Here is a 41,689-nt window from a genome sequence, read left to right on the forward strand (position 1 = left end):
CTGTCACAAATATCATGTCGTCGATGTGCGCGCATAGCTTCTCCTGTCATGCAGGAAGAGGTATTATCACAGGATTCATAGTTTGACGACACTATCTACAGACTCTCGGCCGAACCTGTCCAGCGGTTTGGCCTCCGCAGGCCCTTGTCCCTAGTCGCCCTGGCCGAGAAACAGGGCGGCTTCCTCCCGCACAAGAGCCTCGGCAATGCGGCGGCTGTCCGGCACATATCTGCCCTCAGCCACCTGCGCCCGCAGGGCTTCCACCTTTTCCGCGCGCACATCGGGTGTATTCTGGGCAATGCGGCGGGCCTCGGTCAGGAGCAGGGCGTCTCTGGATACGCGGACCGTATCCCCGCCAGAATTTTCTGCCGGAGCTTTTGCGCTCCGCGCCTCCTTGGGGGCAGTGCTGTTTTTTTCCAGCCTTGCGGTGCTGTACGGGTCAAAAAGCGTGGTGTGGGCTTTCCGGATTTCCATGATTGTCTCCGTTACGCAAACACGGCACTGGTCTGTCTTGTGCGCCGGGGAAAACGGCACAGAGTGTTTTTGTGTCAATCACTGTTTTTGCCGGGTTTGTCCAGCATGTTCTCGTCCACTTTCCTGCGTGTGATACGCCAGAGCGCGTTGCGGGTCGCACGCTGCTGCTCTTCTGTCAGCGCCCTGAGGCCTTCCGGCCCCTGCCCCAGAATACGCAACCGGCCTCCCGGCGGATAGATGAAGCGGACATCCTGTCCCAATTCCCGCCCCAGTTCCTGGCGAATATCTTCCACCACCGGATTGTCGCTGCCGGTATAGATCAGCGTATCGTACAGCTCGCGCGCCACTTTTTCCATAAAGGCATGACGCCGGGCTGCCGGATCCGGATCTTCCGGGCTTTCGCCCCCGGCCAGCCGCCGCCGAACCCGGAAACGTGCCAGGCGGCGCGCTGCCAGCAGTTGTTGTTCGTAACCCTGGAGCATCATGCGCACCCGGGCAGTCGTGGCGTCGGCCATAGCGTGATCCGTCCTGACTGGTTTTTCGGACAGCAGGCAAAAAACTTTAGACTTTTTTGGGCAATGAGACGAAAAACTATATTTTCGAATAATAATCTGAAGTTATTGGATATTCATAAAGCTCAACGGTTGCGGGCCAGCGCACACCCCACCGCCAAAATGTTGCACAGGCCAAAAATCACCAGATCCACATGCATGACGTGCAGCAGGGTATCCAGATTTTCCGGGCTCACCGGCCTGTCTCCCAAAAACCAGGCCAGTGTCAGCGTGATGATGGTCATGTTGCAGACCTGCCCGCCGGTGCGCACCGCTCCGATCACTCCTGCGGCCTGCCCCGTATGTTGCGGCCCCGCGCTTTCCAGAATGATGGAGGTATTGGAAAGGGAAAACAGGCTGATGCCCGCGCCCAACAGGCATTGGGCCGCCATCAGCACAGCCGGAGGGGATTCCGGCCGCAGAAAAGCGCATACCAGAAGCCCACAGCCACACAGGCCCACACCCCAGGCACTGACGCGCCCGGCGTCAAATCTGCCGCAGAGCCGCGCGGCCACAGGCGCTGTCAGAGCCTGCACCACAGACTGCAAGGCCAGAAAAAGGCCTGCCTGCCGCACGTCCATGCCCTTGCCCAGTTGCAGGTACAGGCTGAAAAAAAAGACGACCCCAAAAAAAGAGCTGTAATTGACAAAGGCAACCAGTGAAGACAAGGCAAAAACCCTGTTGCGCGCCAGCAGCCTGATGTCCAGCAAGGGCGCTGCGCTGCGCAGTTCCCACAGGCAGAAAAGAGCCAGCAGCACGGCAAAGGCGGCAAAAAGGCCGCCGGACAGCAGCAGGCTGATTTTCAGACATGCCGCGCCGAAAACCAGGGCGGCCATGGCTGCGGCGTAGAGCAGGCAGCCTTCCCGGTCAAAGCGCCTGTCCGGGGCTACGCGCCACTCCAGACGGACAAAATACTTCATAAGCAGGAATACGCCCGCCGAAGCCAGGGCGCTGCACCAGAACAGCCAGCGCCAGTCCAGAAAACCGGTCACAATTCCGGCCACAGGAGGGCCGCAGGCAATGCCCGCGTAGACTGCGGTGCCGCTGTAGCCAAGATATGCGGGGCGCTTGCCCGGAGGCGCTGCCGAGGCCAGCATGGCCAGTCCGCAGGCGCTGGTCATGGCCCCGCCCACGCCCTGCACAAAGCGCAGGGCCAGAAAAAAGGGCACCGTGCGGGCAAAGCCCAGCAGCGCGCCCGCCAACCCGAACAGCGTGATGCCCCACAAAAAGACACGCCGGTAACCTTGTATTTCTCCCAAACTGCCGCCAGCCAGTTGGAAAACCGCCAGCCCCAGCGCGTAGAACGCGCCCATGAGCCCCAACTCCAGCGCGCTGGCTTCCAGCCCCTGTCCCAATGAAGGCAGAATGGCGTTGACCCCGGCCATCATCAGGGGCATGCAGAAGAGAGAGGCGCAAACAGCCGCAATGAGCCAGGCGTGCCCGGCCCGTGCGGAAGGCGAACCCGCACCCTCTGGCGGCGAATGCCTTGCGGATGGCGGCGATTCCATTGACAGCCTGCCTGCGTAACCGGTTGCCGTTTTTTCCCTTTTGTTCCCCCAACAGCATACCCGAAGGACTGGCCGCCGGGCAGGAAGCGGATTCATGGCGCGAAACGGGCGCGGCAACACACGGCGGGCAGCAGAAGGCTTCAGGCCAGCCCCGCCTCCTGCGCCAGGCGCAGGCAAAGATCCGCGCGGTTCAAGGTGTAGAGGTGGATGCCGGGCGCGCCGCAGTCCAGCAGGCGCCGGATCTGCCCCACGGCAAAGGCCAGACCCACCTCCCGCACGGCTTCGGCCCCGCCGTCGGCATGGGCTTTTTCCAGGCTCAAATAGAGCTTGCCGGGGATATTGGCTCCGCACAGCGACAAAATCCGCCGCAACGACTCAAAGCTCTGGACAGGCAGTATGCCGGGAATCACGGGCGTTGTGACGCCCTGCCCGCGCAAATGCGCCACCAGATCTTCATACTCGCGCGCGTCAAAAAAGAGCTGGGTTACGGCAAAGTCCGCTCCGGCCCGCATTTTTTCCGCCGTGTGTCTGCGGTCCTGCGCAAAGGAGGAAGATTCCGGATGCGGAGCGGGATAGGCGGCCACGCCGATGCCCATATCGGGCTGGCGCTCGCGCACAAAGGCCACCAGATCGGAAGCATGGCAAAACGCGCCCTGATTCCAGTCCCACGGCTGACCGGCTGGCGGGTCGCCGCGCAGGGCAAGCACATTGCACACTCCGGACGAGCGCAGTTCGCCCAGAAAGGCGTCAAGGGACGCGGCGTCCGCGCCCGCGCAGGTCAGGTGCGCCATGACCGCAAACCCGCGCCGCGCCAGTTCGGCTGTCACTGACAGGGTTTTGCGGCCTCCGGCTCCGCCAGCCCCGTAGGTGACGGAAACAAACAGCGGATCAAGGGCGCGCAGCCGCTCCACCGTGGCATAAAAATCCGGCATCTGCGCCGCATCGGAAGGTGGAAAAAATTCCAGCGAGCAAAAAGGAGTACGCGCGGAAGCGATCATCTGACCAATATGCACAAAGACCTCCTTGCGGGGCTTGCGAGCCCGGAGCATGTACGCCACGCCCCATGTGTACCAAGATATCCTGAAGCGTCAAGGAGCAGCCCGCCCCTTGCCAAAATCCGCCCCAGACCCTATGCACAAAAATGTGTCCACAAAAAAGCGTGGGCAGGAGGCAGTGCGCCCGCCATGCACAGGCACACGGAACCCACATGCGTCATGGGCAGAACCAGGGGGAGCTGGCACAGTTGGCTGTCGGCATGCTGCCTGTGGCTGACGCTCGTTCTGCTGCCCACCCTGCCCGCAGCGCAGGATGCCGCCCCCGCCGATCTCTGGCTGCCGCTGGAACCGGGCCTTTTTCTGGGCGAATTCCCGCTTGACGAAACAGAGGCGCGGCTCACCGCCCTGCGCATTGACCCCCGGTTTTTCGACTTTGTTCTCTGCTCCCGCTCCCAGGACAACGGCCCCGTCCGCACCCTCAGCCAGTGGGGAGAAGAATACGATCTCGCGGCAGCCATCAATGCCAGCATGTACCTGCCCGACGACTCCACCAGCACAGGCTACATGCGCCAGGGAACGCACACCAACAACGGCCGCATCGTGCAGCGGTTCGGCGCTTTTTTTGTGGCTGGCCCCACAGACCCGCAGTTGCCCGGAGCCGCCATTCTTGACCGTGACAATCCCCGTTGGCGGGAACTGCTGGACAAGTATTCCCTGGTCATCCAGAATTACCGCATGACCGGCGAAGACCGGCGCGTCCTCTGGTCTCCCGGCGGGCCGCACTACGCCATTTCGGCCGTGGCCCAGGACGGAGAGGGGCACATTCTTTTTCTGCACTGCCACCAACCGGTGGAGGCCCATGCTTTTGCCCGGCAGATTCTGCACCTGCCCCTGAACGCGCGCACCGTCATGTATGTGGAGGGCGGCGCACAGGCGGGCCTGCTGGTGCGCTCAGCCACGCTCAGACGAGAACTGGCAGGGATCAGCGCCACCGGTTTTCTGGTCACGGGCAATTTGCGCGCCGCGGTGCCCAATGTGCTGGGCGTGCGGCGCAAGGCAGCGCCCGCGCCCGCCGCCTCCGGCATGCACGGGGAGAGCACGGGCAGTGCAGAGGCCGACAGCGCACCCGTGCGGGAGACACCGCAACGTCCCGACAGCGCACAGCCATAGAGAAAAAGAGGGGTCGCCCCATTTTTATTGATAATTATTCTCAAAAAAAGCTTTACAAAAAACTTTCCTTCTTACACAATGTTTTCGGCACAATGCTTTTGTGCGAAGGATGGCAGGGCAAAAATCCTCCCACCCGCACCAATACCAAAAAAAACGAGGACAGCATGCCCAAGCAACTGGAAATTTACAAATGCCCCCACTGCGGGAATATCGCGGAAATTCTCCACGGCGGCGGAGCCGACATCTTCTGCTGTGGACAGGCCATGAAGCACATGGCCGAAGGCTCCACGGACGGCGCGCTGGAAAAACATGTGCCCGTCATCGAGAAGGTGGACGGCGGCTACAAGGTCACGGTGGGCAGCGCTCCCCACCCCATGGAAGAGAAGCACTGGATTCTGTGGATCGAACTGCTGGCCGACGGCCGGAGCTACACCAAGTTCCTGAATCCCGGCGATGCCCCCGAAGCCTTTTTCGCCATTGAGGCCGACAAGGTTGTTGCCCGCGAATACTGCAACCTGCACGGGCACTGGAAAGCTGAAGCATAAACAACAAAATGGTCGTACGCGGGGCAAGCCCGCCCGGCCAAAGCAAGGAGAATACCCATGCAAAAACATGTCTGCGGAGTATGCGGTTTTGAGTATGACCCGGCCGACAACGACAATGTTGCCTTTGACGCCCTGCCCGACGACTGGTGTTGCCCGGTCTGCGGGGTGAGCAAGGATCAGTTCAGCCCCGCCTGAACCTGAATTTTTCCGGCTTTTCTCCCCGCCTTGCCGCCAGCGCAGGGCGGGGTTTTTGGACAGAAAAGCCCAAAGAACTCCTGGAGAAAAATCGCATGCAGCCTGTCGCAATCAAAGAAGATATTTACTGGGTTGGCAATGTGGACTATGACCACAGGGATTTTCACGGCTACAGCCGCTCGCCCGCCGGTTCCACCAGCAATGCCTACTTTCTTGTGGACGAAAAAAACGTCCTGCTGGACACCGTGCCCTCAGGCCGTGAAGGCAGTCTGCTCTGCCGCATGGCCAAAACGCTGGATCCGGAAAAAATAGACTATATCGTCTGCAACCATATGGAATTGGACCACGCGGGCGCTCTGGAAGCCATCGTGGAGCGCTGCAAACCGGAAAAAATTTTTGTTTCCCAGGCCGGACTCAAATCCCTGGCCGGATATTTCGGCAACCGGGACTGGCCTGTGCATGCCGTCAAAAGCGGCGACAGCATCAGCACCGGCAAGCACACCATCGTCTTTCAGGAAACGCGCATGCTGCACTGGCCCGACAGCATGGTTTCGTATATTCCGGAAAAAAAACTGCTCATCAGCAATGACATTTTTGGGCAAAACATCGCCAGTTCGGCCCGCTTTGTGGACGACTTCAACAACGACAGCGAGTACGAGCAGCGCATCAAGGAATATTTCTACAACATCGTGCTGCCCTACTCCCCCATGGTACTCAAAACCCTGCCCGTGGTGGAAAAACTGGACATTGACATGATCGCCCCTGACCACGGGCTGATCCAGCGCGGCGAAAAGGCCGTGCGTCACATTATCGGCATGTACCGCACACTGGCCGAGCAAAAACCCGCGCAGCGCGCACTTGTTGTGTATGACAGCATGTGGCAGTCCACCAGAACCATGGCCTATGCCGTGTGCAGCGGCCTGGAAGAAAACGGCGTGCCCGCGCGCGTCATGTCGGCCAAGCTGAACCATCACAGCGAAATCATGACCGAACTGGCGGACTGCGGCGCTTTTGTGGCGGGCTCCCCCACCCACAACAACACCATTTTGCCCTATGTCGCCTCCTGCCTGACCTATATGAAAGGATTGCGCCCCCAAAACCGCGTGGGTGGAGCCTTCGGGTCATACGGCTGGTCGGGAGAAGCCCCCGCCAGCCTGCAGGAAATGCTCGCCGCCATGAAGATGGAAATGCCCGCACAGCCGGTAAAGGCCAACTGGCGTCCCGGCAAGGACGACCTCAAGGCCTGCCATGCCTTGGGTGCGACCATTGCCGCAACCCTCAAGGAGCGCTGCCGGGGCTGACGCCCCGCCGCGCGGCCTTACCCTGGTGGGAACGCGGGGCGCTTCGGCGGGCCTGATTGTTGAAAAAAATCCCGGCAAAATTGCCGGGATTTTTTTCTCCCTATGAGTCTGGTCACCTGCGCGGCAAATGCGCAGGCTCGTACGCGAAGTTTGCGCGCTGCCCGCAGGTTATGCTCCGCCGCTGCGCGGACGGCGGAGCGGACGGCGGGCGTAGCGCAGGGCCGGAATGCCCACGCCCAGCTTTTGCGCCGCCCGGCGCAGGGCATCAGCCTCGGGGCGCAGACAGCGGCGACCCTCCAGCACATAGGCCTTGGCCTCCAGATCTTCCCCCGCCAGCCGCATCCGCGCGGCCTGCCGCCCCACCACAATGCGCCCCAGTGTCTGAACACGCAGCCCCAGAGTATGGGTGTGGCGCAAAACCGCCGCCACCGCCACATCCCGGAATTCCGGCAGGCAGAGCACGCGCAGCAGACCGGAAGGGCGGTTTTTCTTGCCCACACCCGGCAGCCACAGAACATCCAGAACCTCCGGCATGGCCGCAAGCTCGCCGAGAGCCGCGCCCAAATCCTCACCGTTGAGATGGTCCACGTGGCTTTCCAGTTGCAGAACATTCTCCTGCCCGCCCCGGCAGTGGTCCGCGCGCGGGGCCGCTGGATCCAGCAGCCATATGCGCAGGCCCGCCGGAGCAGGGCGCGAACCGTACCCCGTGCCCAAAGCCGCAACCACGCCCTGCGGGCCGGGAACAAAGGAGTCCGCCAGGGCATGCAGAAGAGCGGCGCCGGTGGGGGTGATGAGTTCTTCCCTGGCGTCTGTGGGAAAAAAAGGTTTTCCGCGCAAAAGCCAGGCCGTGGCGGGGGCCGGCAGGGGGATGCGCCCGTGGGCGCAGTCCACGCTGCCCGAAAACCAGGGCAGGGGCGAGGCCGTCACGCGCTCCACGCCCAGTTGCTCCAGCCCGTAGCAGACTCCCAGAATGTCCACCAGCGTATCCACGGCCCCCACTTCATGAAAATGCACATTCTCGGGGGGGATGGCATGGGCATGGGCCTCGGCGCGGGTCAGAGCGTCCAGCACCTTCAGGGCGCGACGGCGCACAGAGGGACGCACGTCCGCTGCACGAAAAATAGCCTCCATGTCCGCAGGGTGGCGCAAAGGCTGTTCTGCCGCATTCCAAGACACTGTGGCCCGAAAGCCCGGCCCGGCCGCGCGTGTTTCGGGCAGAACATCCAGGCGGCAGTTGACGCCCGCACGTTCCAACAGGGCGGTCAGCGGAGAAAAATCCACTCCCAGATGGGCCAGAGCAGCCAGGGTCATGTCGCCGCTGATACCGTTGCTGCAGTCAAGATAACATTCCACAAACTCTTCTCCATTCCGTACAGATCTGCCCACCGCTGCCCGCCCCGGGGGTGCGGGGCAGACTTGGCAGCCCCGCATCCTTGGTGTATAGAAACAGGCAAGAGCGGATATGTGCCGCAATCCACTTTCACCGGAGGGACGTATGCCCGTACAGGACTGGATGACAGCCGATGTTGTCAGCGTGGGGCCGGAAACCTCGCTGCTCAAGGTGGGGAAACTGATGAAAGATCACAATGTGCGCCGGATTCCCGTTGTGGACGAGCGCGGGCATGTGATCGGCATCATCTCGGACCGGGACGTGCGCGATGCATCGCCCTCCAAGGCCACCACCCTTGACATGTATGAAATGCACTACCTGCTGGCGGAGTTGAAGGCCAAAAGCATTATGACGGCCAAACCCGTCACCGTCAAACCTTTCGACACGGTGGAGCATGCGGCCCTGATCATGCTGGAGCGCAAGGTCGGCGGCCTGCCCGTGGTGGACGACACGGGAAAACTTGTGGGCATCATTTCTGACCACGACGTGTTCAAAGCCATGGTGGACATTACCGGAGCGCGCCTGGGCGGCCTTCAGTTTGCCATTGAACTGCCCGACCAGCCCGGAACCGCGCGCCCGCTGTTTGACGCCCTGCGCGCGCATGATGCGCGCCTGCTCTCTGTGCTGACCGTGTGCAAGCCCGACGGCAACCGCCATCTTTTTGTCCGTGTGCGCCGCCTGGAAAATCCGGAAGCCGAGGTCAGGATGATGCAGGATGTGTCCGGGCTCGGAAAGGTTCTGTATTCCATTACCGAAAATTGACAAAAATCTTTTTTGTCAATATGTTGAGAAAGAAAACACAAAAAATTGAACACGAAAAAAAGTGGACGGGGCTTGCCATCAGACAGCTTTTGTGGCATATATGAAATTGTTGCGGCGGCATGAGACATATGTGCAACGCCCTGCATTTTTCGGGATACCTGGCTGGAATCTGGGGCATTTCGTCCCGGTACATGTAAGCATCTATTTGTCCAAGGAGGACACACGCATGGCTGAAATCTCCTATAAAGGCAAAAGCTTTGAAGTCGATGAAGACGGTTTTCTGTTGCGCTTTGACGACTGGTGCCCTGAATGGATGGATTATGTGAAGGAATCCGAAGGTATTTCTGAAATCACCCCCGATCACCAGAAGATCCTGGATTTTCTGCAGGACTACTACAAGAAGAACGGCATTGCCCCCATGGTGCGCATTCTGTCCAAGAATACCGGCTACAAGCTGAAAGAAGTCTATGAGCTCTTCCCCTCCGGCCCCGGAAAGGGCGCCTGCAAAATGGCCGGCCTGCCCAAGCCCACCGGATGTGTGTAAAATTTTCGGCTTGAATTGAGACAAAAAAATGCGGAAGTATGCCTTCCGCATTTTTTTGTTCTTTCTCGCCAGATTATTCGGCAAGCGCCTCCAGCCCCAGGTCGCGCAAAAGATTGTCCACAGCCATGTACCCCATGGCCGCTGTGGCCCCTGCGGTGGACGATGAGCAGTGGGAGCCCATGACCAGATTGTCCAACTGGTACCAGGCGGGGTCTGTTGGCGGCTCCTGCTCAAACACGTCCAGCCCGGCTCCGTACAGCCTGCCCTCCCGCAGAGCGGCCAGCAGAGCGGCCTCATCCACCAGTTCGCCCCGTGCGGTATTGACCAGCACAGCGCTTTTTTTCATGGAGGCCAGGCGTTCTGCATGGATCAGCCCGCGCGTTTCTTCGGTGAGCGCCGTGTGCAGGGTGATGAAGTCCGCCTCCCGGCAGATACTGTCCACGCTTGCGCGTTCCACGCCTTCTTTTGCTGCCCAGGCTTCGTCCCAGACGATATCGTGCCCGAGAATGCGCATGCCAAAGCCCTGCGCCCTCTTGACCACGCACCGGCCGATGGCCCCCAGACCGATGATGCCCAGCACTTTTCCGTACAGGTCAATGCTTGTGATTTTACTCCAGTCCCTCTCCCGGCAGCGGCGGTCAATGAAGGCGGCCCTGCGGGCCACCATCAGCATGAGCGTCAGCGCATAGTCGGCCACGGCGTTACTGTTGGCGCCCACTGTGCGCGATACGGCGATGCCCCGCTCCCGGCAGACCTCCATATCCACATTGTCCAGCCCCACGCCGTATTTGGCCACGGCCCGCAAATGCGGGGCCGCTGCGAGAACAGAGGCGCCCAGCGGATCCACGCCTAGGATGATCCCCTGACAGGGAGCCAGTTTTTCGCGCATCTGCTCCGCAGAAAGAATGCCGCCCGTGTCGTTGCGCACAACGTCCAGCCCGGCACGGGCCAGACGGTCAAAAAGTTCCGGATTGTTCTTGCCGAACGAACGGGGAGTCACAAGAATTTTCACGGCATATGCCTCCTGCGGGTAGAATGTCCGTATCAGCCATACGCCAAGAACGGAATTTGTCAACGCACCCTCCGGGCGGACAGGACAGTGCCGGGCCGCAAGACTGCTTGACGACACAACACACCGATTCCCGCTGTGCGGCGCAATGAAACCACAACGTCACAAATTGCGCCGCAGCGCAGCCCCCCTGCGGGTAGAATCACAGGGGCACGGTTGTGCCTGCCCGGACAACAGCCGCCCCTGCTTGACATGCGGAACAAAAGGCGCATATTCGCACTGAAACACTCTTTGCCAAACACTCCCAAAGACTCCCGGACAGCATGTGATTGTACTGGAAAAAATCAAGGAAGCCGCCATTTCCGTCATCCCGGTGATGCTGCTGGTCTTTCTTTTGCATCTTGCGGCAGCCCCCTTGGGGGATACCGTATGGAAATTTTTGGTGGGCGGCGTCTTGCTGATTCTGGGGCTGGGCGTCTTTCTGCTCGGCGCGGAGATCGGCGTGCTCCCTGTGGGGCAGAAGGCCGGTTCCGCCCTTACCTCCAGACGCAGCCTGTCCATTCTGCTCGCCTCCGGCTTTGCCATCGGCTTTTTCATCACCGTGGCGGAGCCGGACGTGCATGTGCTGGCCGAACAGGTGGCGGCGGTGGCACCGGCCATCTCGCGCCCCTTGCTGGTGGGCATGATTGCCCTTGGCGTGGGAATTTTCGTGGCCATTGCCCTGGGGCGCATCGTGCTCCAGATTTCGCTCAAGGTCATGCTGGCGGTCTTCTACCTTCTGGTTTTTGTCTGTGCCGCGTTGACGGATCCGGCCTTTCTCGGCGTGGCCTTTGACGCGGGAGGCGCCACTACCGGCCCCATGACCGTCCCCTTCATCATGGCGCTGGGAGTGGGCGTTGCCGCCGTGCGCGGCAACCAGGGCAAGGACGACAGTTTCGGTCTGGTCGGCTTGGCCTCCATCGGGCCTGTGCTGGCCGTGCTTGTGCTGGGCATCTTTTTCCGGGGCAATACCGGCTCTGCGGAAGAAGCAAACGCGGTGCAAAACCTCGGCCTCTGGCAGCATTTTGTTTCCCTCCTGCCCGCAGTGGCTGGCGAAGTGGGCATGGCTCTGGGGCCGCTGGCAGGCATGTTCGTTTTTTTCCGCATTGCTCTCTTGCGCCTCACCGCCTACCAGACCCGGCGCATGCTCATGGGACTGGTCTACACATATCTGGGGCTGGTCTGCTTCTTTCTGGGAGTTCAGGGGGGCTTTATTCCTGCGGGGCGGGAAATGGGCGCCCTGCTGGCCCAGCACGATTTCCGCTATCTCATCATTGTGGCCGGTGTTGCCCTGGGGGCATTGGCCGTATGCGCGGAACCGGCTGTCTGGGTGCTCAACGCCCAGGTGGAAGAAATCTCCGGCGGGCACATCCGCAAGAGCATCATGCTGGCTTCACTCTCTCTGGGCGTGGCTGTTGCCGTGGGCATTGCCATGCTGCGTGTGGTGAGCGGCCTGAGCATCTGGTGGTTTCTCATTCCCGGCTATGTTCTTTCTCTGGGCCTGACCAGATTCTGCCCGCGCATGTTCACGGCCATTGCCTTTGACTCCGGCGGCGTGGCCTCCGGCCCCATGGCCTCCACCTTTATTCTGGCCCTTACTCTGGGAGCCTCGCACAGCCTGGGCGGCAATCCCATTACCGATGCCTTCGGCGTGATTGCCATGATTGCCATGACGCCGCTCATCACCATCCAGGTACTGGGCATCCTTTTTGAACGGCGCGAAAAGGCGGCTCTGCGGCAACGGCGGCAGCGTGCCGCCAAAGATCCGACCACGCCTGATACGGGGGACACGTCTGCATGAACACCACACAGACAAGCTATGCTCCCGGAAAGCTTCTGGTCAGCATTGTGGACAGACACAACGGTGACAGCCTTGTGCACATCACCAAACAGGCAGGGGCGCGGGGCGGCACCGTTGTCCTCGGACGCGGCACCGCCGACAATGCCCTGCTACGCATGCTCTGCCTGGGCGATACAGAAAAAGACCTTGTGCTGACGCTGGCCTCCGCGGACGATATGCCCGCCATTGTCGCTGCCCTGCGCTCCGATGCGCGCATGGCCGGAAAATCTCCGGGTATCGGTTTTGTTCTTGATGTGGCGGGCATTTTGCGCCACGCTACCGCGCCGCAGGCCGCGCACCTTACTCTCAACGCAACGGATTTCTGCATGAAAGAGGCCACCCACGAACTGATCTGCGTTATTGTCAATGCCGGTTATGCCGATGATGTGATGAACACGGCGCGCAAGGCCGGGGCCAGAGGCGGGACGGTTCTGCACGCCAGGGGCACAGGTACGGAAGAGGACGTGAAATTTTTCGGCATCACCCTTGTTCCCGAAAAGGAATTGCTGCTGATTCTGGCAGAACGGGAGCAGGCAGCCGCCATTCTTGATGCCGTCCGCCAGACCCCCTGCCTGGCAGAACCGGGCGTCGGCATCGCCTTCTGCATGGCTGTGGAAAACTTCTTCCCCTTGGGAACCTGCAAGATATAGGATTCGGAGCAGCGCTCCTGCGGCAAGACTTTCTTGACAGCTCTGTTGCATGCTGCTATAAGAGCGCCTCACTTGTGGGTCGTTAACTCAGTAGGTAGAGTATCTGCCTTTTAAGCAGAGAGTCGCAGGTTCGATCCCCGCACGACCCACCATTTTTTGGTTTCATAGAGCCCCACAAAGCCAAAAAGCTTGTGGGGCTCTTTTCTCCATGCCCACGCAAAAGAAAGGGGATTGCATGAGGGGAGCAGCGGGCCTTTTGGAGTCTACGGCTCATCTCCAGCAGTACGCACATTCGGGCATCACGGCTCAATATGTCCGCATAACCCTGTAGAGCGCCTGATCATATCATAACCCCCTCCACGATGATTCACCGCCGGTTGTGGCGATGCCGCTGCGCCATACTTCCCTACTCCCAGTTCCGCGCGTTACTCAACATATTGACCAATGCCCAGTTGTCGCCCGTATCCAGTTCCAGAGTATGTGAACGCACGAGGTCGCGGCCCACAAGAACAGAGCTGCCAGTGGGCACAATGCTGATGATCTTGTTGTGCGCTACGCGCAGGCTTTTTTCGCCCATGAAGTAAAGGTACTTGTTGGTTATGGTCAGAGGGCCGGAACCGATACTGATGCGCTGCTTAACAGGAACCTTGTGCCCCTTGTAGTTGCCCACGCGCCAGTAAACTCCCTTGGCTATGCGTATGGACGTGCCACGTGAACCGCCCTCGTAGCGGTAACCTGTTTTATGCTCATAGGCATGCACATTGCGGAATACCCAAATAACTATTTCTTTCTTGCCAATATTAAAGGGCATGTCTGTCACTTCTAGGCGAGGGTTGACCTTACCCTCCATGAGATCGCGGATAACGGCCGCCTGAGTGAGCCTTTCACCCAAGGCAAGGGGGAGGTCATTGACGGTAAGGTGGTAGTGGGCCATAAAGTCGACAATGCGGCTTTCTTCGTCTTCGCTCAAAATACCGTCATGCAGGGCTTGATCCACCACCTCATCCAAGGAGGCCATGACGGCGGCGCGCACGGTATCTACGTCGAGTTTGGCGGGCATGGCGACTTTGGATACGGCCCCGGCCACGGTAAGAATATCGTCTAGAAGTACGCCGGAAACCACGGCACGGCGTATGTCTTTGGTGGCCCGCTTGACTTCGGCCTTGCGGGCACGCTCGTCACGCATGCGCTGAAAGAAGCTTTTTTTCTCCTGTGGCCGAGCGGTGGGTGTGTACAGCACGGCAGAACCGCGATGAGGCCAGAGTCTTTTATAAAGATGGGCGCTGCCCCAAACAAGGATGAGATTGATAGTGAACAGTGCAACATAGACATTTTTGGGCGTAGGCTCTTTGGACACAAGTTGCCCTGTAATTTCAAGCAGAAGCATAACGCTCAAAATCAGAGCCATGCCGGACAACAACCAGAAAACTATAATTTTCAGCACGCGCATACCACCCCCAATGCTTTTGCAGCTATGGGGCAATCTGCCCCATGCCGGGAATTATGGCAAGAAGTGGTTATCAGCAAAAAACCGGATCGCCCGGCTTTTTCATTTTTTCGCAGCAAGAAATATTTAGCGCGCGCTGTGCGCATCCCGCGCAAGGCAGTTGGCTATCCACACCTTGACCAGCGCCTGGCGGCTCACGCCCAAGTGGCGGGCCTCGGCATCAAGGGCATCCACCATCCAGATGGGAAAATCCACGTTGACCCGCTGCATCTCTTTGTTGGGCCTGCGGGCCGCTGCCCAGTCCACATGGCCGGAAATATCCTCGCCAGCGTCAAAGCGACGATCAAATTCCTCGGCTGAAATTTGCTTTTCATGACTCATAGTATTCCACCTCTTCCTTGCGGGAGCGCCGTACTGAAATGATGCGCACGGCCCCACCCCTGTATGTGATAACCCCGGTCCACATCTTGCCGCGGATAGCGCCGATGACAAGATAGCGCTCCTCGCCTGCGCGCAGCACCGGCACCTCAAGAAGGTTTTCGTCTTCCCACAGGGCCTTGGCCTCTTCAAAAGCAAGGCCGTGCTTGATCTTGTTGATTGCACTCTTGGCCGGGTCATATTCAAACTTCATACTGGTATGGTATAAAAAATATACTCTTTGTCAATGCGCAGGCTTGGCCATATTGAATGTTTTTTATTTATACCATAAGGGAGCGGGCCTTTTGTCCGCTCTTGCCAAGGTTGCCCGCGGTGCTTACATATGGCCGCATGAAACTCCACTCCCACATCCGCATCGAAAAGGCCCGGCAGCACAACCTCAAAAATATCAGCCTGGATATCCCGCGGGACGAACTGGTCGTTGTCTGCGGGCCTTCAGGTTCCGGCAAGACCACGCTGGCCTTTGATATTGTCTATGCCGAAGGTCAGCGGCGCTACATGGAATCCCTCTCGGCCTATTCCCGCCAGTTCCTGCCCCAGATGGACAAACCCGATGTGGAAAAAATCGAGGGGCTTTCTCCGGCCATTTCCTTGGAACAGCAGGGTTTTTCGCGCAATCCCCGCTCCACGGTGGGCACAGTGACGGAAATCTACGATTTTCTGCGCGTCTTTTTTGCCCGTCTCGGCCGCATGCACTGTCCCCGGTGCGGACTGCCCTTGGAAGCCCGCACCCAGGACGAAATCATTGCCGACATTCTGGCTCTGCCGGAGGGCACGCGCTTCATGCTTCTGGCCCCTCTGGTGGAAAGACAGAAAGGCACCCATCTGGACCGCTTCAAGAAACTCAAGGCCGAGGGCTTTGCGCGGGTGCGGGTCAACGGAGAGGCGCACACTCTGGACGATGTGCCCCCCTTGGACAAAAACAAAAAACACACCATTGATCTGGTGGTGGACCGGCTGGTCAACAAGGAAGGCATACGCAGCCGCCTGGCGGAGTCCGTGGAACTGGCCCTGCGCTACGGCGAAGGCCGCCTTGTGCTGCATCAGCCGGACAAGGACACAGACACGCCACATTCCACCTCCTCGGCGTGCGCGCGCTGCCGCGTTTCCCTGCCAGCGCCCAGCCCGCAGCTTTTTTCCTTCAACGGGCCGCAGGGCGCCTGCCCGCGCTGCGTGGGCCTTGGCGGAGTGGACTATTTTGAGCCGCGCCTCATTGCCCCCAACACGGGACTTTCCCTGAATTCCGGGGCGCTCCTGCCCTGGGCGGAGAAAAAAACCTTCAGCCGGTATGAAAGCGCCCTCACGGCTCTGGGGCGGCGTTTCGGCTTCCGGCTTTCCACTCCCTTGTGCGACTTTTCCGAAGACGCGCTGAGCGCCCTGCTGTATGGCGAGGATGCGCAAGGCCGCCCCTCCCGCTCCTCCCGGGGCCTGCGGCGCAACTGGATGGGCGGCAGCGTGGCGCTGGCGGCGGGGGGAGATTACCAGAGCGCCCACTTTGCCGAGGCGCTTCAGGGCCAGGGCCGCATTACGGTCAGCGACAGGCGCTGGCCGGGTGTCGTGCCCCTGCTGGAAAGCGGCATGCAGTACGGGGATTCCTGGCGCGAGGCCCTCTCGCGCTACCGGCAGAGCATGACCTGCCCGGACTGCAACGGCGCGCGGCTCAATGCCGCCGCCCTGTCGGTGCTTGTGGACGGCGTGAATATCGCCGGTTTCTGCTCCTTTTCCGTGGAGCGGGCACTGGAATGGCTGAGCGGCCGCATTTTTACGGGCCGGCACGCGCTCATTGCCGAACCCCTTGTCAAGGAGCTGACCCACCGCCTTTCCTTCATGCGCGATGTGGGGCTCGAATATCTTTCGCTGGGCCGCTCCATGTCCACCCTTTCCGGCGGGGAGGCCCAGCGCATCCGGCTGGCCTCCCAACTGGGGTCAGGACTTGTGGGCGTGACCTATGTGCTGGACGAGCCGTCCATCGGCCTGCACCCGCGGGACAACGAACGCCTGCTGGGAACCCTGCGCGCCCTCCAGACCAGGGGCAATACCGTGCTGGTGGTGGAACACGACGAAGCGACCATCTGCGCGGCGGACACGGTCATCGAACTGGGTCCTGGCTCCGGCTCGCAGGGGGGCGAAGTGGTGTTTCAGGGGCCGGTGGACCGGCTGCTGCGGGCGGATACGCTCACCGCTCGCTACCTGCGGGGGGAAGATGTCATTCCCCTGCCCGAGGGGCGGCGCGAGGCGCGGGGGGAACTTGTGCTGCGCGGCGTGACCACCAACAACCTGCGCGGCATTGACTGCCGGATTCCCCTGGGTGTCCTGACCTGCGTGACAGGCGTTTCCGGATCGGGAAAAAGTTCTCTGGTGGTGGACACCCTGTACAAGCACATGGCCCTGAATCTGGGACTGCGCGTGGACCAGCCGGGCACGATTTCTTCCCTGTCCTGGGAGGGGGCCACGCCGCTGGAGCGTGTTGTGGTCATTGACCAGACGCCCATCGGCCGCACGCCGCGCTCCAACCCCGCCACCTATACCAAGGTTTTTGACGAAATACGGACCATTTTTTCCCTCACGCCCGATGCCCGCAAGCGCGGGTACGCGCCGGGGCGCTTCAGCTTCAACGTGCGCGGCGGGCGGTGCGAAGCCTGCGGCGGCGACGGTCAGGTGCATGTGGAAATGCACTTTCTGCCCGATGTGCATGTGACCTGCGATGTTTGCAAGGGACGGCGCTACAACCATGAAACCCTTGAGGTCCGCTACAAGGGGCTGAACATTGCCGAAGTTCTGGATCTGCCCGTGCGGCAGGCGCGGCAGTTTTTCACCGCCTATGAAGGGCTGGAGCGGAGACTGGCCCTGCTGGAGGAGGTGGGGCTGGACTATCTGCGTCTGGGGCAGCCGGCCACCACGCTTTCCGGCGGCGAAGCCCAGCGCATCAAGATTTCGCGGGAACTGGGCAAACGCTCCCTGCCGGGAACCATGTACATTCTGGACGAACCGACCACCGGCCTGCATATGCACGAGGTGGGCAAACTCATCAAGGTGCTGCACGAACTGGTGGGCCGGGGCGCCACAGTGGTGGTCATCGAGCACAATACGGACATGATCCTGGCTGCGGACCATGTGCTGGACATGGGGCCGGGCGGAGGAGAAAACGGCGGGCGGATCGTTTCCGCAGGCACCCCCGAGGCCATCGTGGCCGATCCCCTGTCAGTCACGGGGCGTTTTCTCATGCAGGAGAGGCGAGACCGGCTCAAGCGCGGCAAAACGGCCCCCAGATAGCCGCGCTTTCCGTACATCTCTATGCGCCATACGGGATCAGCTTCTTGGCTTCCCGCCCCCCTCGCATTCCTGATTTTCGCGTGAGCAGCCGCAGCACCCCCCGCCTTTGACGGCCTTGCGCGCGCGCCGGATCATATAGGCAATGGCTGCGCCCACACAAACAATGACAAGAATCAGTTGCATATCCATACGATCCTCCGGTATGGCAAAAATTTTTTCTGCGCCCGCAGCGCTTGCGGGCGCGGGCAGCTTCCGTCTCCGCCGACTGCGCTGTGCCCTACATCATGGAACACAACAGGAGCGGTCTTTCCCTTTGTTCGGTACAGGCATACGGCAAAAGGAAAAGAAAATCATTTTCTCTTGAAATTTCTGCAAAAACAGCGTGCGGTGTTCGCTCACCCGGCAAGCTGTTTTTGCGTTCTCAACCCAGTCGCTTGCTCTCTGTCTTGCGGCAGTCCGCGCACAGGCCATACAGGTTGTGCACATGGCCGCGCAGGGCAAAATCGTGCTTTTTGGCAATGGCGCGCTGGATTTTTTCGATCTGCGGGTCAAAGACTTCCACAATCTTTCCACAGTCGAGGCAGACCAGATGGTCGTGGTGGCTGTTGGGATTCACAATTTCATAACGGGTGATGCCGTCGCTGAAATGTGTTTCCATCGCCAGCCCCGCCTCGCAAAGCAGCTTGAGCGTGCGGTAGACGGTGGTTTGCCCTATGCCCGGATCCTTCTGGAAAATATGCTGGTAAAATTCTTCCAGAGAGTGGTGGCCGGGCAGATTGAAAAAAGCCTCGGCAATGACACGCCGCTGTGTGGTGGTATTCAGACCCTTGCGGCCCATGAATGCCAGAAAGTCCTTCACCCCTGCCTGCTGTGCTTCGGTCATGGTATGCCGTTCTCCTTGGCAGAAAAGTAGCACAGGCCGACCGGAGATGCCAAGTTTTTTTGCGGCACGGCCACACGCGCTTCCGCTGTGCAGCCAGGCGCCGCACAGCGGAAGCGTCCGTTCTTGCGTCAGTTTTCCTTCTTGCGCAGCATCTTGACCGAGCAGAATTTGCCGCACATGGCGCAAACTTCCTCGCTTTTGTGCTCCTCGCGGCGATTTTCGAGCATGGCGGGATCCAGAGCCGCTCTGGACATGCCTTCCCAGTCCAGAGCCTTGCGGGCATTATTCATGGCTTTTTCCCGCTCCAGTGCAGCCGGGCGGCCCAAGGCTATCTCGCCCACATGGGCGGCCACGCGCGAAGCCATGACACCGGCCCGCACATCGGCCTCGTCAGGCAGGGTAAGATGCTCTGCGGGCGTCAAATAACAGAGAAAGTCCACCCCGGCCTCCACGGCAAGCGCCCCGCCGATGGCCCCCGCAATATGGTCATAGCCGGGAGCACTGTCGCAGCAGAGCGGCCCCAGCACATACAGGGGAGCATTGTCGGTCAGGCGCTTGATGCCCTGAATCTGGGCGCGCACCTGATGCAGCGGCACATGGCCCGGCCCTTCAATCATGCACTGCACGCCGCGCTGGCGCGCGTACCGGGCCAGTTGCCCGAGGTTGATGACTTCTTCCCACTGCGCGGCATCGCCCGCGTCCACGCCCGCGCCCGGCCGCAGCCCGTCGCCCAGGGAGAGGGTGACGTTGTACGGCAGGCAGAGATCCAGAAGACGGTCAAAATCCTCCAGCAGGGGATTTTCGCGTCCGTTTTCCTGCATCCAGCGGGCCAGCAGCGCGCCTCCGCGCGAAACAATGCCCAGCACGCGGTTGTCGTGCAGGGCCATGTCCGCGCCCCGGCGCGACAGCCCGCAGTGCACGGTGATAAAGTCCACCCCCTGTTCCGCCTGTTTGGCGATTTCGGCAAACAGGTCTTCAGGGTTCATGGTGGCGATGTCGGCATCGGCGTCAAGAATGCGCTGGCCCGCGGCATAGATGGGCACAGTGCCCAGCGGCAGCGGGCAGTCCCTGAGCATGCCGACGCGCAGGGCGTCCAGATCTCCGGCGATGGAAAGATCCATGACCGTATCCGCGCCTGCCTTCAGCGCTGCGGCGATCTTGCGGCTTTCCGCCTCGGGGGAATTGCAGAGCGGCGAGGTGCCGATGTTGGCGTTGACTTTGACTTTGGCGGGCTGGCCCACCAGGATGGGCATGAGCCCTTGATGGGCGGGGTTGCCCAGCAGAACCATTGTTCCGGCTTCCAGGGCATCGGTGATGGCACGGGGAGAGAGATTTTCCTGATCCGCCAGGTGGTGAAGGTGTTGTTCCAGCAACGTGTTGAGAGCCGGATTGCGGTGCAACATGGACATGGTACGCCTCGCGATGTTGCGACGCAGGGCGCAAAAAAACCACGACAGCAAACCGCCATGTGGCTGCGGCTTCCCTCCGGCAGTGCGAACTGCGTCAGGTTCATGGGGTCTGGACTTGTGTCCACTCTCAGCCACGGCCTTTCCGTGGTTCCCCCAGCGGTCTTTTTCGTATGCTTTTTCCGGGCGCTTGTAAAGGCGACATTCCTTGCTTTCCTTGCGGCGCAGGCGTACAGGGAGGCATGCGCAAAAAACGCTTTCTGACTCCGCTCACATGGCCCGCGCTGTCCTTTCTGACCGCCATTGCCCTGGGAACCGTTCTTCTGCTGATGCCCTGGTTCTGGCAGGAAGGCCAAAACCCCGGCATTGTTGACGCCTGCTTTCTCGCCACCTCGGCCATTTGCGTAACCGGCCTGACCCCGGTGAACGTCGGAGAAACGCTGAGTCCCCTCGGCAGGGGGCTTCTGCTGACGCTCGTGCAGACAGGCGGACTCGGCGTCATGACTTACACAAGCCTGGTTTTTCTGCTCTGGCGCAGGCAGGTTCCCTTTACCAGCCGGGAAGCGGTGAGCGATGCCCTGCTGGGGGGGGATTTCAGCCTTGTTTCCTTTCTGCGGCAAGTAACGGGCGTGGTGCTGGGTATCGAGCTTGTGGGAGCATTTTTTCTCTGGCTGTATGATCCCGTTTTTTTTCATCCGTTCAGCGCCCTGTTCCACTCTGTCTCCGCATTCTGCAATGCGGGATTTTCCTTGAGTCCCAACAATCTTGCGGATTTTCGCGCCGATTGGCCGGTCAACGTCATCATCTGCGCCAACGTGTTTCTGGGCGGCATCGGCTTTGCCGTCCTGCGGGAGATGCTGGGCATCTGCACCGGCGGGCGTCTGGGCGCTCCCGAACGCCGCTTCAGCCGCTTCAGCCGCATTGTGCTCAAAACGAGCTTTTTCCTCATTCTGCTGGGCTGGTCGCTGACCTTCTGCATCGAATATTTCCGTGTGGGCAACGAGCAGACCGTGGGGGACGGCGCGGAACTTCTGGTCACCAGCTTTTTCCAGACCGTTGCGGCGCGCACCGCAGGCTTCAATACCGTGAGCGTGTCCGCCCTGAGCGAGGCAAGCCTTCTGGTGCTTGCCGCTCTCATGTTTGTGGGCGGCGCTCCGGGATCCTGCGCGGGCGGCATCAAGGTGATGGCCTTTCGGGTGCTCACGGGCTATATTGCGGCCCAGTTTCGCGGCGACCGGCAGATTGTTCTCGAAGGCCGCGGAGTGCCGCAAGAAACCGTGCAGCGCGCCCTGACCCTGTTTTTTCTGTATTCCATGCTCATCGGCGCGTGCGTTCTTTTGCTGAGCATCACAGAAAGCGGCATGCTGACCCACGAAGCGCCACAGGGGCCGTCCATGCTGCGGCTGGTTTTCGAGACGGTTTCGGCTCTGGGCACTGTGGGGCTTTCGGCAGACCTGACGCCGGATCTGACCTCTGCGGGCAAGGGGATTCTCATTTTCTGCATGTTCTCCGGACGGGTGGGGGTGCTGAGCCTGCTCATGGTCGTGCAGAGTCTGCAACCCCGCAAACCCTATACCGTTGCGGAAGCGCAACTGCCCGTAGGCTAAATGCCCCCGCATTGACGGGGGCATGGCGTGCCCGATGCGCCGCAAAAAAACTGCGGGCAAAAATTTTCTGACGCTGGCCACAGCCGTGAGGTGAGGACGCATGGCAGGAAAAAAACTGGAAATCGGCATTATCGGCCTGGGCAAATTTGGCCTGCGCATGGCCACCTCCCTGGTATCTCTGGGGCATACGGTGGTGGGCATCGACATGTCCGACGCGCGCGTGCAACTGGCCGAGGAAGAACTGGACGCGGTATACAAGGCTGACGCCACCAACATCGCTGTTCTGCGTTCCCTGCATGTGCAGAATCTGGACTGGGTGGTCATCAGCGTGGGAGAAAGCGTGGAGCAGTCCCTGAGCATCACTCTCAATGTTCAGGAATTGGGCGGCCCCAAAATCTGGGTCAAGGCATCCAACGAAGAACACAAAAAAATCCTTCAGCGCCTGCATGTGCACCGCGCCATTGTGCCGGAGATGGAGGCGGCGGTCATGGCCGCCCATCAACTGACCTATCCGGGCATGCTGGACATGATCCCCAAGTACGGGGGCATCGCCATTCAGGAACTGCGCGTGGACGCCTGGGACGGAAAAACCCTGATCGACCTCAACCTCATCAGGGAATTCAATGTCATGGTCATGGGCATCCGGCCCGCCGGAGAACGTTCCTTCGCCTTTGTGCCTCCAGCCGCAACCGTTCTGCACAAGGGCGACACTCTGGTGGTGGTGGGCAAGGCCGATTCCATGGGCAACCTCAAGCCCTGACGGGCAAGGCCCACCAGGGCAGGCTTTGCCAGGCGCGGGTGAGGGCTTTTTCCTTTTCCGTCCAGTGCGGCGAGCGGCGGGCCAGTTCGGCCCGGTAGGCCGGAGAGTGGTTCATGTGGAGCAGATGACACAGCTCGTGCAGGCAGAGATGCTCCAGCAGGGGAACAGGCAGAAGCAAGGCCCGCCAGTTGAGATTGATGCGCCCGGAAGGCTGTTGCCGTCCGGACGGCGCGTTTTGCGTGCGCGAGCAACTGCCCCAGCGGCTGCTCTGGTCGCGTATGCCTGTGTGCGTTACGGTCATCCCCTCGCGGGCTGCCAGCCCTTCCAGATAGGGCGGCAGAAGCACGGCAGCCTTGCGGCGACACCAGATGCGCAGGGCATGGGCGCAAAGAGCCGCATCATCCGGCGCGCCGAAAACGCGCAGCAGGCCCGGTGTTTCCAGCACAAGCAGGCGCTTGCCCTCCACAGCAAGCAGGGTGGCCGCTCTGGCACTGGCCGCCGCATGCCGCGCCGGGAGGGGATCGTTTGCGGATTCCACGTAAAATGTCTCTCCGGGCAGGGGCAGAACAATCTGCGACGGCAAGTGGGGCCGGGGCAGGCCACTCCCCCGTTTTTTCCAGACGCGCTCCAACCAGGGCTGAAAGTGCGGCAAATTCTGCTCCAGAAGGGCGCTGCCCGTGCCCGCCGGAACCGCCAGCGTCAGGATGCCCGCAGCGTCCAGAGAGAGGCGCATGCGACGTGCCCGGCGCGAAAGGCGCACCCGCGCGGTGAGCAGCGTGCCGTCAACCAGCCGAAACTCCGCTGTGGCAGGCAGCGAATCGTCACGGCACCCCCAAAAAGAAAAAATAACCATTGTTGCAGGTTATGCCAAAAGCCCCTGCGGGAAAAGCTCTTTTTGCGTCATATTTCGACATTTTCTTGACGTTATGGTGGGTTCTCTGTATTTCTGAAAAAAACATCTGAAGCGGAGCACGGGTATGTTGTGATGTACCCTGTCCCGCCGTTTGGCTTTCGTTCCGGAGGCACGCTGATTGCATCCGGCAGCAGAGCGTTTTTGCTCAACGGCCTTGTGCCGAAGGGCTTCGGGTTTGGGTATTTTCGTGCGCCACATGGGGCGCAGACGCCTTGGGGGACAGCCGTGACACGGCATTGTGCGTTTCAGGGTCGGCATACTGCAATTTTTTTCCGTGGAGAGTTGGGATACCATGAAAAAATATTTCCTTCTGCTGGGCATTGCGCTCCTGTTTCCGGGCGCAACTTGGGCTGCAAACAGCGACTACCCGCCGCCTCCGGCAGCCGGGCAGCCCGTCAGCGTTGAGGATTCGGTCTATGGCGTATTGCGCAGCCACCGCGCCCTGCGCAGCATGCAGGAAAACCGTCAGGTTCTTGAGCATGAAGTCCGGCGCGCCCAGGCGGGATTCGGCCCGCGTGTTGACGTGACCGCGCGCGCCGGGAGCAGCCTGCTGAGCGATTCCTCCACCCGCAGGCAAGGGCTCGACGACCAGATGTACGGTATGGTCGGCCTCAGCGCCCAACTGGTGCAGCCCATATGGGACGGTTTTGCCACCCGCTCGCGCGTGCGCACGGCAAAATCCACCCTTGAGTCGGTGAAACACCGTGTGTTCGACACGGCCACATCACTGTCGCTGGACGGCATCATCGCCCATATTGACCTTTTGCGCCGCAGAAACATCTACGCCCTGTCCGAAGACAATGTTTCCCGGCACAGGCAGTTGGTGGGGCAAGCTCAGGAAAGGGCTGATCTGGGGGCGGATACGGCCGCTGATGTGGCGCAGGCCCAGTCGCGTCTGCAACGCGCTCTTTCCAGCCGTTCGGAAGCCAGGGCAGCCCTGCTTGTGGCCGAGGAAACCTATTCCCGGCTCACCGGCCTGTCCGCACTGGGCAAAATGCTGCCCGTGCCCATGCCGCCCGAAATCTATCCCGAAGCGGCTGCGGTTTTTGCCCAGGTGGAAAAGAGCAACCCCAAACTGGCGGCCTACCTGCAAGACATCCGCGTTGCGCGCGGCGAGCGGGAACTGGCCGAATCCGCCCTTTACCCCACGCTGAATCTGGAAGCCGGCCCCAACTATACCAACCGCGGCGGAAACACGGATCGCTGGGTCTACAGCTTTGACGTGATGGGCGTGGTGCGCTGGAATGTCTTCAACAGCGGCGCAGATCTGGCAGAAACCCGCGCGGCCTCCGCGCGCATGCGCCAGGCCCGTCAGGTCATGCACAACCTTGTGGACGACCTCAAGCTGGAAGTGGAAAGCACCTGGACCAATTATCAGGCTGCCAAGGAACAGTACGAGCACTATTCCAAAGCCATCGAATACAACAAATACACCCGCTCCGCCTACATTGAGCAGTTCCAGATCGGCAAGCGCAGCATCCTGGACGTTCTGGATACGGAGAGCGAGTTGTACAACTCCTCCACGCAGGCGGAGACGGCGCGCGGCAATATTTTGGTGGGCGCGTACCGCCTGAGCGCCATCACGGGCAACCTCCTGCCCCAGATGTCCATTGTCACCACGCCTCTGGAACAAGCGCCTCCCAAGGATCCGGTGGACCCGCGCGAAGAATTCGCGCCAGGCTGGTTCAACTAGGTTTGGCGGCATATTCCGGACAAAACGGGATATGCCGTCAATTCTTCCGCACCGCCGGGAACCTGCCTGAAGGCAGGTTCCCGACGCTCTTTTTCCGGGTCTTCCGGCCTGGTTCAGCAAACGGGATATGCAGCCATCATGGACAGTTCCATTGACACCACCCCCCATGCCGCAACCACAGGAACAAGCGCAACGCAGGAAGCGCCTCCGGCAACGGCTGGGCCACAATCCGACGGCAGGGCCGCTCCGCAGACCACCGGAGAACCCGCCGCGGCAGCGCCCCGCGGGGCCACCACCGGCATGGGGCCGTTGCGCCCCTCGGACGTGGACTTCATGCCCGGCATGCTGCGCAGTTTGGCCACTCTGCTGCGCCTGAAGGGAAAGGTCGTCTCTCCGCAGTCGCTGCTGGCCTCCCTGTCGGGCAGCAGGGTCACTCCGCAAGCCTGCCTGCGGGCCGCGCGCAAAGCCGGACTTTCCGGGCGCATTTCCTTCCGCCCCACGCTGGAGGACATTCCCGGTCTTGTGCTGCCCTGTATCCTGCTGTTGAGTCATGACCGCTCCTGCGTGCTCACGGCGCAGGACGGCGAAATGGCTGAGGTGATTTTTCCGGAGACAACGGAAAATACCCAGCTTGTGCCGCTGGAGGCGCTCAGGGACGAATATTCCGGCTATGCCCTGTTCGCCGCCGTGGAGGCCGCGCCCGAAGAGCGCGTCAAACGCCTGTCCATCGCGCGGGGAACCCGCTGGTTCTGGGACGTGCTGCGCTACTATGCTCCCATCTACCGCCATGTGGCGCTGGCCAGCGTGGTCATCAACCTCATTGCGGTGGCAAGTCCCCTCTTTGTCATGAACGTCTATGACCGCGTTGTGCCCAACAACGCCGTCGAGACGTTGTGGGTTCTGGCCACGGGCATTCTGATCATCTATCTTTTCAATTTTCTGCTCTCGTCCCTGCGCACCCACTTTGTGGACGTGGCCGGACGCAATGCGGACATTGTCATGTCCAGCGCCCTGATGGAAAAAGTTCTGTCCATGCGCATGGACGCCAAGCCCGAATCCACGGGGGCGCTGGTCAACAATCTGCGCGAGTTCGAGCAACTGCGCGAGTTTTTCAGTTCCTCCAGTCTGCTGGCCTGCATTGACCTGCCGTTTCTGGTGATCTTTCTGTGCCTTCTTGTTTTTATTGGCGGCCCACTGGTTTTTCTGCCCCTCATTGCCATGCCCATTCTCCTGTTCATGGGTCTTCTGCTGCAACAGCGTTCGCGCTCCAGCGCCGAATCCAGCTACAAGCAGAACATGCAAAAGAACGCCCTGCTGGTGGAAATTGTGGCCGGGCTGGAAACCCTCAAATCCTGCATGGCCGAAAGCCGCATGCAGAAACTGTGGGAATCGGTGGTGGGCATTTCGGCCAAAGCCAACAGCGAGGCCCGCAAATACAACAATCTGGCCATCACCCTTTCCACCCTGGTTACCCAGATTGTGACCGTGGCCATGGTCGTGTGGGGAGTCTACCGGATTTCCGACGGGCTGATGACCATGGGCGCACTCATCGGCGCCAACATTCTTGTGGGCCGCATCATGGCTCCGCTGCTGCAACTGGCCTCCCTGCTGACCCGCCTGCAAAATTCGCATGTGGCGCTCAAGGCGCTGGACATGCTCATGACCCTGCCTTCCGAGGATCAGGTGGAAAAGACGTGCATGGACTTCGGCATGCTGCGCCCCTCGTTCAGCATGGAAAACGTGTCCTTTGCCTATCCGCACCATGAGCGTCTGGCGCTGGACCGTGTTTCCCTGCACATTGCGCCGGGAGAGCGCGTGGGCGTCATCGGCCCCATGGGATCGGGCAAAAGCACTCTGGCCAAACTGCTCATCGGCCTCTACCTGCCGCAGCAGGGCGCTGTAAAATTTGGCGATGTGGATCTGCGCCAGATCCCCAGCACGGACATTCGCGGGCGCGTGGGCGTTCTGCCCCAGGATGTGGTGCTGTTTTACGGCAGCATCCGGGACAATATCGCCTTGGGCGATCCCTCCATCAACGACCATCTGATCCTGCGCGCCGCGGCTCTGGCCGGGGTGAGCGATTTTCTGCGCAACAATCCCGCCGGTTTTGCGTCCCAGGTGGGCGAACAGGGCAAGGCCCTTTCCGGCGGGCAGCGGCAGGCGGTGGCTCTGGCGCGCGCGCTGGTGCGCGACCCCGAGGTGCTCATTCTCGACGAACCCACCAGCAATATGGATACGGATTCGGAGCTTCTGCTGCAAAAACGCCTGCAAACGGCCATGGCCGGACGCACGGTGGTGCTGGTGACGCACCGCCTGTCCATGCTGCGCATTGTGGACAGGCTCATTGTCATGGAAAACGGCCAGATCAGGCTGGACGGCCCCCGCGATGCCGTATTGCAGGCCCTGCGCGACCGTTCCCGGCAGACCGTGGCCCAAACCGGGGAAGCCCCCCCGCCCGAAGCCGGAGCCGCAGGGCGCCCTGCCTGACCCGGCGATTCCGGCCACTGCCCGCGCAAAGAGCCGCCCGCTGCGGCCAAAGACGTTTTCCGTGGAGCACGACATATGCAGTCCAACAGCAACATCCCCCCTGACGCGGAGCGGCAGCCCCAGACCAACGGCTCCCCGACCGCGCGTGAGGGCGCGGCCCTCCCGCAACGGGATGTCAGCGCCTTTTTTTCCGGGCAGGATATGGGCCTGCCCTTTGCCGCATCTTTTCCCGAAGCGCCGTCGCACGACACTCCCCTGCCTCCCATGCCGGGCAAGCTCAATGCCGGCGTCATTCCGGGTTGGGAGGCCGGAGAGGGCGCGGGGCTTCGGGCCGGAGAAAGCCTGGGGGCCTTCCCGCTGCCGGGCGACACTTCCCGTGAAGAAAAATCCGGAGCACAGCAGGAAGCAGGAGGGGCCAAGGGTTTTTTGCGGGCCCTGTTTTACGGCAGTGAGCAGGAGCAGAAGCCGGACAAAAGCCTGCGTGATACCTGGAAAGATTTCTGGAATCGCGCCACAGATGCTCCCGGCGAAGGCGGGCAATCGCAACAGCCGCGGCCGGGCCTCTTCACGGCACTGGATGCCCCCCTCAACGGGCTGACTCCCGACGATATCCAGTTTGCCAGCGAGGTGGATGCGGCTCTGGCCAGAAGGCCGCGCTTCGGCGCGCGGGCGCTCTCCATCTGTGTGGCTGTCATGTTCGCCTGCCTGATTCTCTGGGCAGCCTTCGCCCATGTGGACGAAGTCACCCATGCCGAAGGTTCTGTGGTCGGCTCCCAGCGGACGCAGGCCATCCAGAACCTGGAGGGGGGCATTCTGCGCGCGGTTCTGGTGCATGAAGGCCAGACGGTGGAAAAAAATTCCGTTCTCGCCCAACTGGACAACGAAATGGCCGAAAGCTCCTACCGCGATGCCGTCAACAAGGCGCTGGAAAACAGCCTGGCCATTGTACGCCTGGAAGCCGAAATCAGGGGAGTGCGCCCGGCCTTTCCGAAAGACATGGAAGCATGGACGCAGCAGGTCATCGGCCGCACCCTGGAAAGCCATCTCCTGGGTCATGTGCGCCAGATCATCCGTGACCAGGAAAATGCCTGGGACAGCCGCCAGAGGCAGGTCGCTGCGGAAATCGAAATTCTGGAGTCCCAGTATACCCAGCGCATGCACGATGTGGAGGAACAAACCGCCCTCAAGGTGCAACTGGACCGCAGCCTGGCCCTGGCCATCCAGCAGCAGGAAACTGCCCACGCGCTGGTGCAGCGCAACAATTTTTCCAAAATGGAATATCTTGGCCTCCAGCAGCGGGTGGTGGATCTTCAAGGGCAGATCGCCTCTCTGGCCGCGACCATTCCCAGGGCGCAGGCCGCCGCGGAGGAAGCAAAGCAGCGCGTTGCCTCGCGCAATGCCGAATATGAAGCTGCAATCACCGAAGAGATCAACAAGCGGCGGCAGGAACTGAACTCTCTGCGAGAAAGCCTGTCGGCGGGGCGGGATCGCGTCACACGCACGGAACTGCGCGCGCCCGTGCGCGGCACCGTGAGAAAGATCTACATTTCCACTGTGGGCGGCGTGGTCAAGCCGGGCGAATCCATCATGGACATTGTTCCCCTTGACGACACGCTGCTGGTGGAAGCCAGGGTCAAGCCCCAGGATGTGGCTTTTCTGCGGCCCGGCCAGGAGGTCATGGTCAAGGTTTCGGCCTATGATTTTTCCATCTATGGCGGCCTGCCCGGCACTCTGGAGTCCATCAGCGCGGACACCATTGAAGACAAGCGGGGCGACCAATACTATCTGGTCAAGGCGCGCACGCAAAAAAACGCCATCATCTACCGCAATCAGACCCTGCCCATCATACCGGGCATGATCGTGACCGCCGATATCCTCATTGGCAAAAAGACCGTTCTGGACTATCTGCTCAAGCCCATCCTCAAGGCGCAGCAGAATGCCCTGCGCGAGCGTTGATCAGGGGAGCACAAGGTTGGAAAAAGACATGGCAGCACACGAATCCCCTTCGCAGGGGGCACACTTTCGCAAGCGCCGGGCAGCCCTGATTCTGTTGGGACTTTTCGCTCTCGCTGCCTGCGTGATCCTGCTGGGGGGCTACTGGTTCCTGCAGGATGCCCGCAAGCGGATACTCCATGACCTGGAGAGAGATATGGGCGTGCAGGCCGGTTCCGAAGTCGCTCTGGTCACGGTCTGGACAGGCTCTCTGCTGGATCAGGTACGCAACTTCGCCGGTCAGGATATGCTGCGTCTTTTTGCGGAGGAAATCACGACTTCCGGCATCCCGGCGGACGCTCTTTTGCGCATGGCCCGTGGCGAAGATACGGAAGCGGCATCCGGCACCCCCAATGAGGTGGCATCACGTGTGTCCGTGATGTCGCGCCAGCTTTCCGCCTTTGCACAAAAAAACGGTCTGCTGGCGGGCAGCCTGGTCACCACGGATTTTCAGGTTTACCTGAGTTCCGAAGACGTACCGCAACTTGGTGAAGAGCAGCGGGTTTTTCTGGCACAGGCCCTGCAATCCGGCGAACCTGTCTTTTTGCCCGTACGGCGCTGGAAGGGCGAACTCGCCATGGAGATGGCCTTTCCGGTTTTTGCTCCTCTGTATGTGGATGCTTCCGGCAAAAAGACGGCCTCCTTTCTTCTTGTCACCTGCAGCATCCAGCAACTGGCCAAGGCCATCACCCGGCATGCCACAGCCGGGAACTTCGGTTCCGCCATTGTACAGCATTTCGGCGACAGGCTGCAGCGCATTGACCCCGAGCATCCCGACGGCGTGGTGGACCAGCCCCAGTGGCGGATGGAGAACGGCAGTATGCCCCTGCGACTGCGCCCTAACACCGCGCTCCAGAACGGGGAGATGCTCTATATTCTGGCCCAGCCCGTGCCCAATCTGCCCTGGTTGGTGGAGCAGGCCACACGCGCCGACTTTGTGGAAGAAAGCTATGCCGGAATACGCACCAATGTGGTTTGGGTCTGCTTTTTGCTCACAGTTCTGGCGGGCCTGCTGCTGACCTTTCTCTGGTGGTGGCTGGTGGGGCGCAACGAAAGGGCCATGACCGCGCAACTGCGGCAGCTCTATCTGGTGGTCAGCCAGCAAAAACAGATCATGGACGGAGTGAACTCTGCCCTTTCTGCGGGTATTGTTCTCAACGATCTGGACGGCGTCATCTGTTACGCCAACCAGAGCTTTGCCCGCATGGCGGGAAAATCCGGGGAGGAACTGCCGGGCCTGCCCCATACGGAACTTGCCCACGATCTGGCCCGCAGCCTGGCGGCGCATACGGTGGAAATCCACAAAACCAGCATGCCCGCAAGCTTTACCGAGCCCTTGCTCGTGGGGGAAGAGACACGCGTCTACCATGTTTCCTGCACGCCTTTCGGCGGAGACGATGGACGTCTGGCGGGCGTTGTTTCCGTTTACAGCGACATGACCGACCAGGCCCGGGCGCAGCAGAAGGCACAAAAAATGGTCAGCCAGACAGTGCGCGCCTTTGTGCGCTCCATAGAAGCCGTGGACGCCTATTTGCAAGGACAGTCGGCCTTTACCGCGCAACTGGCCGTGCGTCTGGCCTCCCGTCTGGGGCGGGACGACGCCGAAACCCTGTCTACCCTGGGCATTGCGGCCAACCTCCTGCACCTCGGCATGGTGCGCCTGCCCAGAGAGCTGATCACAAAGTCCGGCGCGCTGACCAGTGAAGAACGCGCCCGGATGCAGCGCCATGTGGAATACGCGCGGGACGTGCTGGAGGACATTGATTTCGGCCTGCCCGTGCTGGAAGCCATTGTCCAGTCCTGCGAGCGGCTGGACGGTTCCGGCTATCCTGCGGGCCTTGCGGGAGACGCCATTTGCCCCAATGCGCGCGTACTGGCCGTGGCCAATACGTTTTGCGCTCTCGTGCGGCCGCGTTCCTACCGTGGGGCGCACAGCGCGGAAGAGGCCCTGCGCATTCTGGAGCAGACGCCGCCCCGGTATGATGCGCATGTGGTCAGCGCCCTGCGGGCCTTGCTGGATACGGAGGAAGGACAGGCCTTTCTCCTTCAGTTGGGCGCACATCGGCCTCAAACCGAAAACCGGGAGTAGCACGCATGCGGATACTGTTTCTGAATTCCGTTTTTCCCGGACGCTTCCGTTCTCTGGCGCAGTTTTTTGGGATGAGCGGCGAGCATACGGTGATTTTTCTGGCCGAAACGGGACAGCGCGAATCCCTGCCGGGCATCCGCAGATTGCGGCTGGCCCCCCCAAGAGAGCACGCAAGCCCGGATCCGGCCGAAGTGGAAATCGTTACGCGGCTGCGGCGTGGGGCGCGGGTGGGCAATGCCCTGCTGGCCCTGCGCAAGGACGGCTTTGTGCCGGATCTGATCTGCGCTCCGGCGGGCATGGGCGGCAGTTTCTACATACGGGACATCTTTCCCGAAGCCTTTTATGTGGCCTGCGGCGACTGGTTTTATGCCCGCGACGAAAGCCATACGTTTTTTACACGGGGCAAACCCCGTCCCCCGGCGGATTTCGCGCTGGGCCGGGTCTGCAATTTGTGGGAATACAACGCGCTGGACGCCTGCGATCTGGCGCTGACTGCGTCTGACTGGCAGCGGGAGCAGTATCCCGAACTCATTGCCCACAGAATGAGCGTGGTGCGCGACGGCATCAATACGCGCTATTTCTTCCCTGATCCCGGAGCGCGCCTGCGGGATGTGGGCGGGCTGCCCACACCGGGCAAAAACGATCCGCCGCGCGAACTGGTCACGTTTTGCGGCCCCCTGCACGATGCCGCACGCGGTTTTGCCTGCTTCAGGCAATGCCTGCCGCACCTGCTGGCCGCGCGGCCGCGCTGCCATGTGGCTGTAGCCTGGCTGGGCAGGGGCAAGGGAGAAGGCGGAGGACGCGAAAGTGGCGGCGTGAAAGATTTTGCCGATCTGGCGCCCGAATTCCGGACGCGGGTGCACATGCAGGGAGCCCTCTCCCTGAACGGATACCGCACCCTGCTGCAGGCATCCACAGCGCACGTCTATCTGGCCGCGCCGCACACGTTTTCCACCGGCCTGCTGGAGGCCATGGCCTGCGGCGGCCTGGTTCTCGGTTCCGACACGCCGCCCGTGCGCGAGGTCATCCGGCACGGCATCAACGGCTTTTTGTGCGACTTCTGGGACAGTCGGCAAATGGCGGACACTCTGGCCGGAATGCTCAATATGGCTCCGCGCCTGGAGCCTGTGCGCCAGGAGGCCCGCCGGAACATGGTGGAACACTACGACATCAAAACGCAGACCAAACGTCTTGCGGATCTGATTTGCGAACGCATGGAAGGGCGAAACGCCGGACACCACGGATAATCTGCCCGCTTGCGACAGCAGTGTTCGCGGCATGCGCACAAAGCTGGCCGCTTGGGGGCTGCGCACAAACGCCACAGGCCAACACCGCACGGTTTTGCCAAAAAAGTGCGGCGTGAGCACACCGCCCACGCCGCCAGACAGCCCGCAACAGCGGGAAAAAATCAGAACTGCACCACAGGTGCCTGCCGCTCTTCCACATTGTCCAGTTCAAAGTATTCCGCCTTGGCGAAGCGGAACATGGAAGCCACCATGTTGGAGGGAAAGAGCTCGATAGCCGTATTCAGATCGCGCACAGTGCCGTTGTAGTAGCGGCGCGCCATCTGGATGGCCTCTTCCAGGCCGCTCAGTTCCGTTTGCAAATGCATGGAATTGGTGTGGGCCTTGAGATCGGGATAATTTTCCATCACGGCAAAGAGCCGCCCAAGAGCCTGGGTGAGCATGCCCTCGGCGCGCCCCGCCTCCGCCGGCCCCGCCCCCACAGACTGCTGGCACATGGAACGGCAGCGGGCCACTTCTTCCAGCAAACCGCGCTCGTGCGTCATGTATCCCTTGACGGTGTTCACAAGGTTGCCCACCAGATCATGCCGACGCTTGAGCTGCACATCAATGCCGCTCCAGCCTTCCTCCTTGAGATTGCGCAGCCGGACAAGGCGGTTGTAGATGCTGATGAACCAGACCAGCGCAAGCACAAGAACAGCGGCAACCACAAGAGCGGGAACAAGCATGGAGACTCTCCTCCTGTTTTGGCGAAAAAAATGTCAGGCCGTCCGCCGGGCAGTCCCGGCGGACGGCCCCCTCACTATGCCGGTTTGTCTTTCTTGAGCCAGGGCATCATGCCGCGCAATTCCTTGCCCACTTTTTCGATGCTGTGTTCGGATTCGTTGCGCCGTGTGGCATGGAACACGGGATACCCGGCCCGCGCTTCAAGAATGAAATTGCGGGCAAAAACGCCGCTCTGGATGTCTTTGAGCACGGCCTTCATTTCTTTTTTGACCGTATCGGTGATCAGCCGGGGGCCGGTCACATAATCGCCGTATTCGGCAGTATTGCTGATGGAATAGCGCATGCGGGAAAGCCCGCCCTCGTACATCAGATCCACAATGAGCTTCATTTCGTGCAGGCACTCGAAGTAGGCCATTTCCGGCTGATAACCGGCTTCCACCAGCGTTTCAAAACCAGCCTTGATCAGGGCGGAAACGCCGCCGCAGAGAACGGCCTGCTCGCCAAAAAGATCGGTTTCGGTTTCTTCGCGGAAGGTGGTTTCAATAACGCCGGAGCGGGTGCCGCCCACGCCCTTGGCATAGGCCAGAGCCAGAGCCAGAGCCTTGCCCGTGGCGTCCTGCTCCACAGCCACCAGGCAGGGCACGCCGCCGCCCTCGGTAAAGGTGCGCCGCACAAGATGGCCCGGCCCCTTGGGCGCTACCAGAAAAACGTCCACATCTTTGGGGGGCCGGATCTGCCCGAAGTGGATATTGAAGCCGTGGGCAAAGAGCAGAGCCTTGCCTCCGGTCAGATGCGGCCGGACTTCGTTTTCGTACACGGCGGCCTGCGCCTCGTCGGGCAGAAGCATCATGACCAGATCGGCCTGGGCCGCGGCCTCTGCCGCGGAAACCGGTGTGAAGCCGTGCTCTTTGGCCAGATCGTAGTTCACACCGCCGGGGCGCTGCCCCACCACCACCCTGACGCCGGAATCGCGCAAATTCTGGGCATGCGCGTGACCCTGGCTGCCGTATCCGATAATGGCCACGGTCTTGTTTTTGAGGCAGGTGATGTCCGCATCCTGATCATAATACACTTTCATCGTCATTTCCCCTGAAATTGCATCTGTCGGTGAACAAAAATCCCTGAGCCCGAACGGCCTCAGGCCTGATCCGTCTTTTTGGAACGCCGCATGGCCACCGCACCGGTCCGCGCCAGTTCCCTGATGCCAAAACGCTGCAACAGGCTGATGATGGCTTCCAGTTTGTCGTGGTTACCCGTGGCTTCAATGATCATTTCGTTGTGGCTCACGTCCACCACCTTGCAGCGAAAAATCTCCACTGTCCGCAGAATTTCCCCCCGCACCGGCCCCTCGGCCTGCACCTTGACGAACATCATTTCGCGGGAAACCGCGGGAATATCCTCATAATCCACAACCTTGAGAACAGAAACGATCTTGTGCAACTGCTTGATGATCTGCTCCAGAATCAGGCTGTCTCCCTCGGTTGTGATGGTGATGTGCGAAACGCCCTCTTCGTGGGAAGGGGCCACATTGAGCGAATGGATGTTGAATCCGCGTCCGCTGAACAGGCCCACCACACGGGAAAGCACACCGGGTTCGTTTTCTACCAGCACGGAAAGCGCGTGTTGTTGCATGGCCATCTCCCTTACACCAGCAGCATTTCGTCCAGCGCCGCACCTGCGGGCACGATGGGATAAACGTTTTCCTCGCGCGCCACCTGCACGTCAATGATCGCCGGATTGGGCGAATTGAGGGCTTTTTCCAGCACGGGCAAAAGCTCCTCCGGGGTGGAAATGCGGTAGCCTTCGGCTCCGTAGGCATCGGCCAGCTTCACGAAATCCGGCTGTGCCTCCATATTGGTGAAGCTGTAATTGCCCTCATAGAAAAGCTCCTGCCACTGGCGCACCATGCCGAGATGCCTGTTGTTCAGGATGACCACCTTGATGGGCAGTCTGTTGGCCACCACAGTGCCCAACTCCTGCACGTTCATCTGGAAGGAGCCATCGCCCGCCACAGTGATGACCTTTCTGTCGGGAAAGGCAAACTGCGCTCCCAGCGAAGCCGGAAAACCGAAACCCATGGTTCCCAGGCCGCCGCTGGTCAGCAGCGTGCGCGGCCGGGTGAAGGAGTAGAACTGGGCCACCCACATCTGGTGCTGCCCCACCTCTGTGGCAATGATGGCCTCGCCGCCCGTCAGGGTGTGCAGGGCCTCCACCACTTCCTGCGGCTTGATGCTCCCGTCTTTTTTCTGGTAGTTCAGGGGACGGGCGTTCTTCCAGCCCGCAACGGTCTCCAGCCAGGCCTTGTGCTCGGCCGCCCAGTCCTTGCCTTCCAGCTTGGCTTCCACAATGGCGAGCATGCCTTCCAGAGCCAGGCGGCAGTCGCCCACCACCGGCACGTGCACTTCCACGTTCTTTCTGATGGATGTGGGGTCAATATCAATGTGCACAATGCGCGCTTTGGGCGCAAAGGCCGTCAGCTTGCCCGTGACACGGTCGTCAAAGCGCGCGCCCACGCAGAGCAGCATGTCGGCATTGTTGATGACCATATTGGCGGCATAGGTTCCGTGCATACCCACCATGCCCGTCCACAACGGGTCGGTGGCCGCAAAACCTCCCAACCCCATGAGGGTGCCCGTGACCGGCACATGCACCTTGCGGGCCAGAGCGGTGAGAGCTTCGGCCGCATCGGAAAGAATGACCCCGCCCCCGGCCAGAATCACCGGGCGCTCGGCCCTGGCCAGTTCTTCCACCGAGCGCCGCAACTGGTTGAGGTTGGGCTTGTAGGTGGGATTGTAGCTGCGCATGGACACGGCTTCGGGCCACACAAATTCCGCCTTTGCCTGCACAACGTCCTTGGGCAGGTCCACCAGCACAGGGCCGGGGCGGCCCGAACGGGCGAGAAAAAAGGCCTGCCGGAGCGTCAGGGCCAGTTGCGTCACATCCTTGACCAGAAAATTGTGCTTGGTACAGGGCCGGGTAATGCCCACAATGTCCACTTCCTGGAAGGCATCGTTACCGATCATGCGGGTGGGAACCTGCCCGGTGATGATGACCATGGGGATGGAATCGCAGTGGGCCGTGGCAATGCCCGTGACCGTATTGGTGGCCCCCGGCCCGGATGTGACCAGGCATACGCCGGTCTTGCCGGAAGCGCGGGCATATCCGTCGGCCGCGTGCACGGCCCCCTGTTCATGCCGCACAAGCACATGACGCAGATCCGGATGGCGCGACAGTTCGTCATAAATGTCGATAACCGCTCCGCCCGGATAGCCGAACAGAACGTCCACGCCTTCTCTCTTCAGGGATTCGAGAAGAATCTGCGCGCCGGTATATTCCATGATGCCGACTCCTTGCCCTGCGGGCTGTCTCAAAAAATCTGCTCCGAAACGCTCCGGAGGGCCTCCGGGGCTGCCAAGAGGCAGTCCCGGCAACATTCTGAAACGATGCCAAACCCCGCTGTGCGGGGTTTGTGCCGTCAGGCTGTGGCCTGTGCGCAGCGTCCGGAAAAACACAACCGGCGTGCAGCCCCAAACGCTTGCGCGCCGGAGTTGCTGCCGGAAAAAACTATTTCAGCCGCTCAAGCATGTCGATCAGTTGGGTTTTCACTTCCAGCTTCTGTTTTTTCAACTGCTTGAGGGTCTGCTCTTCCATGGGGGTGCGGAAGGGCTTGCCTTCCAGTTTGTCCACCTGTTTGCTGTAGAGAACATGGTCTTCCCAGAGGGATTTGACTTCGGGATTCGAGGCCGCGTGTTTTTCGATCATATCCAGTTCGTGCTGGTCCATGCGAAATCTCCCGTGTTTCAGTGTGTTGAACGGTTGGGCAGTGCAAGGCCCGCGCTCTCTCAACGGAGCGTGAGCGCGTACTGGGCCAGAGAGGCGACAACAATGCGATTGAACAGCTCAATCCCCAGCAGGACTATCAGCGGAGAAAAATCCATTCCTCCCGAATAGGTGAAGGGAAGCCACTTGCGCACCCGGTAAAAAACAGGTTCGGTAAGTGCGCGCAACGTGCGCACGATGGGGTTGTAAGGATCGGGCCGCACCCAGGTCAGAAGGGCCGCGATGATGACAACCCAGAAATACAGGTTCAAAAGTGATCCGAGCACCAGCGCAACGGCGCTCAGGGTATTGGCAAGAACAATCATGCACCCTCCGGCGGACTGTAGTGCGGCGGCCGCATTTTTTCGGCCACCAGGGTCGGCAGCAATGCGCACAGCAGGCAGGACGGCTGCCCTTGCCTACACGGTTGCGGCCGGAAGAACGTCCGCAATGACCGCACGCAACTGGACAAAATTTTTCACAACAATCTGCCCCGGCAGCGCGCCTGCGTCAAAGGCGGCAAAAACAACGCCCGCGCCCTCGGCGGCAGCCTTGTCGTGCGCGCTGTCACCCACAAAAAGCACTTTTTCCGGGGCGCAGCCCCATACCTCGCAGATATGCCGCGTCCCCTCGGGGGAGGGCTTGGGGGCGGCGGTATCGGCAGCCACCACAGGAGTAAAATAGGAGGGCAGGGAAAAAATGTCCAGAACCGTTTGGATGCCCGCATGCCGCCGGTTGGTGTGCACGGCCATGCGCACGCCGCGCAGGCGCAGATCGTCAACAAAGTCCCGAAAGCCCTCCCGCAGGCGGAGCAGGGGCAGAATATCCCGCCGGTAGTTGACCACATCCCTCGTCACCCGCGCGATTTCCCCGTGCAGGCGGGGAGGCACAATGTGCGCCAGGCATTGATCCGCCGTGGACATGAAGCAGTACCGCTCCTGCTCCGGCGTCATGGGGTCAAGATTCAGAGCGGCCAGCACGCTGTTGTAAAAAAGATTGTTGGATTCGCGCGAGTCGATCATGACCCCGTCGCAGTCAAAGATCACCCCGGCAAGCCCCTGGGCAAAAAGAGCGTGACCCGTCATGCGCTCCTCCGGATGCGCCAGATACGCGGCGCGTCAAGAGCGGCATCCCCAACGGGATGGCTGCGGCCCAGAGCGGCCCAGGCCGGAGCGCGGGCCTCGAGAAAATCCGGGGCGTCTTTTGCAAGGTGCGGGGAAAGCGGCGCAAAATCCAGAATTTCCGCGAGATCTTCGGCCATCACGTCTTCGGCGATGATCACGGCTTCAGGGGGCAAAAAACGCACGGCGCTGGCTGCCACAAAACGCCACGGCGGCACAAGGCCCGTATCCGCCCGCAGCGCAGCGCCCTGCCCTTGGCCGCCAAGAGCTGCGGCCAATTTTTTTTCGCTCTGCTCAAGACCGGCGGCCAGCGCTGCCAGTTCTTCCAGGCGTTCTTCCTGCAACCAGACCCAGAGCAGAGCTTTCTGGGCCTGCTGGCGCGCAATCAGATCCTCGCGGGCGGACGCGGCGCTTCCGGCTGCCCCGGTGTTGCCGCCGGAACCGGTCAGGGCTTCACACAGGGCCGCCTCCGCAGCGTGCTGCGCAAGGCGCGCATTGTCGGCGGCAAAACCCCCGACGCACAGGCCCGAAAGCGCGGCCTGCCCCATGCCCCGCATATCGCCAAGGCAGGCCGCAGCCTGCTTCGGCGAAAAAGGCCAGTTTTCCGGGCAGAATCTCCCTTCGCGGGGAGCGTCGGGCAGGCCGGGCCAGAGGCGCACCGCTCCTTCCGGAGGCTGCCCTGCCCGCGCGCCGAAAAATTCCGCAGGAAGCGGCCCGCGCAGCCGGGGCAAAAGAATGCGGAGGGAAGTTTCGTTCATGGCGGTTTTCCTGAAGAATGTGAAGCATAGCCGGAGGAAGGCGGGAGCGCAAGGTACGGAATCAGGGATATTGTCAGCCCGCGCCGATTGGCATATATACACGCAGGCCGCGCCGCGCAAGACGCGACCTGACCAACGCCACGGTCTTGCGCGCGCACGGGGCGGCAAAGATGCCGCCTTGGCGGCACAGCTTTCTTAAGGAGAACAACAAGATGGAACAGGGAACCCTCCGCCTGAAGACAGGCCTCGCCGAAATGCTCAAAGGCGGCGTGATCATGGACGTTACCACCCCGGAGCAGGCGAAGATCGCCGAAGCCGCAGGAGCCTGCGCCGTCATGGCCCTGGAGCGCGTTCCGGCGGACATCCGCGCAGCGGGCGGTGTGGCCCGCATGGCCGATCCCAGCATTGTGACACGGATCATGGAGGCCGTCAGCATTCCTGTCATGGCCAAGGCCCGCATCGGCCATTTTGTGGAAGCGCGCATCCTTGAAGCCATGGGCGCGGACTATATTGACGAAAGCGAAGTTCTGACCCCCGCTGACGACAAATATCACATCGACAAGCGCGATTTTACCGTGCCCTTTGTCTGCGGTTGCCGCAACTTGGGCGAGGCCCTGCGCCGCATTGCCGAAGGCGCGGCCATGATCCGCACCAAGGGCGAACCGGGCACGGGCAACGTGGTGGAAGCCGTGCGCCACATCCGCCAGGTGCTGGGCGAAATACGCATGCTCTGCGCCCTGCCCGAAGATCAGGTGGCCAATTTTGCCAAGGAAATCGGCGCTCCGCTGGAAATCTGCCATCTGGTGCGCAGCCAGGGCCGCCTGCCTGTGGTCAATTTTGCCGCAGGCGGCATCGCCACCCCGGCTGACGCCGCCATGATGATGCACCTTGGCTGCGACGGAGTTTTTGTGGGTTCGGGCATCTTCAAATCCGGCGATCCGGAAAAGCGCGCCAGGGCCATTGTCCAGGCGGTGACCAATTACAAGGATTTCGCCATGCTGGCCGAAATTTCCAAGGACTTGGGGGAACCCATGGTGGGCATCGAAATTTCCACCATTCCCCAGGCCGAGCGCATGCAGGAGCGGGGCTGGTAATGCGCCCTCCGCGCGTGGGAGTGCTGGCCCTGCAGGGAGCCTTTCGCGAACATGTGGCCGCCGTGACCCGCCTGGGGGCGGCGGCCACAGAGGTACGCCGCCCTGCGGAACTGGACGCCGTGGACGCCATGATCCTGCCCGGCGGCGAGAGCACTGCCATCGGCAGGCTGCTGCAACAGAGCGGCCTGCTGGATCCGTTGCGGCAGCGCATTCTGGACGGCATGCCTGTTTTTGGCAGCTGCGCCGGGCTGATCCTGCTCTGCCGCGAGATAGAAAATTCCGACCAGCTTCGCCTGGGCGTGCTGGACGCCACCGTGCGCCGCAACGCTTTCGGCCGGCAGGTGGACAGCTTTGAAACCCCCCTCCGTCTGCCGGAACTCGGCTCCGGCACCATCCCTGCGGTGTTCATCCGGGCGCCGGTCATCATCCGCACCGGCCCGAAAGTGCAGGTGCTGGCCAGCATCAACGGCCAGGCCGTAGCCGTCCGCCAGGACAATATTCTGGCCATCTCCTTTCATCCCGAACTTACGGCAGACACCCGCCTGCACAGCTACTTTTTGTCCGAAACGTTCCAGAAGCGCGTTGATTAATGTCAGGGGAATTTTGAAAAATTCAGAGTTGAAAGAAGACAGGAGAACGGGGAACAAAAACGAAAAAAATCGCTCGTTGCAGCACAAATGGAGAGATTACAACTCACATTGATTATTAGATAATTTGTACAGAATCTATATAGGGCAGAAGATCCTGCGTATGGCAGCCTCACATAACGGGTGTATTTTTGAATTAGTTCTTTGTACAAACGTATACACTGAAGAGCATGCCTAGAACCATAAACGTGCCTGTAATTTCTTGTGGTAGGATTCAAAAGTAGAAGCCATCTCATAATCAAAAGGGTTTGAGTTTGGAAATTTTCTAGACTTTTCCGTCCATTTCCCGCACGAAGTGGGAATGGACATCACCAATGAG

39 protein-coding genes, 1 tRNA gene and 1 riboswitch are annotated in these 41,689 nt (G+C 60.8%); of the genes, 19 read left to right on the forward strand and 21 right to left on the reverse strand.

Going from position 1 to position 41,689, the window contains the following annotated elements; genetic code table 11:
* Positions 1-150 precede the first annotated feature (150 nt).
* The 4 genes from flgM to EII23_RS07305 all read right to left on the reverse strand — a co-directional run bounded on the left by flgM (position 151) and on the right by EII23_RS07305 (position 3,546).
* Positions 151-474, reverse strand: a complete 324-nt coding sequence (flgM, locus tag EII23_RS07290) for a flagellar biosynthesis anti-sigma factor FlgM (protein WP_124792734.1) — start codon at positions 472-474, stop codon at positions 151-153.
* A 74-nt stretch (positions 475-548) separates the two neighbouring features.
* On the reverse strand, positions 549-989 hold the full coding sequence (locus EII23_RS07295; protein ID WP_124792735.1) for a DVU0524 family FlgM-associated protein: 441 nt from the start codon (positions 987-989) through the stop codon (positions 549-551).
* A 122-nt stretch (positions 990-1,111) separates the two neighbouring features.
* Complete coding sequence (locus EII23_RS07300; RefSeq protein ID WP_124792736.1) at positions 1,112-2,533, reverse strand: MFS transporter; 1,422 nt, start codon at positions 2,531-2,533, stop codon at positions 1,112-1,114.
* A 140-nt stretch (positions 2,534-2,673) separates the two neighbouring features.
* A complete protein-coding gene (locus tag EII23_RS07305; protein WP_260424635.1) occupies positions 2,674-3,546 on the reverse strand; it encodes a methylenetetrahydrofolate reductase in 873 nt (290 codons plus the stop codon).
* Positions 3,547-3,717: 171 nt separating this feature from the next.
* Between EII23_RS07305 and EII23_RS07310 the strand changes: the two genes are divergently transcribed.
* The 4 genes from EII23_RS07310 (at position 3,718) to EII23_RS07325 (ending at position 6,739) form a co-directional block, all read left to right on the forward strand.
* On the forward strand, positions 3,718-4,698 hold the full coding sequence (locus tag EII23_RS07310; RefSeq protein ID WP_260424636.1) for a phosphodiester glycosidase family protein: 981 nt from the start codon (positions 3,718-3,720) through the stop codon (positions 4,696-4,698).
* A 164-nt stretch (positions 4,699-4,862) separates the two neighbouring features.
* Entirely contained in the window at positions 4,863-5,243 is a 381-nt protein-coding gene (locus EII23_RS07315; protein WP_124792769.1) for a desulfoferrodoxin, read from the forward strand.
* 57 nt (positions 5,244-5,300) lie between these two features.
* A complete protein-coding gene (locus EII23_RS07320) occupies positions 5,301-5,438 on the forward strand; it encodes a rubredoxin (protein ID WP_124792739.1) in 138 nt (45 codons plus the stop codon).
* Positions 5,439-5,533: 95 nt separating this feature from the next.
* Complete coding sequence (locus EII23_RS07325; protein WP_124792740.1) at positions 5,534-6,739, forward strand: FprA family A-type flavoprotein; 1,206 nt, start codon at positions 5,534-5,536, stop codon at positions 6,737-6,739.
* Positions 6,740-6,907: 168 nt separating this feature from the next.
* On the opposite strand, the gene EII23_RS07330 is transcribed toward EII23_RS07325, so the two are convergent.
* Positions 6,908-8,092, reverse strand: a complete 1,185-nt coding sequence (locus tag EII23_RS07330) for a LarC family nickel insertion protein (RefSeq protein WP_124792741.1) — start codon at positions 8,090-8,092, stop codon at positions 6,908-6,910.
* Between the two features lie 142 nt (positions 8,093-8,234).
* Here EII23_RS07330 and EII23_RS07335 point away from each other — a divergent pair, with 142 nt between their 5' ends.
* Both EII23_RS07335 and EII23_RS07340 read left to right on the forward strand, forming a co-directional pair.
* Entirely contained in the window at positions 8,235-8,891 is a 657-nt protein-coding gene (locus tag EII23_RS07335; protein ID WP_124792742.1) for a CBS and ACT domain-containing protein, read from the forward strand.
* Between the two features lie 226 nt (positions 8,892-9,117).
* Positions 9,118-9,435, forward strand: a complete 318-nt coding sequence (locus EII23_RS07340; protein WP_124792743.1) for a TusE/DsrC/DsvC family sulfur relay protein — start codon at positions 9,118-9,120, stop codon at positions 9,433-9,435.
* 73 nt (positions 9,436-9,508) lie between these two features.
* On the opposite strand, the gene EII23_RS07345 is transcribed toward EII23_RS07340, so the two are convergent.
* A complete protein-coding gene (locus EII23_RS07345) occupies positions 9,509-10,510 on the reverse strand; it encodes a phosphoglycerate dehydrogenase (RefSeq protein WP_260424637.1) in 1,002 nt (333 codons plus the stop codon).
* A 259-nt stretch (positions 10,511-10,769) separates the two neighbouring features.
* On the opposite strand from EII23_RS07345, the gene EII23_RS07350 reads away from it, so the two are divergent.
* The 3 genes from EII23_RS07350 (at position 10,770) to EII23_RS07360 (ending at position 13,125) form a co-directional block, all read left to right on the forward strand.
* Positions 10,770-12,284, forward strand: a complete 1,515-nt coding sequence (locus EII23_RS07350; protein WP_124792744.1) for a DUF1538 domain-containing protein — start codon at positions 10,770-10,772, stop codon at positions 12,282-12,284.
* Positions 12,281-12,973 (forward strand): P-II family nitrogen regulator, encoded by a 693-nt coding sequence (locus tag EII23_RS07355; protein WP_124792745.1) that lies wholly within the window; start codon positions 12,281-12,283, stop codon positions 12,971-12,973. Before EII23_RS07350 ends, EII23_RS07355 begins: the two co-directional genes overlap by 4 nt.
* A gap of 76 nt (positions 12,974-13,049) precedes the next feature.
* A tRNA-Lys gene (locus tag EII23_RS07360) sits at positions 13,050-13,125 on the forward strand.
* A 254-nt stretch (positions 13,126-13,379) separates the two neighbouring features.
* Here EII23_RS07360 and EII23_RS07365 read toward each other — a convergent pair.
* The 3 genes from EII23_RS07365 to EII23_RS07375 all read right to left on the reverse strand — a co-directional run bounded on the left by EII23_RS07365 (position 13,380) and on the right by EII23_RS07375 (position 15,051).
* On the reverse strand, positions 13,380-14,423 hold the full coding sequence (locus EII23_RS07365; protein WP_148091239.1) for a hypothetical protein: 1,044 nt from the start codon (positions 14,421-14,423) through the stop codon (positions 13,380-13,382).
* A 123-nt stretch (positions 14,424-14,546) separates the two neighbouring features.
* Positions 14,547-14,801, reverse strand: coding sequence for a type II toxin-antitoxin system BrnA family antitoxin (brnA, locus tag EII23_RS07370; RefSeq protein ID WP_221620375.1), 255 nt, complete (start codon positions 14,799-14,801; stop codon positions 14,547-14,549).
* Complete coding sequence (locus EII23_RS07375; RefSeq protein ID WP_124792747.1) at positions 14,791-15,051, reverse strand: BrnT family toxin; 261 nt, start codon at positions 15,049-15,051, stop codon at positions 14,791-14,793. The genes brnA and EII23_RS07375 overlap by 11 nt, the downstream gene beginning before the upstream one ends.
* A 137-nt stretch (positions 15,052-15,188) precedes the next feature.
* Between EII23_RS07375 and uvrA the strand changes: the two genes are divergently transcribed.
* A complete protein-coding gene (gene uvrA, locus EII23_RS07380; protein ID WP_124792748.1) occupies positions 15,189-18,131 on the forward strand; it encodes an excinuclease ABC subunit UvrA in 2,943 nt (980 codons plus the stop codon).
* A gap of 36 nt (positions 18,132-18,167) precedes the next feature.
* Here the strand turns inward: uvrA and EII23_RS07385 are convergent, their stop codons facing one another.
* The 3 genes from EII23_RS07385 to thiC all read right to left on the reverse strand — a co-directional run bounded on the left by EII23_RS07385 (position 18,168) and on the right by thiC (position 20,423).
* Positions 18,168-18,320 (reverse strand): FeoB-associated Cys-rich membrane protein, encoded by a 153-nt coding sequence (locus EII23_RS07385; protein WP_124792749.1) that lies wholly within the window; start codon positions 18,318-18,320, stop codon positions 18,168-18,170.
* A gap of 232 nt (positions 18,321-18,552) precedes the next feature.
* Entirely contained in the window at positions 18,553-19,014 is a 462-nt protein-coding gene (locus EII23_RS07390; protein WP_124792750.1) for a Fur family transcriptional regulator, read from the reverse strand.
* Positions 19,015-19,142: 128 nt separating this feature from the next.
* A complete protein-coding gene (thiC, locus tag EII23_RS07395) occupies positions 19,143-20,423 on the reverse strand; it encodes a phosphomethylpyrimidine synthase ThiC (RefSeq protein ID WP_124792751.1) in 1,281 nt (426 codons plus the stop codon).
* Positions 20,424-20,477: 54 nt separating this feature from the next.
* Positions 20,478-20,588, reverse strand: a riboswitch (TPP riboswitch).
* 74 nt (positions 20,589-20,662) lie between these two features.
* On the opposite strand from thiC, the gene EII23_RS07400 reads away from it, so the two are divergent.
* Together EII23_RS07400 and EII23_RS07405 are read left to right on the forward strand one after the other, a co-directional pair.
* Positions 20,663-22,027: a TrkH family potassium uptake protein gene (locus tag EII23_RS07400; RefSeq protein ID WP_124792752.1), complete on the forward strand. Its 1,365-nt coding sequence runs from the start codon at positions 20,663-20,665 to the stop codon at positions 22,025-22,027.
* A 100-nt stretch (positions 22,028-22,127) separates the two neighbouring features.
* Positions 22,128-22,787 (forward strand): TrkA family potassium uptake protein, encoded by a 660-nt coding sequence (locus tag EII23_RS07405; RefSeq protein ID WP_124792753.1) that lies wholly within the window; start codon positions 22,128-22,130, stop codon positions 22,785-22,787.
* Here the strand turns inward: EII23_RS07405 and EII23_RS07410 are convergent.
* Positions 22,777-23,640, reverse strand: coding sequence for a M48 family metallopeptidase (locus tag EII23_RS07410; protein ID WP_124792754.1), 864 nt, complete (start codon positions 23,638-23,640; stop codon positions 22,777-22,779). The genes EII23_RS07405 and EII23_RS07410 overlap by 11 nt on opposite strands.
* A gap of 352 nt (positions 23,641-23,992) precedes the next feature.
* On the opposite strand from EII23_RS07410, the gene EII23_RS07415 reads away from it, so the two are divergent.
* The 5 genes from EII23_RS07415 to EII23_RS07435 all read left to right on the forward strand — a co-directional run bounded on the left by EII23_RS07415 (position 23,993) and on the right by EII23_RS07435 (position 33,208).
* Complete coding sequence (locus tag EII23_RS07415; RefSeq protein ID WP_124792755.1) at positions 23,993-25,393, forward strand: TolC family outer membrane protein; 1,401 nt, start codon at positions 23,993-23,995, stop codon at positions 25,391-25,393.
* 138 nt (positions 25,394-25,531) lie between these two features.
* Positions 25,532-27,880, forward strand: a complete 2,349-nt coding sequence (locus tag EII23_RS07420; protein WP_185702333.1) for a type I secretion system permease/ATPase — start codon at positions 25,532-25,534, stop codon at positions 27,878-27,880.
* Between the two features lie 75 nt (positions 27,881-27,955).
* Entirely contained in the window at positions 27,956-29,836 is a 1,881-nt protein-coding gene (locus EII23_RS07425; protein WP_124792756.1) for an HlyD family type I secretion periplasmic adaptor subunit, read from the forward strand.
* Positions 29,837-29,864: 28 nt separating this feature from the next.
* On the forward strand, positions 29,865-31,961 hold the full coding sequence (locus tag EII23_RS07430; RefSeq protein ID WP_124792757.1) for an HD domain-containing phosphohydrolase: 2,097 nt from the start codon (positions 29,865-29,867) through the stop codon (positions 31,959-31,961).
* A 5-nt stretch (positions 31,962-31,966) separates the two neighbouring features.
* The gene (locus EII23_RS07435) at positions 31,967-33,208 is read left to right on the forward strand and encodes a glycosyltransferase (RefSeq protein ID WP_124792758.1); all 1,242 of its coding nucleotides are present in this window, start codon (positions 31,967-31,969) and stop codon (positions 33,206-33,208) included.
* 161 nt (positions 33,209-33,369) lie between these two features.
* Here EII23_RS07435 and EII23_RS07440 read toward each other — a convergent pair whose 3' ends face one another.
* From EII23_RS07440 to EII23_RS07475, 8 genes are all read right to left on the reverse strand, one after another.
* A complete protein-coding gene (locus tag EII23_RS07440; RefSeq protein WP_124792759.1) occupies positions 33,370-33,933 on the reverse strand; it encodes a LemA family protein in 564 nt (187 codons plus the stop codon).
* Between the two features lie 74 nt (positions 33,934-34,007).
* Positions 34,008-35,009 carry a ketol-acid reductoisomerase gene (gene ilvC, locus EII23_RS07445; protein WP_124792760.1) on the reverse strand — a complete coding sequence of 334 codons (1,002 nt, stop codon included), beginning with the start codon at positions 35,007-35,009 and terminating at the stop codon, positions 34,008-34,010.
* 59 nt (positions 35,010-35,068) lie between these two features.
* On the reverse strand, positions 35,069-35,563 hold the full coding sequence (ilvN, locus tag EII23_RS07450; RefSeq protein ID WP_124792761.1) for an acetolactate synthase small subunit: 495 nt from the start codon (positions 35,561-35,563) through the stop codon (positions 35,069-35,071).
* An 11-nt stretch (positions 35,564-35,574) separates the two neighbouring features.
* Entirely contained in the window at positions 35,575-37,269 is a 1,695-nt protein-coding gene (gene ilvB / locus EII23_RS07455) for a biosynthetic-type acetolactate synthase large subunit (RefSeq protein WP_124792762.1), read from the reverse strand.
* Positions 37,270-37,495: 226 nt separating this feature from the next.
* Positions 37,496-37,714, reverse strand: a complete 219-nt coding sequence (locus tag EII23_RS07460; protein WP_124792763.1) for a YdcH family protein — start codon at positions 37,712-37,714, stop codon at positions 37,496-37,498.
* A gap of 59 nt (positions 37,715-37,773) precedes the next feature.
* Positions 37,774-38,076 (reverse strand): YggT family protein, encoded by a 303-nt coding sequence (locus EII23_RS07465; RefSeq protein WP_124792764.1) that lies wholly within the window; start codon positions 38,074-38,076, stop codon positions 37,774-37,776.
* A gap of 93 nt (positions 38,077-38,169) precedes the next feature.
* Positions 38,170-38,835: an HAD family hydrolase gene (locus EII23_RS07470; RefSeq protein WP_124792765.1), complete on the reverse strand. Its 666-nt coding sequence runs from the start codon at positions 38,833-38,835 to the stop codon at positions 38,170-38,172.
* On the reverse strand, positions 38,832-39,629 hold the full coding sequence (locus EII23_RS07475) for a hypothetical protein (protein WP_124792766.1): 798 nt from the start codon (positions 39,627-39,629) through the stop codon (positions 38,832-38,834). The genes EII23_RS07470 and EII23_RS07475 overlap by 4 nt, the downstream gene beginning before the upstream one ends.
* A 212-nt stretch (positions 39,630-39,841) precedes the next feature.
* Between EII23_RS07475 and pdxS the strand changes: the two genes are divergently transcribed.
* Both pdxS and pdxT read left to right on the forward strand, forming a co-directional pair.
* Positions 39,842-40,723, forward strand: a complete 882-nt coding sequence (gene pdxS, locus EII23_RS07480) for a pyridoxal 5'-phosphate synthase lyase subunit PdxS (protein WP_124792767.1) — start codon at positions 39,842-39,844, stop codon at positions 40,721-40,723.
* A complete protein-coding gene (pdxT, locus tag EII23_RS07485) occupies positions 40,723-41,313 on the forward strand; it encodes a pyridoxal 5'-phosphate synthase glutaminase subunit PdxT (protein ID WP_124792768.1) in 591 nt (196 codons plus the stop codon). The genes pdxS and pdxT overlap by 1 nt, the downstream gene beginning before the upstream one ends.
* Positions 41,314-41,689 lie beyond the last annotated feature (376 nt).

The sequence above is a fragment of the Desulfovibrio sp. OH1186_COT-070 genome, from assembly GCF_003860215.1.
Taxonomy (GTDB): domain Bacteria; phylum Desulfobacterota; class Desulfovibrionia; order Desulfovibrionales; family Desulfovibrionaceae; genus Desulfovibrio.

Bases quoted from the DNA above. Each gene is read 5' to 3' on its own strand.
- flgM (WP_124792734.1), bottom strand. From the start codon at position 474: ATGGAAATCCGGAAAGCCCACACCACGCTTTTTGACCCGTACAGCACC.
- EII23_RS07295 (WP_124792735.1), bottom strand. From the start codon at position 989: ATGGCCGACGCCACGACTGCCCGGGTGCGCATGATGCTCCAGGGTTAC.
- EII23_RS07300 (WP_124792736.1), bottom strand. From the start codon at position 2,533: ATGGAATCGCCGCCATCCGCAAGGCATTCGCCGCCAGAGGGTGCGGGT.
- EII23_RS07310 (WP_260424636.1), top strand. From the start codon at position 3,718: ATGCACAGGCACACGGAACCCACATGCGTCATGGGCAGAACCAGGGGG.
- EII23_RS07315 (WP_124792769.1), top strand. From the start codon at position 4,863: ATGCCCAAGCAACTGGAAATTTACAAATGCCCCCACTGCGGGAATATC.
- EII23_RS07320 (WP_124792739.1), top strand. From the start codon at position 5,301: ATGCAAAAACATGTCTGCGGAGTATGCGGTTTTGAGTATGACCCGGCC.
- EII23_RS07325 (WP_124792740.1), top strand. From the start codon at position 5,534: ATGCAGCCTGTCGCAATCAAAGAAGATATTTACTGGGTTGGCAATGTG.
- EII23_RS07335 (WP_124792742.1), top strand. From the start codon at position 8,235: ATGCCCGTACAGGACTGGATGACAGCCGATGTTGTCAGCGTGGGGCCG.
- EII23_RS07340 (WP_124792743.1), top strand. From the start codon at position 9,118: ATGGCTGAAATCTCCTATAAAGGCAAAAGCTTTGAAGTCGATGAAGAC.
- EII23_RS07355 (WP_124792745.1), top strand. From the start codon at position 12,281: ATGAACACCACACAGACAAGCTATGCTCCCGGAAAGCTTCTGGTCAGC.
- EII23_RS07365 (WP_148091239.1), bottom strand. From the start codon at position 14,423: ATGCGCGTGCTGAAAATTATAGTTTTCTGGTTGTTGTCCGGCATGGCT.
- brnA (WP_221620375.1), bottom strand. From the start codon at position 14,801: ATGAGTCATGAAAAGCAAATTTCAGCCGAGGAATTTGATCGTCGCTTT.
- EII23_RS07375 (WP_124792747.1), bottom strand. From the start codon at position 15,051: ATGAAGTTTGAATATGACCCGGCCAAGAGTGCAATCAACAAGATCAAG.
- uvrA (WP_124792748.1), top strand. From the start codon at position 15,189: ATGAAACTCCACTCCCACATCCGCATCGAAAAGGCCCGGCAGCACAAC.
- EII23_RS07385 (WP_124792749.1), bottom strand. From the start codon at position 18,320: ATGGATATGCAACTGATTCTTGTCATTGTTTGTGTGGGCGCAGCCATT.
- EII23_RS07390 (WP_124792750.1), bottom strand. From the start codon at position 19,014: ATGACCGAAGCACAGCAGGCAGGGGTGAAGGACTTTCTGGCATTCATG.
- thiC (WP_124792751.1), bottom strand. From the start codon at position 20,423: ATGTCCATGTTGCACCGCAATCCGGCTCTCAACACGTTGCTGGAACAA.
- EII23_RS07400 (WP_124792752.1), top strand. From the start codon at position 20,663: ATGCGCAAAAAACGCTTTCTGACTCCGCTCACATGGCCCGCGCTGTCC.
- EII23_RS07405 (WP_124792753.1), top strand. From the start codon at position 22,128: ATGGCAGGAAAAAAACTGGAAATCGGCATTATCGGCCTGGGCAAATTT.
- EII23_RS07410 (WP_124792754.1), bottom strand. From the start codon at position 23,640: ATGGTTATTTTTTCTTTTTGGGGGTGCCGTGACGATTCGCTGCCTGCC.
- EII23_RS07415 (WP_124792755.1), top strand. From the start codon at position 23,993: ATGAAAAAATATTTCCTTCTGCTGGGCATTGCGCTCCTGTTTCCGGGC.
- EII23_RS07420 (WP_185702333.1), top strand. From the start codon at position 25,532: ATGGACAGTTCCATTGACACCACCCCCCATGCCGCAACCACAGGAACA.
- EII23_RS07425 (WP_124792756.1), top strand. From the start codon at position 27,956: ATGCAGTCCAACAGCAACATCCCCCCTGACGCGGAGCGGCAGCCCCAG.
- EII23_RS07430 (WP_124792757.1), top strand. From the start codon at position 29,865: ATGGCAGCACACGAATCCCCTTCGCAGGGGGCACACTTTCGCAAGCGC.
- EII23_RS07435 (WP_124792758.1), top strand. From the start codon at position 31,967: ATGCGGATACTGTTTCTGAATTCCGTTTTTCCCGGACGCTTCCGTTCT.
- EII23_RS07440 (WP_124792759.1), bottom strand. From the start codon at position 33,933: ATGCTTGTTCCCGCTCTTGTGGTTGCCGCTGTTCTTGTGCTTGCGCTG.
- ilvC (WP_124792760.1), bottom strand. From the start codon at position 35,009: ATGAAAGTGTATTATGATCAGGATGCGGACATCACCTGCCTCAAAAAC.
- ilvN (WP_124792761.1), bottom strand. From the start codon at position 35,563: ATGCAACAACACGCGCTTTCCGTGCTGGTAGAAAACGAACCCGGTGTG.
- ilvB (WP_124792762.1), bottom strand. From the start codon at position 37,269: ATGGAATATACCGGCGCGCAGATTCTTCTCGAATCCCTGAAGAGAGAA.
- EII23_RS07460 (WP_124792763.1), bottom strand. From the start codon at position 37,714: ATGGACCAGCACGAACTGGATATGATCGAAAAACACGCGGCCTCGAAT.
- EII23_RS07465 (WP_124792764.1), bottom strand. From the start codon at position 38,076: ATGATTGTTCTTGCCAATACCCTGAGCGCCGTTGCGCTGGTGCTCGGA.
- EII23_RS07470 (WP_124792765.1), bottom strand. From the start codon at position 38,835: ATGACGGGTCACGCTCTTTTTGCCCAGGGGCTTGCCGGGGTGATCTTT.
- EII23_RS07475 (WP_124792766.1), bottom strand. From the start codon at position 39,629: ATGAACGAAACTTCCCTCCGCATTCTTTTGCCCCGGCTGCGCGGGCCG.
- pdxS (WP_124792767.1), top strand. From the start codon at position 39,842: ATGGAACAGGGAACCCTCCGCCTGAAGACAGGCCTCGCCGAAATGCTC.
- pdxT (WP_124792768.1), top strand. From the start codon at position 40,723: ATGCGCCCTCCGCGCGTGGGAGTGCTGGCCCTGCAGGGAGCCTTTCGC.